Genomic DNA, 57,281 nt, shown 5'->3' with positions numbered 1-57,281 from the left:
TACGCCGTACGAAGGCGCGCGGCTGAGCGACGCGGGCAACCGGCTGGCCCTGATGGTGATCCGCCGGCACCGGTTGCTCGAATTGTTCCTCGCCCGCACGCTCGAAATGTCGTGGGACGAGGTGCATGAAGAGGCCGAGCACATGGAGCACGCGGTCTCGGAACGCTTGATCGACCGCATTGAGGACTTTCTCGGCCATCCGGCCGTCGACCCGCACGGCGACCCGATCCCGGGGGCCGACGGCTCGCTGACCGAACCGAAGGGGATCCCGCTGTCGCAGTGCGGTCGCGGCCAGCATTTCCGGGTCATCCGCGTGCTCGATCAAGACCCGGCGTTCCTCCGCTACCTGACCGAGTGCCGGCTCGATCTGAACGCCGAGGGCGAACTGTGCGAGAACCGCCCCGAGTCGGCCGCCGTCGTCTGCCGACTGGGCGGGCGCGACGTCGCGCTGGGCCTCTCGGCGGCTGAAAAAGTCCTCGTTCAGACCCGCTGAGAGATCACGAGCGGAACACGTCGTCGCCGGTCGACGGCTCGCGATCGATGCGGAAGTGGGCGAGGTCGATCCTCGGCGGCCGGCCGAGCACGAGGTCGACGGCCAGCTCGGCCGTGGCCGGCGAGAGCTGAAGCCCCGCGCGCTTGTGCCCGGAGGCGACGACCACGTTGCGATAGCCGGGCACCAGCCCGATGTACGGCCGGGTGTCGAAGCTGCCGGGACGAAGCCCGGTCCAGGTCGCTTCCACCCGGGCCTCCTTCAACTCCGGACAGAGCCGCACGGCCGCCTCGGTCAGCGCTCGGAACGCGTCGGCCGTCGGCAGGACGTCGAAACCCGCGTCCTCCTCAGTCGCGCCAACCAGGATGCGGTCGTCGTCGCGAGGAACCAGGTAAGTCTTGCCATGCTCGACGATCCGTCGAAGCAGGGGACGATCGCCACGCAGCAGCACGAGCTGGCCCTTCAGCGGGGGCGTCGGCGCGTGCACACCGAGAGCGTCGAGCAAACGCCCCGACCACGCTCCAGCCGCGACGATCACCTGATCGGCCTGGAACGCCCCGGCCTCGGTCCGGACCTCGACGACGCGGTCGCCGCGCGCGATGAAGCCCTCGACGGCGCAATTCGCGCGGATCACGCCCCCTCGGCCCGTGAAGGCGACGGCCAGCGCGCGGAGGTGTCGCGGATTGCGCACCTGCGCGCGGTCGGGGAGGAAGTAGACGAGGCGAAGCTCGGGGTTGAGCGCTGGCTCGACCCGCCCGAAATCGCCGGCCGCGAGCCGCTCGAACGCGATCCCCTCGACCCGCCATCGGCCGGCGGTGGTCCGCAGCGCCTGCTCCTCGGCCTCGGTCCAGGCGACGTCGACCCCGCCGGTCCGGCGATAGCCGTTGTCGATTCCGGTCTCGTCGAGGAGAGCCGCCGACCACTCGGGGTACAGCCGCGCGCTCCAAGAGCGGAGTTCGACGCTGGGATGGATCGGCCCCGGACGCGGCTCGGACTGCGGCGGCAGCATGCCGGCCCCGGCCCACGAGGCCTCGCGCCCCAGTTCGGTGCGGTCGAGGATCACGCACGAGACCCCCGATCGGGCCAGGGCGTAGCCGATCGACAGCCCGATCACGCCTCCTCCCACGATCACGACTTCATATCTGGCCATCTTATCGAGTCTTTCCCGCCGTCGCGGAGGCCGAGGCGCGTCTCCAGACCCGTTCGGCGATCCGGTCGACGCCGCGGTTCTCGCTGACGTGGATCAGGTCCATACCGTCCCAGGCCACGCCCTCGGTCCCGAGCGGCTCGTGGAACACCTCGGCCAGCAGTCGCAGCTTGTCCCACGACCGTGCGTCGGCGCGTTCGTAGACGCGCGTCACGCGGTTGCCGCAGACCGCCAGCAGCCGGCCGTCGGCCGAGAGGTCGGCCCCGGTCGCGGACTCGACGAAGCGGGGTAGAACCCCGATCCGCCGGGCGGTCGCGGGACGCAAGAGCGGAGCGGGGGGGTTGAACGAAACCTCGCGCAGCTCGGCCTCGCGGCCGTCGAACCGCTTGGTCACGATGATCGCCCGGTCGCCGTCGACGACGAGCGCCTCGGCGTCGAACCGATCGTCGCGCGACATCGCGTAAAACGACGACGCCAGCGGCTTGATCGGGCCGGCGGACGGCTTGCCCGGGTCGGGCTCGGCGATCTGGTGGATCATCCGGATCGCCAGGCGGCCGTTGTTGTTGCCGATGTCGCCGATGTAAAGCCGACCCTGACCGTCGATAGCGAGGTCTTCCCAGTCCAGGTTGGGAACGGCGATCGCGAACTTGTTGAGGATGCGTCCCCGGCGATCGATCGCGAACAGCGTCGCGGGATTGCCGGAGTCGTTGTGGACCCAGAAAACATCGGAGTGCCGACGGCTCTTGACGACCCCCGACGACTCAGGGATCTCCCGGAGATCGAACCGGCCCAGCGGCTCGAAGTCGGGGGGATCACCGGCGAAGAGGAGCAACGTCGCGGCGAGAGCGATGAGGCGGAGCATGGGGCAAGGACCTTCCGACCAGCGGTCAAGGCAAGGCCCCATGATAGCGGGAACGCGGCCCGAGGGCCACCATCCAGCTCCCGCGCCGACCGCGGCGAGACTACTGGATCAAAGTGATCGGCACGGGCTTCAGGTTCATGATGTTCTGGAAGGCGTTGACCAGCCGCGACTGCCGTTGCTGGAGGGTGCCGATGCACCACTTGAAGCCGTTGGCTGGATCGGACGCCGACGACGGAAAGACGGTCCCGCCGATGCCCGAGACCTGTTGCAACAGGGCGACCGAGCTGGTCTGAACCGACGACGGCGATTCGAAGATTCCGCCGAACGCCAGGCAATGGATCGTCACCGGCTTCCCCGGCGTTCCAAAGCCCGGCCGCCCCTGATTCGGCGAGTACGGCAGGACGCCGGGCGCGCTGACCGCGGCTCCGCTCGACGTGTTGCAGATGTTCTGCACGGTCTGGAAGAGGTTCGCATCGGTATATCCGACGGAGTTCAGCGTCTGGCCGGGCTGGATTTGATAGTACGAGCTGTAATTCGAACTGGTCGAGAAGCCGTTGGCGGGAGTCACCCCCTGGTTGGCCATGCCGTCGGTCTCGTAGACGATCAGCCGTTGAGCGCCGACGCGGCCCTCGCCGCCGACCCCCGCCGCGGTCGACAGATCGAGCGCCTGCAACGTGTTGCTGCAACTGAACTGGTTGTAGGCCAGCATGAAGCCGTACACCGACGTGGTGTTGGAGCACCAGTCGCCGAAGGCCCTGGGCGTCTGCGAGCCGTTGGCGTCCCAGGGGCGGACGTCGCTCGTGCCGCTGTTGGGGGGCACCCAGAGCGAGTTGATCATCGGCTGGATGTTGTTGGTGAGGCTGTATTGCGCCAGGTTGAAGGCGCCGGTTCCGCTGGCGCCGCCGTTGAAGAGGGGGCGGCTGAAGAGGATCATCGACACCAGGTCGTTGGGGTGGTTGTTCTGGATGTCTTCCAGCGCCTGGCCGAGGCCGGCCTTCATGCTGTACATCGAGATGTCGTGCGCGGTGCCGGGAAGGATGCCGGTGTCGGACATGAACTGGATCATCGTCATCGGGCCGAACCAGAGTCGGTGGCGGGGCCGTTTGGGATTGTCGGCGTAATTCATATACGCCGGGGTGGAACCGGTGGGGGGCGAGCTGATCTTGACGGTCCCGAAGGTGTAGTCCGGGCCGTAGCTCATCGACGGGTTGCCGGGCGTCTGGACGCCGTTGAACGGATCGCGCCAGGAGCCGACGACGTAGTCGATGTACTCTTTCCAGAACCGCTGATTGGAGTCGGTGATCGCCGAATTGAGCTGGGTGTGCGTGTAAGCCGACGCGGGCACGTCGGTCGGAATCAGGTTGTAGTAGAGGATGTTGCCCGACCGCAGTTGCGAAGGAAACGGGTTGGGCGTCGCCTTGATCCACGCGAGGATCGCCTTGTAATTGATCGTGTAATAGCCCGACGGACTGCGCCAGTTGCCGCTGGCGTCCCAGAGGACGGTGTTGTCCTTGGTCCCGAAATAGAGCTGTCGCCAATCGTAGGCCGCTCGCGGATCGGGGGGCCAGACGAAGAAGGTCTTGCCCCAATACCGCGGCCCTTGGATGTAGCCGAGCGTCGCATAACCGCTGGTTTCAAAAGCCGTGTTCTTCGTCGTCGAGCCTGTGTAATCCTGGACCGTGGCGGCGTAAACCGTGGTCGAGCCCGACTTGAAGAGGTACTTGTCGCCGCCGGCGCGGTTGGTTGAATCGAGCGCGGCGTCGGACGCGGCCGTGAAGGCCGAGGCGGTCGACGAGGCGCCACGGTTGTTCGACCAGAAGTCGTTGACCATCGCGGGAATGCCGAGCGCCGAGATCGAGACGTTGGATTTGCCGATCCGGGGGTCGTTCGAGAGCGGGTTCGAGGCGTCGGCGGCCGGGCTCAGCAGGTTGGCGTAGTTGGTGTAGTTGGAATAGTTCTTGTCATTGCTGTAGTGTCCGAACTTGGGGTAGACGGTCTCCTGGTTGTTCGACGTGTTGTTGGGGTTGCTGGTGCTGCCCTGGCCGTTGTCGAGGTAGCTCTCGCAGTTCCAGAGGTCGCTCTCGTTGTTCATCGACCCCGAGTAGTCGAGGACGATGGCGACGTCGCGCGGGCGGTGGGCGGCGACGGCCGTCGCCGCGACCTTGAACGCCGAGTAGCCGAGAACCTGGGCGAACGTCGTCGGGCACGATTTGTTGATCGTCACCTTCGTCAGATTGTAGCTCTCGTTCGACTGCACGGAGTACGACGGCGAGAACTGCTGTTTCGAGCGGTCGTAGCGGTACGAGCCGTGCTGGACGGTCACCTCCGTCGAGGCGATCGGATCGCCCATGACCTTGTAATAGCCGGCCGCGTTCTTGGCGTTGGTCGTGGCCGAGGCGAGGTTTTGCGGCATGACCCCGTCGAGCGTTCGCGCCCCAGTCATCGCGGCGACGTCGGCGGCGCTCTGGCACTCGACCTTGGCCACGGCGATCCGCCCCACGTCCACGGCCAGGGCCGCCATGCCCGTGAGCGCGACCATGCTCACCGCGACCAAGGGCGCGACGCCTCCCGACGGTCCCCTGCGCTGGTTCAAGCGAATCACGGCGATCCTCCTTCGGCGAAGGCGTGACGACGTGTCGTCGCCTCGCTTCCACTTTCCGTCATGGACACATCAGCTCGATTACGGCTCACTCGGCGTCGGTCTCGGTGGCGACGGGAGAGGGGCGGTTCTCGTCCTTCGGGGGCTCCGATCGGCCGAGAGGTTCCACTTTTATCGCGCCCGACCGTCCCGGTAGACCCGTTTGACGTCGTTGATCAGATCAATCTTGGAGGTGTATCTGAGATAACGACCGTTGAGCATCTCCCGACAAAAAGCCCCGACGCGCGTCGGCAAAGTTCCGCGGAGCTTGCGGCGCGCGTTGAGATGCGCGAGTTTTTGCTCCAGTATTCTCAATGCGTCTTTGCGATAGAGGCGGTGCTCGTGGAGGCGGAGGCGTTGCAGAGCATCGCTGAAATACCTCGCGTTCCGTTCGATTTCGGTGAGGAAGTGATCGACTCCGCCCGGATCGTCGCTCTTCGCGGGCTTGTCGAAGAAGACGCCGCAAAGCTGGGATGTGTGAGTTCGGTATTTCATCAAGGGCTTTTCGATGCATCTCGTCGGGGTCAGAGCCGCGAGAATCAGACAGGTCCACATGTCATGCGACGTCGACGTCGGGAAGGGGAGGATCGCCTCCTTCAGACTCGCGCTGAACGACATCGTGCATCCATAGAGCCGAGGAGACCGGATGCACATGTCGAACAACCTGCCCCGAGGTATCTCCGCGAGTCGCTTGCCGCCCAGGTGCTGAACGTCGAAATGCGTGAACCCGCGCGGGGCCATTTTTTCATCGCAGACTTCCGCGTTGCTGAAGACGAAACCGACGTCCGGCGCCGACAGATGAGTCGATTCATGCATGGCCAACTTATCCGGCAGCCATCGATCGTCGTGGTCGGAGAAGAAGATCAGGTCGCCGGTGGAGAGCCGGACGGCCTGCTCGAAATTCCTGATGATCCCGAGCTGCGGCTCGTTGACGACGACACGCGTCGGGAAAGGGCTGTTCCTCGCGAACTCATGGAGGATTTCCGAAGTCCGGTCGGTCGATTGATCGTCGCATATGACGAGTTCGTCCGGCTTTCGCGTCTGGTTGGCAAAGGATTCGAGCTGTTCCCCGACGAAACGCTCGCTGTTGTACGACGTCATGGCGATGGAAATGCGCATCAAATTGGATCCGGCTTCCAGGTAATGAATTCAACTCACGTCGAGATCGTGGCGGCGAGGGAGCCCTTGTGTCGCGGATAGGGCGCCATCCACCCGAAGGCTGTAACGATCTCGAATGGCGGGCGACGCCCCATTCGCATGGTCGGGGACCTCACATCGCCATCAGTCCCGCATGAGAAATCCACACTATTTAATTCGAGAGATCACCAACAAACACTAACAACTCTGGATTACACGTGTCAATTGGCCTCACTGAGCATCATCACGACGGCCTGCAACGGCATCGGATTGGGCACGATCCCGAACGTGCTGGCGATGACCGGTTTGTAATTGCCGCTGATCTTCACGACCAGGGCGCCGCCGTACGGCGTCTGGTCCCATGCGCCGATCGAGTTCCCGGTGGCGGGGTCGGCCTGGTAGACGCTCACCGCGAGACTGGACAGCGGCTGGCCGACCAGATACGCCGTCGCGGCGGCCTGGATCTGCGAGGTCGTCGCCGGAGGGTTCGACGCCGTGCCGACCACCGCGATCCGGGCCCCCTCGCGGGCCGCGTTCAGCATCAGTTGGCGAATCATCACGAGCCGGCCGTACTCGAAGATCCCCAGGACCATGAGCAGCAAGACGTTGAGGACCACGGCCGTCTCGACCACCGCCGCCCCGCGCCGTCGCCTCCGCGCCTGCTGGATTCCTGAAACGCGCATCGCAATCGTCCTTCCGTCGCCGTCGCCTCCGAGTCCGGGCCGCCCGCGCGATCATCCCGTGGGTGGCTGGGGGACCGTCGTGGGATACGGCAGGTTCTTGAGCGAGAGCCACATGGACTCGGCCCGCAGCAGCGTGGCGTTGGTGATCATCGGCAGGTTGATCCAGCGCACGTCCTGGTATGGGATCGTGACCGTCACCTTCAACAGATCGAGGGGGGCGGCCTGGGAGACGTCGATGGACTTGACGACCGGCGGGTTGGTGTTCGATGACACCGCCACGGCGACCACGATGTTCTTGGTCATCACGCCCGACGTGTCGCCGAGGATTCGCCGAACGGAGTTGATCGCCGTCTGCTGCACCTGACTGTTGGTCATCAGCCCCGATCCCGCCTGTCGAGCCGCATCCCGAGTAGCGATGCAAAGGACCTGCTGGACCTGGAGAATCCGGCCGACCTCCCACACGCCCAGCAAGAGCGTCAAGAGCACCGGCAAGACGACGGCGGTCTCCACCGCCGCGATCCCGCGACGCCCTCGGTTCGTGATCTCGGCTCGACGCGCTCTCATCGTCTGGTTCCCACGCCCGGGTTGTCGGAGCCGCTCGCGACTCCCGATCAACCCTACGTCCAATTTTCGCCCCACGCCGAAAAAACGTCCGCGTCCGCCGCGCACCATGATTCCGCGAATCGACGAACGTCGAGCCGGATCGACGCCGATCGTGAACGGGGCGAGAGCGGCCCCCGCTTGCGAACCGGCCGGTCGACTGTCAAACTAGTCGACGATCGCGGGCGGAACGTCCGATTCGCCGCTTCGCCGACTCGCGTTCCATCACTGTCGCCGGAAGAGACACGCGCCATGGAAACGCCTCAGATCCGCCCCGGAGCCGTTTCGAGCCCGGAACCGAAACTTCGGGTCCTCGCCTACTTTTACAGCGCCGCCGAAGGCAACCTGGCCGTCCAGCTCTTGACCGGGATCGGCATCCCCAGCGACCGCCTGGGCGTCACCCCTCCCGACCAGCTCGAAGGGGGCCAGGGCATGCTCCTGTCGGTCGGCTGCCCCACCGAAGCGCTCCAGGCGAAAGCCGAGTCGATCCTCCGGAAGCTCGGCGGTGAAATCCATCGCCAGCGCGGCTGAGGCGAGGTCGACTCGCCTTCTCCCCCCGGAAGAAGGTGGCCGGAACGGCCGGATGAGAGTCGACGCTCGACCATGAATGTCGGCCCGTGATCTTTCCCGCCTGCCCCTCGGATCTCGAAACGCCACGACCCTCATGCGCCCCTTCGGGGCACCTTCTCCCGGGGGGAGAAGGGATGATCGCGACCGCCTTCCTTGAGAAAGAGAGCCTTCCCTCATGTTCGAATCGCGACTTCGCTCGTCCCTGACGATGTTGGTCCTGGGCCTGGGTCTGGGCTCGTGTCTCGCCGCCGGCGGCGCCGTTCGAGCCGATGCGCCGAAGGAAGCCGCGGCGAAGACGCCGCTCTATCAGTTCAACGGCAAGGACCTGACCGGGTTGTACGGCTATTTGCACGACCACAAATACGACGACCCCGACGGCGTGTTCTCCGTCGTCGACGGCGCGATCCACATCTCGGGCAAGGAGTTCGGCGGGCTCGCCACGCGCGATACGTTCTCGAACTACCGCCTGGTCACCGAGTGGAAATGGGGAGGCAAGACCTGGCCCCCGCGCGTCGAGAACGCCCGCGATTCGGGGATTCTGCTCCATTGCCAGGAGCCCGACGGCACCATCGGCGGGCACTGGATGGAATCGATCGAGTGCCAGATCATCGAGGGGGGGACCGGCGATTTCCTGGTCGTCAACAACGGCGGCAAGTTCAGCCTCACCTCCGAGACTCGCCGCGGCCCCGACGGCCAGCCGTACTACGAAAAAGGGGGCGAGTCCCTCACGCTCAAGGGGGGCCGGTTCAACTGGTGGGGCCGCGATCCGAAGTGGAAGGACGTGATCGGCATCCGAGGCGAGCGCGACGTCGAGAAGCCGGTCGGCGAGTGGAACACGCTGGAGGTCGTCTGCGACGGCGATGCCATCACCAACATCCTCAACGGCCAGGTGGTGAACGTCGGCTCCAAGGCGGGCGTGACCAAGGGCAAGCTCATGTTCCAGTCGGAAGGGGCCGAGATCGTCTTCCGAAAGATCGAGATCTGGCCTCTCGACAAGACCTCGGCCAAGTGACGAGCAAGCGCGCCGGGTGCTCCCCGGCGCGCGGCCCCTGTCAGTAGCCCATCGCGGCACCGTCCTTGCGTGACTCGGAGCCTCCCATCAGCACGCCGTGTTCGAGATCGATGCGGATCGCCTGATAGCCACCGTACCCGCCGCGCGAATCAAGCACTCGATGGCCCTTGGCTTCGAGGGCGCGGCGGACCTCCGGCCCGATTTCCGACTCCAGCGCGACCGAGCCGCCTCCCTGGGCCGGCGGGCCGCTGGGATCGGACGAGCCGAAATGGCAGAACCGCGGGGCGTCGCCGGCCTGCTGCACGTCCATGCCGAAATCGATGATGTTGCAGACGACCTGGACATGTCCCTGCGCCTGCATGTCGCCCCCCATCAGGCCAAAGCTCAGCCAGGGCTTGCCGTCCTTGGTGATGAACGCCGGGATGATCGTGTGGAACGGCCGTTTGCGGGGTTCCAATCGATTGGGGCGGCCGGGGTCGAGCGAGAACGACGTGCCCCGGTTCTGGAGCGCGAAACCGAGGTCGCCGGGGACGTGCCGCGAGCCGAAGCCGTGGTAGTTGCTCTGGATCAGGCTGACGCAGTTGAAATCGCCGTCGACAACCGTCATATAAATCGTGTCGCTGTGCTGAGGATCGCCGGCGCGGGGCTGGTCGCTGGCGCGTTCGGGGTCGATCTCCTTGCGGCGGTTGTCGGCGTAGCCCTTGGAGATCAGCTCGGCGACGGGGACGGAAACCTTGTCCGGGTCAGCGTAGTACTTCGCCCGGTCCTCGTAGGCGAGCTTCTTGGCCTCGATCATCAGGTGGAGCGCCTGGGCCGACTGCGGGCCCATGCTCTTGAGATTGTAGGCTTCCAGGAGGTTGAGCATCTGGAGCACCGCAATCCCCTGGCCGTTGGGGGGCAGTTCCCAGACGTCGTAGCCGCGATAGTTGGTCGAGACCGGCTCGACCCACGTCGACGCGTGCTCGGCGAAGTCGGGCAGGGCGAACAGCCCCCCCTCGGACTCGGAATAGCGGACGATCGCCTCGGCCAGCGGCCCCTTGTAATAGGCGTCGCGTCCCCCGTCGACGATCGCCTTCAACGACCGCGCCAGGCCCGGATTGCGGAAGACGTCGCCGGCGGCCGGCGCGTGGCCGTCGGGGAGGTAGCAGGCCGCCGAGGTCGGAATCCGGTCCAGCGCCGGAGCCGCGCCGTTCCAGTCGGCCGCGATGATCTCGGTGACGGGGAAGCCTTCCTCGGCGTACTGGATCGCCGGCGCGAGCAGGTCGGCCCACGGCCGGGTGCCGAATTTCCGCCGGAGCTGGTCCCAGCCGTCGACGCAGCCGGGGACCGACCAACTCAGCGGGCCGTGCGTCGGGATGGCGTCGAGCCCCTGGGCCTGGAAGAAGGCGATGTCGGCCCGCGCGGGGGAACGCCCGCTGGCGTTGAGGCCGTGGAGCTTCTTCGTCTTGGCGTCCCAGACGATCGCGAACAGGTCGCCGCCCATGCCGCACGACATCGGCTCGACGACGCCCAGCACGGCGTTGGCCGCGATCGCCGCGTCGACCGCGTTGCCCCCTTGCTGAAGAACCCGGATCGCCGCGGCGGTCGCCAGCGGCTGGCTGGTCGCCGCCATGCCGTGCCGAGCCATGACCACCGACCGGGACTTGTGCAGCGGGCCGGAAGGTCGATCATGGGCCGACGCCACGATCGCCAGACCGCCCACAAGAAACAAGGCATGAACAGGCGCGAACGTCATGGCCGTCGGCTCCTCTCGGTGCGTTTCCGGCGGCCAGATAACGAACGCCGGCCGGTTCAATCGGGGTTACGCGCAAGGTAGTCGATGGCTTCGCGGCGGGGAAGGGCCGACTGGGCGCCCGGCCGGGTGACGGCCAGGGCGGAGGCAGCGGCGGCCCAGGCGGCGGCCTCGGCCAGCGGGCGGTTCTCGGCCAGGGCGACGGCCAGGGCGCCGTTGAAGGCGTCGCCCGCGCCGACGGTGTCAACGGCGACGACCCGGCGCGCGGCGATCCGGTCGAACCGATCCCCCTCCGCCGTCAGGCAGCCTTCGGCACCCAGGGTGATCACGACGGCGCGAGGACCTTTCGCCATCAGCCGCCGCGCGCAATCGGCCCAGTCGGTCTCGGGCCGGGGCGAAATTCCCGCCAGCGCGGAGGCTTCCAGGCGGTTCGGCGTGACGACGTCGGCCGAGGCGAGCAGCTCGGCGACGTCCGGGCTGGCGGCGGCGGGCGCGGGGGCCGGGTTGAGGATCACGATCATGCCCGCGTCGCGACCGCGTCTCATGGCCGCGACGGCCGCGCGGTGGGGGATTTCAAGACCCGTCAACAGCACGTCGCCGCGCCGGAACAATGAAGCGGGGAGGCGGTCGACGTCTTCGGGCTCGATCCTGGCGTTGGCGCCCGAGGCCACGCCGATCATGTTCTCGCCGTCGTCGCCGACGAAGATGAGCGCGACCCCCGACGCGGTCTGATCGACGACCCGCACGTGGCTGACGTCGAGCCCCTCGCGGCGGAACAGGGCGAGCGCCTGGCGTCCCAGCTCGTCGTCGCCGACGGCGGCCACGAAAACGACCTCGGCCCCCGCGCGGCGGGCCGCGACGGCCTGGTTGGCCCCCTTGCCGCCGGGCGTGGTCGTGAACGCCCCCCCGAGAACCGTCTCGCCGGCCTCGGGAAGCCGGGGGAGACGGACTGTCATATCGGTGTTGCTCGATCCAATCACGACGACTCGGGCCATGGTTCGTTCACGCCTTCCTTGGTTTGCTCGTTAGGGCCGTCGCCGCCGCGATCGGGATCACTGATCGTTGCCGTAGGCGGCGGCCACCCATTCGCCGGTGGCGTTGAAAAACTCTTCCCGGGTCACTCCATAGGCGTCCTTGAGCACCTCGTCGAGCTTGTCGCCCCCCTGTCTCAGGCTCTTCGTCAGCGCGGGGAATTGTTCACGGTACTGGGGCGAGGTCAGGCACTCGACCAGGCCGAAGCTGATCGCGAGGAACTCGTCGGGCGAGACGCCGTTGCCGTCGCCCAGCACCTCGTTGGTCTTGGTCGACCAGCCCTGCTGATACTTTTCGAGGGCGGTCTGGCGAAGCGTGCGGTAGAAGTCGGCCCGGCGCTCGGTCTGCGAGGCCAGGTAAAGGCCGACGCCCGCCGCGAGCCAACGCGGCGACTTGCCGTCGGCCAGCACGGCCGACTCGGCCATGTGCTGGGTCAGCAGTCCGACCAGGCTCCGCTTGGCCCCCGCGCCGGAGGCGTCGCGGTCTTCGCCGCGGCGGCGGGTCGTCCTGCGTCGGGCGGCCGGTTCGTCCTTGCCGGCGGCGTCGTGAGGGTCGGCGACGACCACGTACGGCTCGGACGTGCGGAGGTCGCCCCGTCCCGCCTCCTCGGAGTCGACCTCGCCCTGTTGCACGGTGCGAACGAATTCGACGTAATCCTTGCGGTCGTCGAACACGTAGAGGCTGACCTTCTCGACCCATTCCGTCGGGCCCGGGCCGAGCAGCCGACGGAGGTTGCCGTACTGGGCTTCAACCGCCTTGAGCGTGCTGGCGGCGCGGTCCTTGGGCATGTTGGAGAACAGGACGAAATGGTCGCTCGGCGTGATCTCGGGCTTGAGCTTCGGATTGGCCTTCTTCCAGCGCTCCAGGCCGACCGCCTCGATCTTGGCCGCGCGATCTTTCGGGCTCAGCTTGGCCAGCTTCGAGCGTTCGACGTCGTCGAGCGACGCCGCGTACGACGCGATGAGCGCTTTGGGGTCGAGACCGGCGTCGAGCGTGGCGCCCGCCTTGACCCAGCCCTCGATCCGCGCGATCACGTCTTCCGCCAGGCCGTTGTTGTTGCCCCCCTGCGGCATCCGGGGCTCTTCCTGGCCCTTGATCCGCAAGACCATGTGGCTCTCGGCCGGCTTGCCGGGCAGGACGACCTTCTTGTTCGCGGTCGTCCCCTTCATCAGATTCTCGAAGGTCGTGAGGTCGAGCTTGCCCCGGTTCAGTCCCGGCTGGCCCTCGCGGTGACACCCGACGCAATTGGCGACGAGGATCGGCGCGATGTCCTGAGCGAACGACAGGCCGGCCGACTTCTTGTCCTGATCCTTGGCCTTCGCGGCGGTCGCGGTCTTCGCCGACGGGGAGGTGGACGGCTTGCGGGCCGACTTGGCGGTCGGGGTCGAAGCGCGCGGGCGGCGCGCCTTCTTCGTCGCCGCGCGCCGGCCCGTCGCCGGAGCGTCGTCCCCGTTCGCGTCGCCTTGCATCGCGTCGCCGGCCTGGACGGGCGCGTCGCCTTCGTCAAACGGTTCCTGGGCCGCCGCGCGGCCATGGAACGGGCTCAAGTGCTCTGGAGCCGAAACGAACCAGGCCGCCGCAAGCAAGAGGCCGGTCAGGGCTCGAGGCCGAAGCGTCATAAACATCGTCTCATCCCCGAATAGTCGATCGGCGAGCGAGAATGTGCATCTTAATTCTTGCTCGCGATGGGCGCTTTGGCAAGCTGCGCAAGCGCTCTCTATTCAGAGAAACGGCGGTCAACGACCGATCGTGACAGCCATTTCGGCGGTCGCCGATTGCTGGGCGAGGGTGTCGGTCTGGGTCAGGCGGATCGTATAGGCGCCGGGAACGATCGTTTCGGGAAGGGTGACCAGGGTGCTGACGAACGAATCACGGCGGAGGCTGTGGCAGCGGTCCTCGGCCTCGCCCAGAACCTCCCACGCCTTGGCGCCGTCCCTGGCGTCGACCAGTTCGACGCGGGTGGCGACGTGCGACACGAACTCGTCGCCTTGCCGCTCGTAGTGCAGGCCCGCCAGCTCGCAGTAGATCAGGACCTGGCGGCCGGCCTTGAGCGTCTGGGCGTCCATCGTCTCGAATGATCCGAATCCCTGGATATTGCGGCAAAGCTCGACCGCGTTGATCCCGAACGCCGAGGGTTCCCGGCGCGGCGATGGGGCCGGCTCGCTCGTCGTCGTGACGGGGGCGAGCAGGGCGACGGCCCTGGGCAGCATCGCCGGAACGGCCGCGGCTGAGAGGTCGGCGGGGAGGCGGTCGACCAGCTCGACGCAGGCGTTCCAGAGCTTCGCCTTATCGACTTCGGTCGGACCGGCGGGCTCCTCGGCACCGGCGAGCTTGACGGCGGCGTCGCTCGGCGGCTTGGCGTCCGGCTTCTTGACGACGGCGGGGAGAGCCGCCGTTTTGACCTTCATTTCGGCCGGCACGGGGGCGGGCGGATCGGCCTCGGCCCGCATCAAGAGCCGCTGCTCGGCCTCGATCGCCTGGGCCCGCTTGAGCGCCGCGTCGAGCAACGGCGTGCCCGCCGGGGCGATCGACGGCCCGTCGGACGGCGTCGGAGCCAGAGCCAGAACTGGACTGGGAGTCGAGGTCGAAGTCGAAGCGGCGCGCTTCGTGGCGGCCGCCGCGACGGCGACGGGCGAAGGAGCCGACGGCTTCGGACCGGGGGCGGCCGACGCCTGATCGAGCGGCGAGAGGGCTTCCTGAAAGCCCACGGGCTTGCCGTCCGGCCCGATCGGCCGATCTCTGCCGAACGGGTGGTACGGCGAGCTACGGCAGCCGGTCGTCACGACCATGACGGCGATGCAGACGGCGACCCCGAAAACGTGCCGCGCCCAGCGATGATGCGACATCGTACGACCCTTGCCTGAAACCCGGGACCGAGGCTCGTGCTCCGGCACGTCGGCCGAAGAAGCGCCCGGTCGAAAAGACGTGAATGGAACGCCTGTGTACCCCAAGACGCCGGTCCCGGCAAGCTCAACCTGGCGTCCCCTCCGGCCGGAATTCCAGCTCGAACAGGTCGCGGGAGAGGGCGGTGATCGGCGCCGACCACCGCCGCTGGGCTTCGCGAGCCTGGCGATCGAGCCGACGGGCCTCGTCGATCGTCACCCGCCGAAACCGCAAGCCGTCGCCCGACCGGAGCTGGCCGACCCGGTCGAGATCGGCCGAAATCACCTGCGCGACGTGCGGATAGCCCCCCATCGTGCCGCACGCCACACCCAGGACGATCAGCCGCCCTCCCGCCGCCTGGATCGCCCCCGGAGCCACCGGAGCCGACAGCCGTTCGGCTTCGGGGACGACCGCCAGGGGCTCGCCCTCCAACCGCAGCCCCATGCGGTTGCTCCGCAGGCCGACCTGAAAGGGTTGATTCCAAAGGGCTTCCGAATCGGCGAGCGACGACGAATCAGGGCCGGGAAGGCACCGGAACGGCTCGCCGATCGGATCGGTCGCGGCCGACTCGACCGGCCGAGGCCGTCGGCCGTGCAGCCGGCTCGGGACGGCCGGCAGGAAGTCGCCCGCGCGGACGGGACGTTCCGACGACCGGCCGCCGAACCCACCGGCGACCGCCAGGTACGTCCGCGCGCCGGCGGTCGCCCGGCCGAGGATCAGCCGCTCGCCCGCTTTGAGAGTCGTACTCGAAGGGGAGATCACGGATCGCCGACCGCCGTCCGGATCGACGATCGACGCCTCCATATCCGCGCCCGCCAGCGCGATTCCGAGGTCGCAGCGAGCCTCGAAGACGCCGCCATGAAGGGTCAGCTCCAGACCGGCGGCGTCCGGCGGATTGCCAGCAAAGGCGTTGGCCAGCGCAAGCGACCGCCGATCAAACGCGCCGCCGACCGGCACGCCCCATTCGCGAAAGCCAGGCCGGCCGAGGTCTTGCACGGTCGTCCAGAGTCCGGGGTTGACGACGAGTAGTCCCATGTTGGTTCGGGGAACTTCACCACGGAGGACTCGGAGAGCACGGAGGGAAAACAACTCAATTAATCTCTTCCCGAATCATTCTCGATTCCTCTCCGCTTCTGCTCCGCGTCCTCCGTGGTGAGATGAATTGATGAGTTTCTTCCTGCCCACGTTTCGACTCCACAATTCGGGTTGGACGTTCTTGTGGACGCCCCTCAACCCAGGAAGGAGCGGATGACGATCCCCTGGCTCTGAACGATCGCCCGCAGGCGGTCGGCGACGGCCAGGGCGGACGGCTCGTCGCCGTGGATGCAAAGCGTCGCCACGCGGGCGTCGGCCAAGAGCGCCCGGACGTTCGCCGCGACTTCGTCGGGATCGGACAGCACCGCGCCCGGCTCGTCGCGCGGGGTCAGCGAGCCGTCGGGCTTGTATCGGCGGTCGGGAAACGCCTCGGCGACGTACCGCAGGCCGGCGGAATGGGCCAGGGTCTCCAGCAACGTGCCGGGCTGGCCGAGCAGCGGCAGGCCCCACTGGGCGACCGCCTTGATCAGCCCCCGGGCGATCTCCTCCTGGCGCTGGGCCTGGTTGTAGAGGGCGCCGTGCGGCTTCACGAACCGGATCGGCACGCCCAGGTCGCGGCCGAGGCGGTCAAGATCGGCCACCTGATCGAGAACCAGCAGTTCGACATCCTCGGTCGAGAGGTCTTGCTCGCGACGGCCGAAACCCTCGCGGTCCCGGTAGCCGGGGTGGGCGCCCACGACCACCCCGCGCTCGGCGGCGGCTTGCAGCGTGTGGCGGATCGCGTCCGGGTCTCCCGCGTGCACTCCGCAGCAAACGCTCGCCGAGCTGACGCGATCGAGCAGGGCGAGGTCGTTCGGGAAGCCTTCGCCGAGATCGGCGTTCAGGTCGATCGAGCGGCGAGCGACGGCGGCGGTCTGGCGTTCAGAGTCGTTCATGGAGCCTCGCCTCGTATTCGTGTCGATCGATCGGTTGAAACCGGATCGCGTCGCCGGCGCGGATCGGGAACCGGCCGGCTTCGGGGTCGGCGATCCGCAACGGCGTCCGCCCAAGAAGATGCCAGCCGCCGGGCGATTTCGACGGGTAAATCCCCGTCTGGCGGCCGGCGATCGCGACCGAGCCGGCGGCGACTTCGAGCCGGGGCTCGGCCCGTCTGGCCAACCCCGAAAGCTCGCGCGGCAGGTAGCCCGCGTACGGAAAGGCCGGCAGGAAGCCGACAGCGAACACATGGTAATCGCGGCCCGCGTGGCGGTCGATCACCTCGTCCCTGCTCAGGCTGAGCGTCGACGCGACGTGTGCCAGGTCGGGGCCGTCGTACAGAACCGGGACGACGTGCCGCGCGCCGGCCTCGGCGTCGTGGATTCGCGGTTCGAGGGTGCGGAGCGCGCGTTCGAGCGAATCGAGATCACAACGCTCCGGGTCGGTGAACACGGCCGTCGAGCGGTAGGCGAGGACGACATCGTCAACCCCTTGGAACGCGCGGTTGCGGACGGTCGCCGCCCAGGCTCGGGCCGCGTCCTCGGTCGGGAACCGGGCCAGGAACGCCCGGTCGCCAAGAGGCTCCAGGTCGAGAACCACGTCGAACCTCCGCCGAAACGGCCCTCAAGTTGCACGAGCGACGGTCGCCGATAGAATGAAGCGTACGCCCTCGGACGACGACTCGGGAAGAGAGACGAGGTGGATCATGCTCTGCGCCGCGCTCTTGCTGGCAAGCTGCCTGACGAACGCCTCGGAGCCCCAGGCCGGCAAGCCGGAGCCTCCCAAAGCCCCGGATGCGGCCGTCGCCGACCGCCTGACGCTGCGCGACGGCGGAGTTGCGCGGGGACTCGTCACGTCGGCCGTGCCCGGCGCGCGCGGGGGCGTCGAGATGTTGGTCCGTCGCGATTGGGCCGAGGCGAACCTGCCGTCCTGGTTCAAGACCTGGGACCGCGCCGCCCGATCCGCCGCCAAACCGGCCCTCGCCCAGCGCAAGAGCCGGCTCAAGGCGTGGCGTCAGGAACGCGCGGCGAACGCTCCACAAAACGACCCGATCGTCGCCTGGATCGACCAGGAGCTGATCCGGCTCGACGACGCGAAGTCCAGCGCGCAGACGCCGCTGCTGGCCGTTCGCGTCCCTCGCTCCGACGTCCGCGAGCTGGTCCGCCAGCCGAAATCGAGCGGCCGGCTGCTGGCCCTGGGCTGGCTTTGTGGGCTGAAGGACGTCGAGGCGACGCCGATCGCCGACCTCCAGCTCTCCCTCGAAGGCCGAGGTTTCCTGACCGAAGGCGACGCGTTGCCGTCGCTCGACCGCATGCTGCCGGTCGTCTCCGAACCCGACGCGCGATGGATGGCCCGCCGCGCGGCGACCGAGCTGGCCATCGATCCCGACCTCCGGTTCATCCGCTATCAGGGCCTGCTTTTGCCCGACACCAAGCTCGGCCAGCCGCTCGCGGTCGGCGGGCTCGACGCCTCGGCGGCGATCGGCGAGATCGCCAAGCTGCTCGACCCCAACGCCGCGCAGGCCGATCCGCTGGCCCCGGCCCTTGAGAAGATCGCCGCGAGGGGCCGGTCGGGCGCGGCCGTCACCCGGCTGGAGATCGCGCCCGACATGAGCCACGTCACGGTCGAGTCGGCCCTCTGGGTTCGCGGCCCTCGGGGATGGATCGCCTGGGGATCGAGGACGGCGACCGTCCGGCCCGAGGACGTCGACGTCGGCGTCGAGCAGAACATCGCCGGCGACCCCCAGGTCCAGGCGGCCTTCGACATCGTCGAAAAGCTCGGTCTGGGCGCGATCGCGGGCGACCTCAAGCAGCGAAGCATCAAGATCGGCGCCGCCACCTCCAAGGCCCTCGGCATCGCCCGGGCTGAATTCAATCAGGAGCTGGACGCGCTGGCTCTGCCGGTGCTGGAGCAGGCGCCGGAGCCCGCGCCGGCAGTTGGAGGGACGCAGCCGCAAGGCGGTAAAACCGCAACGGCCCGATCCGGTGCTGATCCACGCCCGTGACGAAGGGCTGCAACCGCTCTTGAAGGCTCGGGGAAATCTCGCGGGAAGGTCCCCCGCCGACCAGCAGGTAAACTTCCTGGCGAGGCAGCTTGCGAAGCGCCTCGAGTTCGCTCTCGTCGAACGGAACGATGGGACAGGCCCTCTCAAGGTAGTAGCGAGCCGTTACCATCTCGACGTTCGGCTCGACGTCCGAGGCCGTCATGACGGTGATCTTCACACGAGGCGGTTGGGCCTGGAAGAAGGCGAGCGTCTCCGAGAACGAGCGCCAGTCCGCCTTCAACTGGGGGTCGTAAACGATGGTCCTCAGCGTGACGACGGCCACGCACGCGAGCCCGAGTCCCAACGTCCATCGGCTCAACGGCGGAATACGAGAGAGGGCCTGCGCGATGAGCACCAGGTAGGCCGGGGCGCAGAACAGCGTGTAGCGGGCCGGACCGAAGATCGGGCTGGCGATCCACGAATAGGCGAAAAGGATCGTCGGAGGCAGGACGAGCCAGAGCGCCAGGCAGGCCGGCGCGACCCATTCCCGCATCGTCCGATCCGCGACCCCACGGCGGTACAGGCCGAACGCGATGAGGGCGACGATCACGACGTAGACGGTCGAGTCGCCGCCAGTAAAGCCGATCGGCGTGGCCAGCAGAAACTTGATCGGCAGCCGGCCCGATAGGAACTCAGGCGCGTGGTCGAAGTAAAACCGTAGCCACGGAGCGGTGACGATCAAGGCACCGAGATGGACCGCCAGCCACGCCTTCCACGACCCGAAGAACGCGCGAACGTCCAGGGCCGAGGCCAGCGCCAGGGTCCCGAGCATCAAGAGCCCGAGCGGGTGCGTGAACAGCATCGCGACCAGGCAAGCCGCGTAGGCCATCGTCTTCCATCGTGCCGGCGTCCGCCGACGCCAGAACAGCAACACCCAGCAAAGGGTGGTGAGCATCGTCAGCAGGGCGTACATCCGCACTTCGCGCGAATAATAGACCAGGAGCGGGCTGAACGCTCCCAGGAACGACGCCCAGACGCCCGTCGATCGGTCGAACGCGAGCCGGCCGAGCCCGTACAGCAGCACGACCGTCGCCACGCCGAAGCCGACGCTCAACGCGCGCCCCGCGATTTCCGAAGTCCCGAAGACGGCGAGCCAGTCTTGAAGGATCAGCGGATGCAACGGCGCTCGCGTGGCGTCGATCTGGAACAGCAGCGCGAACAGCCCGGCGATCGAGGGCGTCTCCGCCAGCCGCATGGTCACGACCTCGTCGTACCAGAAGCTGAGCCGGCCGAGCTGCCAGACGCGGAGGACCGTCGCCGCGATCACGATCAGCACGAGCGCCGACGCTTCGAGCACGCGCCGGCACGGGGAACTCGATGGCTCGACGTCGGCTGAATTCATGGCGTCCGCTCGCGTTCCGGCCGTCGCGGCGGCCGACGCTGGTCGTCGAGGTAGTCGAGCAGGTCGTTCTTAAGATCGCCATGGGTGTCGAACGGGCGGGCCCGGCTTTTCGGCATGACGAACTGGTTCCAGCCGATGTCCGACGCCTGGCCGACGATGAACACGAGCGCGAGGAAGATCGTCGCCCCGACGTGCGTGAGCCGCCCGACGGCGGCGATGCCCTCGGCCAGCAGCAGGTGGTAGGTCGGCACGAGCGAGAGGATCAACCGGCCGTGGAACGGATACTGACGGAGGGCCGAGGCAGCCAGCGAAAAGACCAGGGGGGCCAGCAGCAGAAACAACCCGCCTCGCCAGCGTCGGCCGAGCGACACGCAGCCGACGACCGCCAGCCCGGACGCCAAAACCGCCGTGACGGCCAGCGAGAACGGCGTCAGCAGGCTTCCCGGATTGATGAAGACGTTGGCCAAGGTCTCGGCCACGAACCGGGCGTCGTTCGCGCTGTGCGGCGGGATCGGCAGAAACGCGAAATTCCACCAGACCCAGAGAAAGTCGCGCTTGCTCACGATGATGTGCGAGACCGCGAAGCAGCCGACGAAGCTGATCAGCCAGGCCAGGCAAACGCCCACGGCCAGCGCGACCCCGCGTCCGTCTTTCACCATCGCGCGGCGGGCGATCCAGTGGAACCCGACCCCCGCGAGCACGAAGACGACCGGATACGAGAACCAGGGGGCGACCACGCCGAGCAGGGCGAGGGCCGCGATCCGGCGGGGCGTCGGCCGTTCGGCGTCGCGAGGGATCGCGACCAGAAGGGCCGCCATGGCCAGGACGAGATCGCACGAGTACTGCTTGATCTCGGCCGAATAGTAGATCAAGTGATCGGCCAGGGCGAGGAACCACGCCGCGATCGGCACCGCCCGGCGGTCGACGAAGCGACGGGCGAGCGGGACGACCAGGAGCATCGAGGCCAGCCCGCAGAGCAGCGGAAACAGCCGACCCGCAGCCAGCTCGTCGAGCGGCGACCGCAGCATGAGCCGTTCGACCACCAGAAAGCCCGGCGGCGCAAGCTGGTCCTGGCTGAGAACGTGCCCGAAGTCGAAGATCGGCACGCCGACCAGGTTCTTGAGCAGCGCCTCTTCATCCATGTACAGCGCGCGGAAGCTGGAATACTCCCAGACTCGCAACGCGACGCCCACGGCCACGGCCAAGCAGGTCAGCCGCTCCCAAAGGGCTCGGTTCGTCGGCTCGCCGGCTAGATCGGGTCCCGGTTCCATCACGATCCTCGTACTCCGGACGTCCTCACCAAGAAACTGGACGTTGAGCGGGTGTGCTCGTCCGGTTATTGTACAGTCCTGCGCGCCTTGGTCGATGAGCCAGGGCGATCGAGTGATTTCGACCGATCCGAAAGGGACCACCGATGGGGATGTTTACCGGGAAAAAGGGAATGGTGCTGGGAGTCGCCAACGATTTCAGCATCGCCTGGGCGATCACGCGCAAGCTGCTTGACGAAGGCGCGGAGGTCGGCTTCACCCACCTGCCCGGCGACAAGATGGAGCGGCGCGTGCGGAAGCTGGCCGAGCCGATCGGCGCCAAGCTGATCACCTCGTGCGACGTCCAGAAGGACGAGGACGTGGCCCGGGTCTTCGACGAGGCCAAGGAAACCTACGGCTCGCTCGATTTCGTGCTCCACTCGATCGCCTTCGCCCCGCTCGCGGATCTCAAGTGCGCGTTCGTGGATTCCAGCCGCGAAGGCTTCAAGACGGCGATGGATATCAGCGTCTTCTCGCTGGCCGTCGTCGCCCGCCACGCCGCCCGCGTCATGCCCGACGGGGGCTCGATCCTCACGCTCACCTACTACGGCGGCGAAAAAGTCGTCCCCGGCTACAACATGATGGGCGTCTGCAAGGCCGCGCTCGACGCCTCGGTCAAGTACCTGGCCTACGACCTCGGTCCCAAGAACATCCGGGTCAACGCCGTCTCGGCCGGTCCGGTCAAAACCCTGGCGGCGTCAGCCGTCGGCGATTTCGACCTGCTCTCCGGCCTGTACGTCGCGGTCGCCCCGATGCAGCGCAACGTGACCCGCGAAGAAGTCGGCGGCGCCGGCATGTTCATGCTCTCCGACCTCGCCAGCGGAATCAGCGGCGAGATCCTCCACGTCGATTGCGGCTACAACGTCATGGGCTCGCCCGGCCGCGCCCTCGAAGAAGCCAAAGCCGGTCATGCCTGAGCCCGAATCGTCGGAACACGGCCTGACCCTCGTCGGAATCGGGATCATCCAGCGCGCGGATCAGTTCTTGATCCGCGTGCGTCCCGAGGGGACCGTCTACGCCGGCTACTGGGAATTCCCCGGCGGCAAGTGCGAGCCCGGCGAGACCCCCGAACAGACCACCGCCCGCGAATGCCTCGAAGAGACCGGCCTGGAAGTCGCCGTCCGCAAACCTCGGCGCGTGATCGAACACGTCTACCCGCACGGCCGGGTGAAACTCTTCTTCTTCGACTGCACGCCGATCGACCTCGTGGTCGAACCGGCCGCCGAACACGGCTGCCGCTGGGTGAAGGCCGAGGAATTGCGGCTCTACCGCTTCCCCGAGGCGAACGAGGTGATCATCGAGCAGCTTGTCGCCGAGACCGACGACTCTTCAGATCGCGACGAATTCGATTAGTTCCTCGATCGAAGCGTGCGCGGTGTGCTCACGGTTGCTGGCCAGCCGCCAACGGAGCCGGGCCGAGTCCCGGGCTGGGAGTCGGGGCCGACTTGGACTCAGGCGGCTACAGGCCTCCCAAACGCAAAAAGCCGCCGCGAGCAAGGCCCAGAGGAGCATCTTGCAGAGCGGCGGCTTCATGTGATCAATCTGTCCGGATCGAGGTCCCGGCTCAGATCTTGTCTGGGCTCGGGGCGGGGAAGATCGGGGCGCGGTCGACGACGTTGTCGATCAGACCGTAGTCGCGGGCTTCCTCGGGCGACATGAAGCGGTCGCGGTCGGTGTCTTCCTGAAGCCGTTCAAGCGACTGGCCGGAGTGGCGGCGGTAGATGTCGTTGAGCTGCTTTTTCATGCGGATGAACTCCTCCGCATGAATCAAGATCTCGGTCGCGGTCCCTTCCATGCCGGCGAGCGGCTGGTGGATCATGATCCGGCTGTGGGGCAGGGCGTTGCGCTTGCCCTTGGCCCCGGCCGTCATGAGCAGCGAGCCCATGCTGGCGCACTGGCCGATGCAGTAGGTGGCCACGTCGCACGGAACCCACTGCATGGTGTCGTAGATCGCCATACCGGCCGTCACACTGCCGCCGGGGCTGTTGATATACAGGTGGATGTCGGCCTTGGCGTCTTGATGGGCCAGGACGAGCATCTGGGCGACCACCAGGTTGGCGACGTTGTCGTCGATGGCGGTTCCCAGGATGATGATGCGATCCTGAAGCAAGCGGGAATAAATATCCATCGCTCGCTCTTCGCGACCGCTACGTTCGATGACGATTGGAACCAGTGGCATCGGTGATTGGCCTCTTTGTCAGGAAACGAGCCTGCTCGCCGCGGCGATGTTCGATAGGTCGGGTGTGTGAATGGCCGTGTCGGTCAACGGCCGGCTCGCAACTTCCCCGCTCGGATTCTCGATTGGAATCGGAAGGAGGGGAAGACGCGCGAACAGGGGAGATTGCGAATCCCCCCGAGCCTCACATCGCGCTGGGCGCGGGCGGAGGACTTCCCGACCCCGAAGCGTCGGACGAAGGTCCTCCCATCGAAACGCCGCTGGGGCCTCCAACGCCGACGATCCGGCCGACCACCTCGTCGACGAGCCCGTACTCCTTGGCCTGAATGGCCGTGAGATAGCGGTCGCGCTCGGTGTCCTTGGCGATCCGCTCGATGGGCTGGCCGGTGTGGCGGGCGAGGACCTCGTTGATCACCTGGCGGCTCTTGACGATCTCCTCGGCCTGGATCTCGATGTCGGAGACCTGGCCGCCGACTTGGCCGTAAGGCTGATGGATCATGATCTTCGAGTGGGGCAGCGAATACCGCCGCCCCTTGCTGCCGCCGGCCAGCAGCACCGCGGCGCCCGAGGCGGCCAGGCCGATGCAGTAGGTCGCGATCGGGCACTCGATGAACTGCATCGTGTCGTAGATCGCCAGCGTGCTGCTCACGCTGCCGCCAGGGCTGTTGATATAGAAGCTGATCCCCTGGGTCCGGTTCTCGTACTGGAGATACAAGAACTTCATCACCGCGTTGTTGGCCACGGCGTCGTTGATCACGCCTTCGAGGAAGATGATGCGGTTTTCGAGGAGCAGGTCGCCAAGAGTCATCTGCCTCTGGCGCGCGTAGTCGCGACCGCGTTGCAACATCGGGTCCGCGAGCGGATGGTCAAAGGGCATGGAACGGTCCTTCGCTATCAGCGTCTACAGGATCGAAGAGGCGTCGATCGCCGAAGTTCTATTATACGGCCCTGGCCGCAAGGGCCAGGGCCAGGGCGAAAGCGGAGCGAAGGCCGCCGCTCAACCTTCGGACGACTCGCCCGCCGTCTCGTCGGATTCGGCTTCCGGGGTCGCCGCTTCGTCGAGCGTCTCGACGTCGACCTCGGGCTCGTCGGCCGCGACGTCTTCGTACTCGATCGATTCGAGAATCCGGTCGAGAGCCTTGCGTTCGAGAATCTGGGTCGCCAGCGCGTCGGCCAGGCCCTCTTTCTCGACCCGGGCGCGAACCCGGCGGACGCTCTCGTTGGATTTCTCGGCCATGGCCTCGATTTCCAGCTCCAGATCCTCGTCCTCGATCTTGATCTCCTCGGCCTCGGCGACCTTGGCCAGGACGAAGAACTCCTTGAGCGAGCGGAGCGTCATCTCATGGGCGTTGGCCCGGATCTCGGCCTGGCGGGCGCGGATCTCGTCGGGCGAGAACCCTTCTTGCCGCAACTCCATGGCCAGACGGGAGATCGTGCCTTTCTCCTGACGCGAGACCAGGTCGGCCGGCAGGTCGAACGGGTTCGCCTCGATCAGCTTGTCGAGCACCTGGCGGCGGACGGCGGCCCGCTGCTGGTTGGCGATCCGCCGGTTCAGGGCGTCGCGAACGGCTTCGCGAAGCTCGTCGACGCTGTCGAAGCCGATCGACGTCAAGAACTCCGGATTGACTTCCGGCAGCCGCACCTGCTTGAGGTCGTGGATGACGACCTTGACCTTGACGGTCTTGCCGCGCAGGTCGGGATCAGCGACCGAGGTGCCGAGCTGAGCGTCGACCTCGCGGGACTCGCCGGGCTTGGCACCCGCAAGGGCCTTGCCGACCTCGGGGATTCGGCCGTCCTGGAACCGCAGCTCGGGCTGAAGCCGGAACTGGATTTCCTTGACCTCGTTCAGAACCGTGCCGTCGTCGCGCAAGAAGGTGAGATCGGCGGTCAGGTAGTCGCCGACCTGAGCAGCTCCTTCGAGCTTGGGCACGACCTGGGCGTACCGTTCGAGGAAGCGTTCGAACTGCGAGTCGACGTCCTTATCCGTAACCGTCCGGATGGGACGCTTGACCTTCAGGCCCTTGAACACGGGCGCGGCGAACTCGGGCCGAACCTCGACTTCCATATCGAACGACAGCGGGCCTTCGTCGGGAAGGGAGATGGCCGCAACGTCGAGCTTGGGCTGGGTGATCGGGTTGAGCTGATAGTCGCGGTCGACCTGCTCAAGCGTCTCCATAAGGAGAGTCGACTTGACCTGATCGGAGACCTGCTTACGGAACCGCTTGACCACCAGCGTCTTGGGGGCGCGGCCGGGGCGGAACCCCGGAACTTGCGCTTCCTTCTGGAACGCGCCCAGCGACTCATCGAACTGTCGGTCGATCTCAGCGCGGGGGATGGTGATCTTGACGTGCTTCTTGCAGGCCCCGGCGTCGTCGATCTGGACGTCGATCTCGAGCTTCCGCTTTTCGGGCTCCACGGCGGCTTCCGGCTCGTCGACGGAAACCGACGTCTGATCGCGTTCTTCGCCAGTACTCATGAGCGGCATTTCCTCGGGGGACGTCGGGCTGGGCTGGCTTGACTCGCCAACACGCACCCAACGCGCTCGAGCGAAAGCGGCCAACCCAGATGGCTGATCGAAGAGCGGGAGATGGGATTTGAACCCACGACAACCACGTTGGCAACGTGGTGCTCTACCCCTGAGCTACTCCCGCTAAAAGGCCTTAAAGGCCGTCACCACTTGATCTTTCGCCGTTCGTTTCCAAACCGGCGTCAGTCGACTGGTGAACCAAGTATAAACCCGAGATCGAAGAAAGCAAGCCGAGTTCTCGGATTCGCGTCGCGATCGTCTCGCGGCGGGGTTTCTCGCGGTCCCGGCGCGGAATCGGGATCGCGGGGCTTTCCATTTGCGTGTCCTGGTTTCAGAAGGTAGCTTGAAGTAATCGCAGTTCGCTTTAACACCGTTCTCACACGCGCTTCCGCGATTCCACGGGTCCGCCAGCCAGCCGGGATTGATCCGCGATGAACTACACACTTCAGGTCGTTCGAGGCCGCACCGAGGCCACGTCCCTCAGGCTGATCGAAGGCGTCAACAGCATCGGTCGCCATGACGATTGCCTGATCCGAATCCGCTCCTCCCAGGTAAGCCGCCGGCACTGCGAACTCTTCGAGAACGAGGGCCGGCTGATCATCCGCGACCTGGGAAGCTCCAACGGCACGTTCGTCAACGGCGCGCGGATCGGCGCGCAGCAGGTTCTTAGCCCGGGCGACGTGATCACCGTCGGCGGCGTGGCCCTGCGGATCGACGCCGACGCCGCCCCCGCCGCTAAGAACACCCCCGCCGCCGGCGACACCGCCGAAGTCGAAGCCCTCACCGCGGTCGTCGACGACTTCGAGGTCGGCCTCGACGTCAGCGAGACGGTGTTCGACCAGCCCGCCGACCACCTCGACATCATCCCCCTTGATGACGAACCCGCGCCCGAACCTAAGAAGAAGGCCTCCGCCAAGTCCAAGGCGAAGGAAGAAGCGAGCCAACCGGCCGAACCAACACCCCCCGAGCCGCCGGCGGACGACGCCGTGGCACAATTCCTGATGGACCTGAAGCTCGACGACGAAGATTGACCCATCCCCAACGCCCCCGCGGTTCCGTCGCAGCCCCGTTGCGACATCCACGCCTCGTCGCCGGCGGCCGGCAACGTCCCGCCGGCTCACCCCATCGTGGGAGCGTGATAAAAACCAACGCCTCACCCTTGTTGCCATCCTCTCTTGTTGAACTTTTGCATCTTTGCAACTCACCGATTGATTTTCTTGGCGATTCGCTATAAAAAGCTCTCAGAGACGAACGGTCGTGTCGACTTGTTTGATTCTTTTCTTTTGACAGTCACTTTCGGCTGCACGCGTTCAGGAAACTCATCCCATGGCTCGACGGAAGACCCTTCCTGAGTCGCTCCGCGCCAAACTTGATCTGGCCGAACGGCTCGCGATACTACGACTGGAATTATTCGGTGAGCGTGGCGGTCCCGAGATGGCTCGACGGCTCGGGATTCCGGTGCGCACCTGGTACAACTATGAAGGCGGCGTAACGGTTCCCGCCGAGGTCGTGCTCAAGATCATCGAGTTGACGGCGGTCGAGCCGGGATGGCTGTTGCACGGCAAGGGGGCGAAGTTCCGCAACACGACGCGCGCGGACCGGTCGGAGGCGGGGTCGCAGCCGACGATGATGGTCGGCGCCTTGTTGCGCACGGCGCTTCAGTTGCTGGAAGGCGAGGCGCCTCCGGAACGAGGAGCGGGCGGTGCGCGACTGCTCGAGTCGGAACAGCCGGGCTTGGGCGACGCGTCGAACCGGCTTGAGCCGGGCGGAACGGACGCGGAGGAAGACGAGCACGACACGCTCCGCAGCAACTCCCACGATCGGATGAGCGTCGCCCGATCCGAATGGATCGAAGCGCGACGGGAGAATCGCTGCCTCCACGTCGTCGACGATTCGATGGCTCCGGTCATCGCCGAGGGGGCGTCGATCGCCTACTCGCGAGACCCCGAGGACGCCGTGACCCTCGACGGCAAGATCGTGGTCGTCTGGATCGACCAGGCCCCGTTGATCCGCTGGTATCAGGATTGCGGCCGATACGCTCTGCTGCGCGCCCAGAACCCCGAGGCGAGCCCCTCGCAAACCCTTGTCGACCTCGAGGACGAGCACGACACGCCGAGGTTCCGCCGGGTGCTCTGGATCGAAACGCCGCACTGAGGGCAAGACCGCCGCGTCACCAACTGAGAAAGTCGCCGAGGCAGGGCAACACCAAAATCTTGCCGTCGCCGATCCGTCCCGTCCGCGCCTGGCCGACGATGGCCCGGATCGCCGCCGCGACGTGTTCCTCCTCGACGAAGATCGTCAACTCGACCTTGGGCAGGAACGACGTGTTGTACTCGCTGCCCAGGTAATGGTGGAGCCGGTTCTTCTGCCGGCCGTAGCCCATCGCCTCGCGGACGGTTCCCCCCAGAATCTCGACCGACTCGAGGGCTTCGAGCACCGCCTGGGTGCGAAACGGTTTCACCAGGGCGACGATCTGGACGGGACGGCCCGTCCGGACCGGGTCGCCTTGCGGTTGCGGCTGCGTCTTGGCCTGCGTGTCGTCGCGATCGCCCATGCCCCGTCCCGTCGTTGAAAGCCGGCCGCCAACTGGCGTGGTCCGCGTCTGGAAACTATGATCGAAGCTAACACGATCGCGGTCGCCCGTGAACGCGCTTGGTCCTCCCGATTCGGGAGGGAGTCGGACGGCGGGGCGTCGGGATTCATCCGCAGGCGAGAGGGTTGTTTCATGAAACGCGCGTGGGCGATGTTGGGCGGCATGACGCTGCTGCTGGTGGTTGGCTGCTCCCAGAATTACGACCGTCGGACGGAGCAGACGCTCGATCGGATGTACTACGAGAAGCGGCTCGACGACAACCTCATGCCCCCCGCGGCCAAGGGGAAGCTCGAAGAGCTGTCGATCTACCTGCGCCCTCCCAAGGAACTGGCCGGTCCCACCCAGACCTTCCAGATGACCGTGGTCGAGCCCGGCAAGTTCGACGTCGAATCGACGTTCATCGAACCCGACAAGCAGAGCCTGCACGTCCTCGCCCGGGTCGATCGGCCCAAGGCGGCGGCCAAGAAGACCCCCGCGCCGGCCGACGCCGCCCCCCGCGGCGATTTCAACGAAGAGGTCGTCGACCTGGTCCGCAACGTCTACGGCGCGGAGATCAATCTCGGCCAATTCAAGGAGCAGAAGAAGCAGAACAACACGTTCAAGGCCTATACAGTGAATCTTGAGGCCAAGGAGATCCAGATCTACCTCTACGGCGGCAAGAGCACGCCTCACAAGGTCGCGCTGATCTTCGAGTACCCCAAGGCCGAAAAGAACGCGGTCAGTCCCAAGATCGGCCTGTGCCTCGAATGCTTCGCGGTCGGCGAGGCCGCCAGGTTGGCGTTCGCCGGCGGCGAGGTCGAGGAAAACGCCGACGGTGAAGGGGGCGGCGGGGGCGGAGAAGGGGGCGGTCCGCCGATTTGATCGGTCGGCCGATTCCCCAACGCGAAACATCCCGGCGAGCCTGGTTTACCCAGCCCGCCGGGTTTCGCTATTCGGTGTTTTTTAGAGAAGTTGGGCCGTGGGTCGGTCGGCCGGTTGGCTAGGCGACGACCGAGGCCAGGTCGATGATCGGCTCGTCGGAGAGACCTGGCACCTCTTCATAGCCGTCGACGAGTTCATCCCTCAGGATACGGACGTCACGGGGCGCCTCGATTCCGATTCTCACCTGGTTGCCTTCGAGGCGAATCACGGTGATCCGAATATCTGAACCGATCGTCACGGATTGCATACTCTTGCGGCTCAGCACCAGCATGTCGACCTCCCTGTCTCGTCCCAACCACTCTCACTCAAGTCCGAACTCCCTCGTCGTTTCCTTCCGTCGTCAGAATCGTCGAAGTCCAGTGCTCTGAGCCGACATCGTTTTCCAGCCGGGGCCGGAGCAGGCCCCATCACCCACCCACGGAAGACGAATTCGACGGCCGAGCGTTTCGCGATGACGAGAGCGGCCGATTCCGCTCTAATGCGACCTCGCGAGATCAGTCCTGAGTTCGCTTCAACGCGCGGGGAAGGGCATGAAAGTCGATGTTCCCGGCACCTCGACGGCGGTTCGCTGGCTCCCGGCCCTGGTCGCGGCGTGGTTCTCGCTCGGCGGCGGGGTTCGCGCCGACCTGGTTTATTTTCGAAACGGCGGCGAGATTCAGGCCCCGGTTGCGATGCGGGGCGATTCGATCGTGATCGACCTGGCGGGCGAGGAGTACGTTTTTCCTCCTGAAGACGTCCGCAAGCGGCTGCCCGGCTTCCTCCCTTCCGAGGAATGGAGCGAGCGGGCGGCGCGAGCCCGCGAGGCCGGAGCCGACTCCCGGTTCGCGAACGCCTGGTGGGCTCTCGAAAACGGCCTGACGGACGAAGCGGTCGCCGAGGTGAAGGCGATCCATCAGGCCGCCCCAATGCACGGGCCGGCCGGCCGGATGGCCGCGATGATCGCTCGCCTCGAACCCCCGTGCAACGACCCCGAAATGCCCGGTTTCCGAGGGGCGCTGCGGGTCGCGTTCGAGACCGCCCGAGGTCCGCACGTCCTGCTGCTGCACCAGCACTCCGACGCCGAGGCCGCCGCCCGGGTCGCGCTCCTGGAACGAGTCGTCACAAGCTATTACTTGACGTTCGCCGGCTCGGGGATCGAGCTTCAGGTTCCGAAACGTCGCGTCGTCTTCGCCTGGTTCGCCGACCGGACGGACTACCTCGCCTTCCTGAAATCGCAGGGCGCCGGGGCCTTCGAAACCACGCGCGGTTATTACCATCCGACCTGGAACGCGGTGGTTTCCTACGACGCCCACAGCGCCGAGTCGGATCGTCGCGAGCGGGACGTCTTCGCCGCCCGTCGCGGCGAGCTGAAGCGGTTCCAGACGGTCCTCGACCGCCTGCCGCCGCGAGCCCGGGCGCGCGTGGTGCTCGCGGACGAGCCGGCCCAGACGGTCGGCAAGGCCGACGGCGCGGCTCTGATCGATCGTCTCGAACGCGACGTGCGGCGTCGCGAGCTGCTGCTGGCCGATCGCCGCCTCGCCATGGACGACGGCATCGCCGCGCACGAGACGATCCACCTGCTGGCCGCCGCCAGCGGCCTCCAGCCGCGTCACGACGCCTTTCCGATCTGGCTGCAAGAAGGGCTGGCGATGCAGTTCGAGGTCGTCCGGGGGGGGCGCTGGGCGGGGATCGGCCGCGCCCACGACATCCGCCTCGCCGACTGGCGGAGCCTCAACCCTCCGCCTCCTCTCGAACCGTTGGTCCGCGACAAGGGTTTCGGCCGCGGCTACCAGCGCGACCCGTACGTGCAGGCCTGGGCGCTGGTCTACTTCCTCCGCGCCCGCCGCTCGGCCCAGTTCGTGACCTTCCTCGACCTCCTCCGCAACCCGTCCCCCGCGACCGACGACCACCCCGAAAGCCCGCCAACTCCCTTCGACGCCTTCCGGCGCGCCTTCGGGACCGATCTCGAATCCCTCGAACGCGAGTGGCACGAATTCCTCCGCAACGCCGCAACGCCGCTGGAACTCCACGCCCCCAAAGTGCTTCCGGCCGCCTCCCAGCCCGGCTCGGCCCCCCACAATCGACTTCTCGGGCACGATGCGATTGACAGATCGCCGGGGATCGCTATGATTCATTTCACGCAGTACGGGGCGTAGCTCAGCTTGGCTAGAGCGCACGGTTCGGGATCGTGAGGCCGGAGGTTCAAATCCTCTCGCCCCGACTATTGACGCGAAACAAGCCCCTCGGCTCCAAGCCGAGGGGCTTGTTTCGTTGTTCCGCCGAAAGCTCCACCGACAGGCCATCCGCTCAAACACGGGATTTCGAGATTCAAGCAATCTCGACCCGTGAGCGCGGTTTGCCGCTGAGTCGCAGACGGCTATCCCAACAGGCCGTCGCGATCCTGCCTTCTCCTGCAACGGGAGAAGCGAAGCCGGCCTCGGCCCAACACCACTTCCGATTCAAATTCTAAGCGCGAGCCTCCCTCACGCTCGTCTTCGCCGGTATTCCCGCGTGGAAGTCTTGTCACGGCGAAGCCAGGCTTGTCCCCAGAAGAGGCTGCGCGTTGCGAGAATCGAACGTCGGCGACAAGGGCGTTGTCTCAGCCGCCGTCGTTGACGCTGGAACGCCTCAAACCTGTCGCATATGGGGAACAATCATTTACATGTTTTCAGTCTACACAAACCATGGGATCGTCCCCGCATGACTGGAGCTAGGTTTATTTCATCCATGGTGGACCTCCTGGCTCGGATTGTTGGCGGACCTCCCAGCTCAGGTTGTTCAAACACCCACGAGGAAGCTACATGTCTTGGAAAAAAACGGCCGCGATCGTGATCCCCGCCCTTGCCCTGACGCTCGGCGGCGCCGGTGGTGCTCAGGCCAACTTGGTGTACAACGGCGACTTCGAGTTGACCACCGGCGTTAACAAGCAGTTCGACAGTTTGACGACGGTCCTCGGATGGACTTCCACCAACGGCAACAACGACGCCTACAACTTCATCTACGCTCCCGGGGCGGCGGACACCGTCGGCGCGACCGGCCAGTATGGCAACGTCCAGCTCTGGGGTCCGGGCAACGGCTCGAACAATGGCATGCCCGCCAGCAGCCCGGTCGGCGGCAACTTCATCGCCGCGGACGGTCCTTTCCAGAACGGCGCGATCTCGCAGACCATCAACGGCCTGGTCGTCGGCGACACATACCAGGTCGGTTTCTGGTGGGCGGCCGGTCAGCAGTATGGCTTTACCGGCGACACCACCGAGCAGTGGGAAGTCAAGTTCGGCAGCCAGAGTCAGTCCACCGTCGTCGTGAATAATGTCAGTCATGGTTTCACCGATTGGATGTACCAAACCTTCGACTTCCAGGCGACCAGCACCAGCGAACTGCTCTCCTTCATCTCGCACGGCAGTCCGGTGGGCGTGCCCCCCTTCACGCTGCTGGACGGTGTGACGGTCAACGCCGTGCCGGAGCCTTCGGCCCTGTTGCTCATGGGCGGCGGCATGCTCGGCCTTGGCGTCGCCGGCCTGCGTTGCCGCGGTAAGTCCACCACGGTCTGATCGATGAACCCGTCTTGATCGTGCCAAACACGAACGGGGGAGACGCCGTCCCCCTCGTCCGTCCGATGACCTGTCAGGAAAAAGACATATGTCGCAGCTCATGGGTCCGCAACTTCACGCCTTCCTGATCGACGTCTTCCGGCTCTCCCTTTGGCTGACGATCTTGGTCGTGATCTTCGTGCCGCTGGAGCGGCTTTTCGCCGCCCATCCGCAAAAGATCTTCCGCAAGGGGATCGCCACGGATCTCGGCTACTATTTCCTGAGCAGCCTGGTTCCCGCCCTGCTGCTGAGCGTGCCGGTCGGCCTGCTGGCCTGGGCCGTCCATCGCGCAGTGCCGGGCGGTGTTCTGGCGACGGCAGCCGCCTTGCCGCTCTGGGCGCGCGCGCTCGCCGGGCTGGTGGCGGGCGAGGTCGGCTATTACTGGGGCCATCGCTGGAGCCACGAAATCCCGTACCTCTGGCGGTTCCATTCCATCCACCACAGCGCCGAGGAAGTCGACTTCCTGGTCAACACCCGCGCGCATCCGGTCGACATGGTGTTCGGCCGGTTCTGCGGCCTGGTGCCGATCTATGTGCTGGGCCTGGGCAGTCCGGCGAGTCCGGCGGGGAGCGCGGCGCCCGTCGTGGCCACCCTGATCGGCACGGTGTGGGGCTTCTTCATCCACGCCAATGTGCGGTGGCGGTTCGGGCCGCTGGAATGGCTGATCTCCACTCCCGCGTTCCACCACTGGCACCACACCACCACGCCCGTCAACCGAAATTACGCCTCCACGCTCCCCTGGCTCGACCGGATCTTCGGGACTCATTACCTGCCCCGCAAGGAATGGCCGGCGGCCTACGGGATCAAGGCGAAATTGCCGGATACTCTGGTCGGGCAACTGGCCTATCCGCTGCGCGCGGAGACTCCGACGATCAACCCGCCGGAGGCCGCGTTTGATAGTCGGACAGCGTTCGCGGAGTGACGGCGGCGCGCATGGCGTTGAGCACGGCGAGGACGTCGATCACCTCTTGCGAAATCGCGCCGGCGACCGGCGGCAAGTAGCCGGCGGCCGCGATGAGCATGCCGATCAGGCTCAGGCCCATCCCGCCGACGGCGCTCTGCAACGCGATCGATCGCATCCGCCGTCCGATGTGCAGCAGTTCGTCGACGCGCTCCAGTGAGCTGTCGAGGATGACCACGCCGGCCGCCTCGGCGGTCACGTCGCTCCCCTGACCGAAGGCGATCCCCACGGTCGCGGCCGTCAGCGCCGGGGCGTCGTTGATCCCGTCCCCCATGAAAACCGTGTTGGCCCGACTAGTCTCCTGGCGCACCAGGGCCAGCTTCTGCTCCGGGCTCTGGCTGGAGTAAACCTCGGTGACGCCGACCTTTTCGGCGAGGTAGCGGACCTCGGTTTCGCGATCGCCCGAGACGAGCAGCACGCGATCGAAACCGTGCTGAGGTTTCAGGTGCCGGACGAACGACATGCCCTCCGCGCGCGGTTCGTCGCGGAACCGGAACGTCGCCGCGTAGCGACCATCGATGAGGACGACGCACTCCAGCCCTCCGGAGAGCGGCGGCAGCGGCTCGGCGGCCGTCGGCGATTGAAGGGCGAGCTTCTTCCGGCTGGTCACCTGGATCGTCCGGCCGCCGATCACCCCGCGCAGGCCTTCGCCCGGTCGTTCGCTGACCTCGCCGGCCTCCTGAAGCGGAAGTTTCGCCTCCGCAGCGGCGTCGATCATGGCGGACGCCAGCGGGTGGCGCGAGTAGCGTTCGAGGCTCGCCACGGCCCCGAGGGTTTCATCCTTCGTGAAGCCGTGGGCCGGGAGGATTTCGGTCAGTTTCGGCTGCCCGTAGGTGAGTGTGCCCGTCTTGTCGAAGATGGCGACGCGGCAGGTGTCGATCAATTCGAGCACGGCTGGGTCTTTGATGATGACGCCGCGACGCGCAGCCAGGGAGATCGAGCCGATGATCGCCACCGGAATCGCGATCAACAGAGGGCAGGGGGTCGCGACCACCAGCACAGCCAGAAAGCGCGAGGCGTCGCCGCTGAACGCCCAGGCCAGAACAGCGAGAGCGATCGCCAGCGGCGTGTACACCGCGCCGAGCTGATCGCCGAGGCGCCGCAGTCGGGGCCGTCGCTGTTCCGATTCGCGCATGACCTGCATGATCTTGGCGTATCGCGAATCGACGGCGGTTTTTTCGGCCCGGATCGTCAAGGCGCCGTCGCCGTTGACGGCCCCGGAGAGGACCGCCGAACCCGTCGCCTTGGGCAACAGATACGGCTCGCCCGTCAGATACGACTCGTTCATCGTGCTCCGACCTTCAAGCACGACGCCGTCGACGGGGCAGGTCTCATGCGGGAAGACCACCAGAGCGTCGCCGACCGCGATCTCGGCGAGCGGGACGTCGGCCACATCCCCATCGGTCTTACGATGCGCCAGGGCCGGCAACCGTTTCGCCAGCGCCTCCAGGGCGAACGACGCCCGGCGCACGGCGAACGCCTCCAGCGCCTGCCCGCCCGACAGCATCAGCACGACCAGCGTCCCCGCCAGATACTCGCCGAGAACCACCGACGTCACGATCGAGATCCCGGCGAGCAGGTCGGAGCTGAACTCCCCGCGCACCATGTGGGTCGCCAGATCCACCACCAGCGGGACGCCACACGCCAACGCGACCAGGAGAGGAATCTCCTGCGCCGGCAGTCCGAAGACCGCGCCCGTCGCAGCGACGCCGAACCGCAGCACCAGGTGAATCCCAATCGCCGCCACGGCCATCACGGCGATGACGACCTCTTTTGCGCCGAGAGCCGCGATGACGTCGGACGTCGGTGTTTTCATCTGTGCCGCCAGGGTGTGATCTCCGAAAGAAAAACGAACGGCGGAATTCCCGCCGAGAGGCTGATCCAGAGTAAGGCCCATTATGGGCCGCTGGGATCGTGTCGGCCAGGGAGCCGATCAATCGACTTTGGTACGCGAATTGCTTTTAAGTATCGAGCAGAGGAGCAAAGACGAGCGGGCCGGAGCTACCTCTAGGTTGCTGCGTGCAACCGAATTCCTCCGACCGCCAATTGGTCAACGAACTTATTTCACCTGCTTCAATAGGAGCTTGATATGCAAGCCATTTCACAGGTTCCCATGGTCTTCGCGGCGATCCAGTATTCCCTGCTCTATATGCTTTGCGGCGGTGGGGTCGTCGGAGCGGCCGTAATCTACGGAGTCGCGAAGGCGTTCAACAAATAACGTGACGACGCCGAATCTCCTGCCCGACCACCGGATGAGAGCGTCCCCTGACGGCGTCAACCGCAGTGGGACGCCCGCATTCGCTCATTTCCCTCCCAATTCATCCGCTCATCGGCCCCCCCCCGCCTCGGACCGCCGGCTCAAGGAGTAAGGATTCGCCCAAGTGATCGAGGGCGGAGCCGCCGCAATGCGCGGCCGGCCCGCGTCGAAGGGTCGGCGGGGCCGGGATGAAATAGCAGCTGGGCAGGGTAAACGTTATTCGGAGTGTGCTTCGCGGCTGCGTTTGCGAGTGGCGGCGGCTTTCTTGGCGGAGGCGGAGCGTTCGGCGGGAGTGCGAGCGGCGGAGGCGTCCCCCCCTTTTTCGCCGCCTTTCTTGCTCGATGCGTGGGAGACGGCCTTGCCACGGCCGGAACCCGACTTCTTGCCGCCGCCGGACTCCTTGTTCACGGTCGCCCACGCCCGGCTCTTGGCCTCGGCTTCATCGACGCCGCGCGACTCGTAGCTTTCTTCGATGTGCTTGGCCTGACGTTCTTGCTTGTCTGTGTACTTGGATTTGTCGCCCCTGGGCATGACTGTCTCCTTTCGTTCTCTCGTTGCGTGTGTCAGAACAGGTGTGAATTGGACAGGCGCTCGACTGCGGTCGAGGCGTATCCGCCGGTGCCTCCACGATTCCAATGCGCTGTTCTCTTGCAACAGAGGCGCCGCGAGGAAATCGTTCCAGTGGACCGACGGCCCGAGGCTTGTTTTGTCTGATTGGATGGGGTATAAGAAAGGGTGTACGTTTTCGCGCTGCGGAGTCCGATACAATCGATGGGGCTTGAACGCCTCCGCGAGACCGCGACGACTCCCACCCTTGCTTGCCGCGCCGGAGGTTTCTTCCCCGAGCTTCCGGCTCCGCCCCACCGGCTTTCGAGCGCCGGACGTCCCGGCCTCGGACGATCCTCCAACTCCGTCAAAGGGTTGGCCTGCCATGAATCCTCAGCAGACATCGAAATTCGGCTCGCGCACGCCCTGGCTGGCGGCGGTCTTCTCGTTCGCTCTGACGGCGACGTGGTGCGGATTCGTCCGCGCCGCCGACCCTCCGAAGGGCGAGGCCGTGTATGCGAAGCAATGCCTGGCGTGCCACGGCAAGGCGGGCGAGGGGAGCAAGGAGTACCCGCACGCGCTGGTGGGCGACAAGTCGGTCCAGGAACTCGCCAAGTACATCACCAAGACGATGCCCGAGGACGACCCGGGAACCTGCACGGGCGACGACGCCCAGAAGGTGGCCGAATACATCCACGACGCGTTCTATTCGAATATCGCCCGGGCCCGCAACCAGCCCGCGCGGATCGAGCTGTCGCGGCTGACGGTCCGGCAGTATCAGAACGCCCTGGCCGACCTGATCGGCTGGGTTCGCGGGCCGATGGTCTGGGACGGCCCCAAGGGGTTGCAAGGCGAATACTACAAGACGCACCAGCACTGGAAGAAGGAGAATCGGCTCATCGACCGGGTCGATCCGACCGTCCAGTTCGATTTCGGCGTCAACCTGCCCGGCTCCGACAAGGAGGTCGGGCACCTGTTCTTCGTCCGGTGGCAGGGAGGCGTTCTCGCACCCGAGACCGGCGACTACGAATTCATCGTCCGCACCGAGCACTCGACGAAGCTCTGGGTCAACGACCCCAAGACGCCGCTCATCGATCGCTGGGTCAAGTCGGGCAACGACACCGAGTTCCGCGAGACGATCCGGCTGATCGGCGGCCGGGTCTACCCGATTCGGCTCGAAATGTCGAAGGGCAAGCAGGGGGAGAAAGACGGCAAGAAAGACCCCGACCCGCCGCCGACCAAAGCCTCGATCGCTCTGCTCTGGAAGCAGCCCAAACAGGCCGTCGAGGTCATCCCCCAGCGCAATCTTTCGCCCAAGTGGACCCCCGAGCTGTTCGTGCTCCAGACGCCGTTCCCCCCCGACGACCGAAGCATCGGCTACGAGCGCGGGACGTCGATCTCGAAGGCGTGGGACTCGGCCACGACCGACGCGGCCCTCGAAGCGGCCGGCTACGTCGTCGCGCACATCGAGGAGCTGGCCAAGGTCAAGGCCGACGCGGCCGACCGCGAGGCCAAGCTGAAGGCGTTCTGCGCCGAGTTCGCCGAACGCGCGTTCCGCCGCCCGCTCACCGAAGACCAGCGCAAGGTCCTCGTCGATCGGCAGTTCGGAAAGGGGGGCGATCTGAACGCGGCGGTCAAGCGGTCGGTGATCCTGGTCCTCAAGTCGACCCGGTTCCTTTATCACGAACCCACCGGCTCGCTCGACGCCCACGACGTGGCCGCGCGGCTGTCGTTCGGGCTCTGGGATTCGCTGCCCGACCAACCGCTCCGCGAGGCCGCCGCGGCCGGCAAACTGGCGACCCGCGAGCAAGTCGCCCAGCAGGCCGACCGGATGACCGCCGATCTGCGGACCCGGGGCAAGGTCCGCGAGCTGCTGCTCCAGTGGCTCCGGGTCGATCGCACGGGCGAGATGGCGAAAGACCCCAAACTGTTCCCGAACTTCGACGAGTCGATCGTCTCCGACCTGCGGACCTCGTTGGAGATGTTCCTCGACGACGTGGTATGGGAAGGGGGCTCCGACTACCGGCGGTTCCTCCAGGCGGACGACCTCTACTTGAACGGCCGGCTGGCCCAGTTTTACGGTGCCAAGCTCCCCGCCGACGCCCCGTTTCAGAAAGTGAAGCTCGAAGGCGAGCCGAGGGCGGGGGTGGTGACGCATCCTTATCTGATGGCGAGCTTCGCCTACACGACGGCCAGCTCGCCGATCCACCGAGGCGTATTCGTCACCCGGGGGGTTCTGGGCCGGGTGTTGCAGCCTCCCCCGGAGGCGGTCGCTCCGCTGGCCCCGGATCTGCACGCCGGCCTGACCACGCGCGAGCGGGTCGACCTGCAAACCAGTCCCAAATCGTGCCAGGTGTGCCACACGATGATCAATCCCGTCGGCTTCGCCCTGGAGAACTACGACGCCGTCGGCCGGTTCCGCAAGGAAGAGAAGGGCAAGCCCGTCAACGCGGTCGGCGCCTACCAGTCGAAGACCGGCGAGCTCGCCACGTTCGACGGCCCGAAGGATCTCGCGGCTTATCTGGCGGCCAGCCCGGAGTCGCACTCGGCCTTCGTTCAGCAGATGTTCCACCATCTGGTCAAGCAGCCGCTGAACGCGTTCGGCGGCGACGAGCTGGCGAAATTGACGAAATCGTTCGAGAATCAGAGCTTCAACATCCGCAAGTTGATGGTGGACGTCATGGCCTCCTCGGCCTTGACCCCGCGACAAACCGACCCGAAACCCTCGGGCGGCGCAACGCCCGTCGCTTCGAGCCGCTGACGGCCCGTCGTAATAAGGTATTCCTTTTCATCAGCCCCAACGGCGAACGTCGCCAGGCTCAACACGGAGACGAGATATGGCCCGGACCCGCAACCGACGCGATTTTCTCCGCGAATTGGGTGTCAGCGCGGCGGCCCTGCCGTTCGCGATGAACCTCCCCAGCCTGGGCTTCGCCGCCGAGCCGATGCGCAAGAAACGCCTGGTCGTGATGTTCAGCCCCAACGGCGTGATCCCGTCGGCGTTCTGGCCGGACGAGGCCGGGAAGGATTTCAAGTTCAAGGAAAGCCTCACGCCGCTGGAGCCGTTCAAGGATCGGACGATGATCCTCCACGGCGTCTGCGACAAGGTTCGCGGCGACGGCGACAACCACATGCGCGGGATGGGCTGCCTGCTGACCGGCATCGAGCTGTTCCCGGGCAACATCCAAGGGGGCTCCGACACGCCGGCCGGCTGGGCGAGCGGGCTGTCGATCGACCAGGAGATCAAGCGGAAGCTCCAGTCCGACCCCAAAACGCGGACCCGGTTCGGCTCGCTCGAATTCGGCGTGATGGTCCCCGAACGGGCCGACACCTGGACCCGGATGGTCTACGACGGCCCCAACAAGCCGGTCGCGCCGATCGACAACCCGTACCAGATGTTCGCCAAGCTCTACGGTCGGATGAAGGACCAGGAAACCCTCAAGAGCATCCTCGACGACGTCCAGAGCGACCTCAAGACGCTCGAAGCCGCCGTGAGCGTCGAGGACCGTCGGATTCTCGAAGAGCACGCCACGTTCGTCCGCGAGATGGAGCAAGAGCTGAAGTCTGAGCCGGTCGCCGGCGCGGGCGCGAGCCACGCCGTGCCCGAGATCGAGCAGGGGATCAAGGAAGAGAACGACAACATCCCCAAGATCAGCAAGACCCAGATCGAGCTGATGGTGCAGAGCTTCTCGGCCGACTTCGCCCGGGTCGCCACGCTCCAGTACACAAACTCGGTCGGCGGGGCGAAGATGCACTGGATCGGCGTCAACGAGGGGCACCACGAGCTGTCGCACAACCCGGACAGCGACAAGGCGTCGGTCGAGAAGCTCACGAAGATCAACAAGTGGTTCTGCGAGCAGCTCGCCTACCTCACCAAGCGGCTGGCCGAGACCCCCGAGCCGGGAGGCCCCGGGTCGCTGCTCGACAACACGACGATCATCTGGACCAACGAGCTGGGCAAGGGCAACTCGCATACCCTCGACGACATCCCGTTCGTCCTGGTCGGCAACGGCCTCGACTTCAAGATGGGCCAGTCGATCAAGTTCCCCAAGGTGCCGCACAACCGCCTGTTGCTGTCGATCGCCCACGGCATGGGCCACGAGATCACCAAGTTCGGCAACCCCGACCACTGCGGCGCCGGCCCCCTGACCGGTCTGTCCTGAGGTCGTCAGTTTCAACGGCGGCCGGGTCGATTCCCTCGTCGCCCCATCGACTGCTCCGTCGCAGGAGGACTCCGCGGGCGCGCCGCGGAGATTCCCAAAAAACGGGCCGCCGGCTCGCCGACTCATAAATTGCCGCGATCGGGCGGCTTCCCCGGATCGGCGACCGGATACGGTCTCTAATGAACTTCGGGTGCGGGTTTTCGAGACGACCGCAGGTCGATGGACCTGAGAAAATGACGCTCGACCAACTGATAGAAGACCCATCCCCCGACCCAGATCGTGATGAGCGTCACGAGGATCATGCCTAATTCGCCCAGGACGCCGGGGTTTGGAAGCAGTCGATACAGCAGCACTCTGATCTTGCCTTGTGAAAACACGTGGGTCAGATAGAGGCTGTAGGAGATTTGCCCGGCCAACACGATCCAGGGACGTTCGAAGAGCGTCGAAATCCCTCTCCCTCGACGAGACGAGGAAAGTATCGCGCTCAGCAGCAGCGCGTATCCCAAACCGAATTGCAAGTTCGAGCTGAATTCATTCCGCGACGCAAAAGCGGCGGCCGACGCAAGGAAGACGCCCGAGGCGCCCAGCAACGTCCCTTCCCCGGTCGGGCTCAACGGCTCCCGCGCCCTCACAAACCAGAAGGCGACGGCGATCCCCAGTGCGAACTCGGTCCAGCGCGCCAGGAAGACGCCGTGAGTCATGCTCCGGGTGTCGCCGGAATTCAAGGCCCATGCCAACGAAGAGAGCGCCGCCGCGACAACGACCCATGTGACGCCGAATTTCTTGGCGCAGAAGTAGAGAATCGGCAACACGAGGTAAAACTGCATCTCGACCGCGAGGGTCCAGTAGGAGGCGCAGATGCCGTACAGCGTATCTTCGCGAAATCCGTGGAGAAACATCAGGTGGCTGGTCACCTGACGCCATGTCAGATCGTCCGATGCCTGGCCGCTCGTCAGCCACTTCACGGACGGGACGAGAAGATACAGCAAGATCGAGATGTAGTACGGGGGAGCTATCCTATGGAATCTCGACGCCATGTACGATGAGAAACTCGACGATCGACCGGCGGCTTCCCGCCTCAGCAGCGAGTAGCTCAGACAGAATCCGCTGAGGACGAAGAAGAGGGAAACGCCCGTATAGCCGAAGTGGGTCGCCCGCAAGACACGATCGGTGAGAGGCGAGAGCGTCTCGGGCCAGTGCTCGTACAGATGAAATAAGATGACAATCCCGACGGCCATCCCTCGAAGTCCGTCGACGCTCGAAAGCTTGTCTTTCCTTGCGGCGTTTTGTCGGGCCTCCACAACCGGCGCTAGGCTCCCTTCGGAGCCGACCGAGGGGTCTTGGCGGCCGTCCGTCGAGAGCCCCGCCGAAATCTGCGCATCAACGCTCATATTTTCATGCATTCGTGTGTTTTAAATGGTCAGACGGGGCCGCGGCCCACGCGCGATCGAGTAATCCAGGCCGGTCATGAGTATACGTGACGACCGGCTTCCAGGGACTCTCAATTTTCCCCGTTTCGCCGACGCCTCGGCGTGTGTCTTCGTCACCTCCCCTTTGCGAGGAGCGAAGGTTCGATCGCCCTCTCTTCTCTCCGTCTCGGGGCCTCCGGTTGCGGGCGCCGGCCCTTGCCGGTCGTCGCTCACGACCCCGGCGCGGGGATCACCGACGAACCTCATTCGACCAGCGGACCGCCCCGTCGAACGAGGTTTCCGTGATCGTTTCGCGGGCGTTCCATGAGCGCGCCGCGAAGATCCCGCGAAACAGGATCGGACGGACGCCGCGAAGGTGGTCGATTCCATCCCCGGTCGCTACGCTTGAGAGGCATCGCCGCCCAACGAGGGCGCGGCGGACGAATCGAGGGAGAAGCGACATGCGATCGAGTTTCTGGAGCGCAGCGCGCGCCGGCGTCCTGTTTTCCGCGTCCCTCACGGCGATCGCCTCGGCCCAGCAGCCGGTCGAGCCGGCCGCGTCGAAGGTGAAGGCGAAGGACGCCGTCGTCTGGCCCGGCGTGACTCCTTCGGGCTCGGTCCTTCTGCCCAACGGTTGGTCGTTGAAACCGGTGGGTCGGCAGGCGCCGCTGGGCGAGTTGCCGATCACACTGGCGGAGCATCCCAGCGAGAGCGTGCTGGCCGTGCTTCACGCCGGCTACGGCGAGCACGAGGTCGTCACGCTCGACGCCAAGACGGCCCGAGTGATCGGCCGGGTCGCCGTGCCCGAGACCTACGGCGGCCTCGCCTGGTCGGCCGACGGCTCGCGACTGTTCGTGGGGGGCGGCTTCGACGAGGTCGTCTACCGCTTCGACCACGCCCAGGGCTTCCTCTCGAACCGCGCGACGCTCCCGATCCACGGACCGATCAAACCGGGCGCCGGCGAGCGGACCGAGCCCCTGCCGCGCGCCCAGCGCGGGGCCGATCAGGCCCAAGGCGCGGTCGCCGGCCTGGCGCCGACCCGCGACGGCGCGTCGTTGTGGGTCGCCGACGCCTTCGCGCACGACGTCGTCCGCATCAATCTGAAGTCGGGCGAGCCCTCCACGCAGGTGAAGCTCCCGGCCGAGAGCTACCCCTACGGCCTGGCCCTCGACGAGGCGCGCGGCCGGCTGTACGTCAGCCTCTGGGGCAGGGCCGAGGTCGCGGTGATCGACACGGAGAAGGGCGCGGTCGTCGGTTCGTGGAAGGCCGAGGAGCACCCCAACGAGCTGCTCTTGTCGAAAGGGGGTAAGATCCTCTACGTCGCCAACGCGAACCGCAACACCGTGAGCGTGTACGACGCCGAGGCCGGCAAGCCGCTGGCGACGATCGCCACGGCGATCCACCCCAAGGCGCCCTCCGGCTGCACGCCGAACGCACTGGCCCTCTCGCCCGACGAGTCGATCCTGTTCGTCGCCAACGCCAACACCAACGACGTGGCGGCCTTCAACGTCGCCGACCCGGCGCACAGCACGCCGCTCGGCTTCATCCCGGCCGGCTGGTACCCGACCTCGGTACGGGTCGCCCGCGACGGCAAGACCCTCTGGATCGTCAACGGCAAGGGGACGACCTCGAAGGCCAACCGAGACGGCCCGATTCCGGGCGTATCCACCCCGTCGGTCCGCGAGTACATCGGCGGCCTGTTCAAGGGGACGCTGTCGGTCGTCGCCATGCCCACCCCGAAGCAGATGGCGGCCTACACGAAGACCGTCTACGAGTGCTGCCCGCTCGCCGAAGCCGGCCCGTCGGTCGCCTCGGGCCCGAAGCCGCCGGCCGGCAACCCGATCCCCGGGCGGGTCGGCGATCCGTCGCCCATCAAGCACTGCATCTACATCATCAAGGAGAACCGCACCTACGATCAGGTGTTCGGCGACATGCCGGAAGGCAACGGCGAGCCGAAGCTCTGCCTCTTCCCCGAGGAGGTCACCCCCAACCAGCACGCCCTGGTCCGCGAGTTCGTGCTGCTCGACAACTTCTACGTCGACGGCGAGGTCAGCGCCGACGGCCACGAATGGACGATGGGCGCCTACGCCACCGATTTCGTCGAGCGCACCTGGCCGCTGAGCTACCGCGGCGACAAGCGCGTGCCGTACCCGGCCGAGGGGAATTTCGCCCTGGCCACCCCGGCCGGCGGCTACCTCTGGGACAAGGCCAAGGAGAAAGGCGTCTCGTATCGCTCGTACGGCGAGTTCGTCGCGAACGGCACGACTCCGGACGATCCCGCCACGACTAAGTACGAGACACTCAAGGGCCATTTCGACCCTCTCTACCGGTCGTACGACCTGAACTACCCCGACGTCAAGCGGGCCGAACGCTTCCTCGCCGAACTGAAACGGTTCGAGGCCGAGGGCGAGATGCCCAGCCTGATCGTCATGCGGCTCCCCAACGACCACACCGCGGGCACCCGCCCGGGCGCACTCACCGTCCGGGCGATGGTCGCCGACAACGACCTGGCGCTCGGCATGGTGATCGACGGCCTGAGCCGGTCTCGGTTCTGGAAGGAGACCGCCGTCTTCGTCGTCGAGGACGACGCCCAGAACGGCCCCGACCACGTCGACGCCCACCGCACCGTCGCGCTCGCGATCAGCCCCTACATCAAGAAAAAGTCGGTGGATTCGACGATGTACTCCACGTCGTCGATGCTCCGGACGATGGAGTTGATCCTGGGCCTCGACCCGATGAGCCAGTTCGACGCCGCCGCCCGGCCGATGTGGGCCTCGTTCACCGCCGAGCCCGACCTCGCCCCCTTCACCTGCCGCCCGGCGCGTGTCGACGTCAACGAGAAGAACGGCCCCCACGCCGTCGCCGTCGAGGCCTCGCTCAAACTCGATCTCGACAAGGAAGACCAGGCCGACGACCTCGTGTTCAACGAGATCATCTGGAAGGCCGTCCGAGGCGCCGACTCGGTCATGCCCGCCCCCGTCCGCTCCGCCTTCATCCTGCCGTCGGTCAAGCACGACGACGATGACGACGATTGATGGCGGCTACTCCTCGGCCAGAAAGCGCTCGAGCGGCGGGCGAGCGTGGTGATCGCCCGTCGCCTCCTACTGAAGCGCCGGAGCGACGTCGAAGCCGACCTCGCTGTTCCGCAGCGCCTCGAAGCGGTTGAGGCTGTCGCGGACCGACTGCGCGACCTCTTTGCGCTCGTCGTCGGTGAGCTTCAGCCCGGCGATCCACTCGGCCTGCGCGACCATCTCCGGCGTGACCGCGCCGGCCTCCGCGGCCTGGGCCGAGAGCGCTCGACGGAAGGGGGCCGAACCGGCGCCGAGGGCCGCAAGCCCCTTCAGGACGGTCCGCCGCCGTAACATTCCACCGTCGGGATCGAACTCGGGCTCGCGGATTCCCATCGATCCACTCCAGAGGACGAGCCGGGCGCCGCGACGGCGCGACGCCCGACGTCCAAGAACTTCAGGAGGCTTTCGCGATCGGCTGGAAGAGGCTTTCTTCCTTGCGGACGACGGCTTCGGTGACCGTGTAGGTCTGGCCGGGCTCGCGGTCGGGAAGGTCGTACATGATCTCGAGCATCAAGCTTTCCATGATCGATCGCAGGGCCCGCGCGCCGGTGCCTCGGGCCTTGGCGAGCTTGGCGACCTCGTGGAGGGCCCCGCCTGTGAATTCGAGCTGCGCGCCGTCGAGGTGGAAGAGCACCTGGTACTGCTTCGTGAGCGCGTCCTTGGGCTCGGTCAAGATCCGGGTCAGGTCGGCCTCGGAAAGCTGGTCGAGGGTGGCGATGATCGGCAGTCGACCGATCAGCTCGGGGATCATGCCGTACCGTTCGAGGTCTTCGGGCGTCACCTGCGCGACCAGCTCGTTGCGCTCGACCTCGCGGTCCTTCACCTCCGACCGTCCGAAGCCGATCATCTTCTTACCCAGTCGCTTGCCGATGATCTCTTCGAGACCGACGAACGTGCCGCCGCAGATGAACAGGATGTTGGTGGTGTTGACCTGAAGGTACTGCTGCTCGGGATGCTTGCGGCCACCTTGCGGCGGGACGTTGGCGGTGGTCCCTTCGAGCAGCTTGAGCATCGCCTGCTGGACCCCCTCGCCGGAGACGTCGCGAGTGATCGAGACGTTCTGGCTGGTCTTGCCGATCTTGTCGATTTCGTCGATGTAGATGATCCCCTTCTCGGCCGCGGGGATGTCATAGTCGGCCGCCATGACGAGCTTGAGGATCAGGTTCTCGACGTCCTCACCGACGTAGCCGGCCTCGGTCAGCGTGGTGGCGTCGCCGATGGCGAACGGCACGTGCAGGCGACGGGCCAGCGTCTGCGCCAGCGCGGTCTTGCCGCAGCCGGTGGGGCCGATCAAGAGGACGTTGCTCTTGGCGACCTCGACGCCCTGGAGCGCGGGGTCGGTGATCTCGCGGCCGTGCACGCGCTTGTAGTGGTTGACGACCGCGACCGCCAGCGTCTTCTTCACGCCCTCCTGGCCGATGATGTAGTCGTCGAGGTGGGCCACCAACTGGCGAGGGGTGGGCAGCTTGTCGAGCTGCACGTTCTTACGCTCGTGCTGTGCAAACAGTCCTTCGCAGACTTCGACGCAGTCGCCGCAGATGTGCGCGATCGCGTGTCCAGGCCCCAGCGATTGAAGCGCCTTGCCCTCTATCATCGGCCCGGCCTCGGTCGAGCTTCGTCCGCAGAAATCACACGAGATCGGGGGAGTCCCCCCGGGGGTGCTGCCTTGACTCATGGTCTTCAAACTCACTCCATCGCGTAGGGGGCTGGCGTTTCGCAAGGCCGTGATTGTCGCATATCCAGCCCGATTTCACACGGTGTCGTCGTTTCGAAGGGGCCGATTCAACCGTTGGCGGCCACGCCGCCATGGCGTCGCCCTCCGCGCCCAGGCTCGCGACGGCCGCGCCCACATTCGTTCCACCTTGGTCCTCCTTATTACATTACAGCCGGGCCGTCGAGCAGATCGACGGCCCGGCCGTTGGGACGCGGCTCAGGCGCGTGACGAAGCGGCAAGGATCGGGTAAGGGTCGAATCGACCGTCGAGGACGCGCCTCGCGTCGGCGCCGAACCAATCGCCGAGCACCGCCGCGTAGACCGAGCGGAAGTCGATCTTATGGGCCAGATCGCCCGACTCGTCGAGCCCCGCCAGGTCGGGGCGGTCGCCGTGCAGGCCGGGACGGGTCGAACCGCCCATCAGGAACATGACGTTGGCCGTCCCATGATCGGTCCCGGCCGACTTGTTCTCGGCGACCCGGCGGCCGAACTCCGAGAAGGTCATCACGAGCGTCCGGTCGAGGTGCCCCCTCGCCTTCAGGTCTTTGTGGAACGCCGCGAGGGCCTGGCTCAGCTCCTGCAACAGCGCGGCGTGACGGTTGGCCTGCGCGGCGTGGGTGTCGAACCCGCCGAGCGTCACGTAGAAGACGCGAGTCGGCACCTCCGCCGCGATCATCTGGGCGACGAGCTTCAGCGACTGCGACAGCTCGAACGGGCCGTAATCGCCCGGCGACTTCGCTCCGCCCATCGCCTCGCCGATCGTCTTCGAGAGGCGGAGGGTGTCGCTGGCGGTCCGCTGGACGAAATCGAGCGCGTCGATCGCGGTCGGGTCGATCCGATTGATCCGCCTCATCGCCTCGGCGGCCGGGCCGCGAGCCGGCCAGTCGAGGATCGCCGGGTTGGAGATCGTCACGCCTCGGTTCGACGTCCCGGCGAACGTCTGCGCAGGCCGCTCGCCCAGTTGGAGGCCGAGCACCGACGACTCGGCTCCGGCGCACTCGTTGTCGAAGTAGCGACCGACCCACCCGGTCGTCCACGCCTTGTCGGCCGGGGAGGCGGTCTCCCAGACCTCGGAGGAGCGGAAGTGTGAGCGGTCGGGGTTGGGGTAACCGACGTTTTGCACGATGGCGAGTTGACCGTCGTCGAGCAATCTCTTCAGCTCGACGAGTTCCGTGTGCATCCCTGTGTGTTCGTCGAGCTTGAGCACCTTCTTCGGGTCGACGCCCAGCTTCGGGCGAGCCTTTGCGTAGAGATCGTCGCCGTGAGGGACGATGGTGTTCAGGCCGTCGTTGCCTCCGGCGAGTTGAACGACGACCAGCACGCGGTCGTCCTTCAGCCCGGGGATCGGCGATGCGTCGCGTCCCGGGGCGCCCGCGAAGGCGATTCCGGTCTTGTGGAGGAAGCCGGGGACCGTCGAGGTCAGCGCGGTGAGTCCGGCGGCCCGACGGAGGAACCGGCGGCGGCCCATCTGGATCAACATAACATCAGTCTCCTGTTCGTGTTCGTGGATATATCGGTGAATGGTTCAGGCCATCTGATATTCGGGGGACGCGAGGATCAGCCGCGCCACGACGGCTGGGCGGTCGGCGGCCGGAGCCGCCTCGCAGGCCGCCATCAGAGCCGGTCGCGTCGACGGGCGGACCTGGGTGACGACCAGGCGGGCGAGCAGGGCGTCGACCAGGGCCGCGGGGTCGTTCGGCGCCCCCTTGGGAAAGACCGCCTCGGGACGGAAGCGGCACTTCAGCCCTTCCTTGTGGCGTGCGGCGCTCCGCTCGGCCATGGCCCCCTGGAGGCGGGCCATCATCGCCGGCCCCTGCGTCGCATCGCGCGGCAGGGCGAGGAAGCGGTTGAATCCGAGCGGCTCCAGGCCCGCGGGCTCCTTGCCGTCGATCAGCGCCGTGGGGAGATGGTAGCGCACCGCCAGCGTCCCGGCGCCGATCCAGGACCGGCCGCCCGGCCAGCCCTTCACGTTGGGCGGATTGAACAACTCTTGCCCCATCGCCGCGGTCAACTGCGCCAGGGTCGGCGTCGGTTCGACGTCGAGCGCAAGCTGACGGCACGCCCCGACGAGCAGCCGGACCGGACTCTTGATGAGCGACCCGCGCGCGGCCTCGGCGTAGAACTCCGGCGCGGTGAAGAGGACGCGGAGCATTTCCCGGATCTCTCCCTTGCTCGCGGTGAACGCTTCGGCCATCCGCCCCCGGAGCGCCTCGTCGGGGTCGATCGCCCCGAAGTAGTCGATGAGCTTGGCCGCGAGGAACCGGCCGGTCGCCTCCTGCCTCAGGATCAGTTCGACGACGTCGTCCAGCCCGAAGCGACCAGTCTCGCCGAAGATGGTCTTCACGCCGTCGTCATGCCGCTCGGGGACGAAGGTCGCGATCAGGCCGTCGCGGGCGAAGTCGCGCGGGGTGTCGGCCGCCGTGACGCGGGTCTTGGCCGCCCCCCGCGGGCCGTCGAGAGTCCAGCCGGTCAGGGCGCGGGCCGTCTCCTTGATGTCCCTCTCGGTGTAGTGGCCGATCCCCACCGTGAACAACTCGTACAGTTCGCGGGCGTAGTTCTCGTTGGGCTTGGCCTTGTCGCTGCCCTCCAGGTCCAGGTACATCATCATCGCCGGCGAAAGCGTGACCTCGCGCACCAGCGAGCGGAAGTCGCCCAGGGCGAGCCGCCTGAGCGTCTCGTCCTGCTGGAACATCGCCTGCGAGAGATTGACCTTGCCGGCGGCCGTGGCGAAGTGGCCGTGCCAGAACAGAGTCATCACCTCGCGGAGCGGGACCGGCGCCGCAATCATCTGCCGGAGCGACCAGGCCCTCAGGTCGTTCAACTCGGAGGCGTAGCGTCGCCGCGTCGCGCGGTGCGACTCGGCCGCCTGCTCGCGGGTCGTGTCCGCGAAGCGGCGTTCGGTGTTGACCCACGGGTCCGTGACCCAGGCGGGCCGAGCGGGCGTCTTGGCGGTGCCCGCCTCGGACAGCAGCGAGTCGACCGCCCGTTCCATCGGCGTCGCGGCCAGGCGGGCGGCCTCCTCGGGAGTCCCGCCGAAGGTCGCGCGGCTGAGGAGATGGGCCGCCGCGCCGGCGTCCCACGCGGGGCGGTCCTGGGTCTTGCTTGATTTCTGTCTCATTTTTACACCCTTGTATTGAGTAGTGGATAGTCCGAAAAAAAGAGAGGACGGCCTCGGCCGGACCCGTCGGAGGCCGTCCCGAGGCGTGATCAATAAGCGGCCGCCGAGACGACTTCGCCGCCGGCCCGGGTCGCTAGCGCCCGCCACGTCGCGAGGTCGACCGAGTCCTTGACGAATCTCACGGCGCCGTCGCCCGTCAGGGTCAGGACCCCGCCGGGGTGCAAGCCTCGCGCCCCCAACCAGCCGAACCCGTGCCCGTAGACGTCGGGGGTTTTGCTGTTGGGCGGCAGGTAGGCGTTGAACCCGGACATCGCCTCGGTGCCGACGATCCAGGCGACGCCGCGCCCGCCGCTCCACGACGGCGGCACGACGGCGGCCAGGTCGGGGTTGTTCATCGGCGGGTTGTAGCCGCCGGGGGCGGCCTTCGCGGGGGAGACCTTCGTCGCGTAGTTGACGATCTGGCGGAGTTGCTGCGTGGGCGTCGCGCCGGCCGTGTCCTGCCCAAGGCCGAGCACGCACTGGGACATGAACATGGTGTTCGACGTTCCGTCGACGACGTGGGCGAACCGCGTAGCGGAGTTGTCCCAGAAGACCCCGTCGGTCGGGTAGCGGGGGTCGTAGAAGGTCCCGGTCCCGGAGCCGACGTTGACGACGTAGCACGTCCCGGCCGTGGGGCTCTGCTGGTAGTAGCTGGGGTAGAACGGAGTCTGCCCGTCGCTCGGGCAGAGGAACGCCTGGACGACCGTCTGGGAGGCGGTCGTCTGGGCCGCGTTGAAGACGAACGTCGGCGGCCCCGAGCCGAGCGGCAGGCTGAAATTCATCGAGTTGACGAGGTTCGACCCCTCCATGAACGGCAGAAGCCGGGCGAGGACCGAAAACCCCGACGAGGACTGCCCTCCGGAGCCCGGGAAGCAGCCGTGGACGCTCTCGTAGTTGTGCAGAGCCAGGCCCATCTGCTTGAGGTTGTTCGTGCTCTGGACCCGCCGGGCCGCCTCGCGAGCGACCTGGACGGCGGGCAACAGAAGGGCGATCAGCACGGCGATGATCGCAATGACCACTAAGAGTTCGATCAATGTGAAGGCGCAACGGCGCATGGGGATACCTCCGCGAAGTCCGTAGGGGAACGACTGCGTCACGGCCTGCGGCCGGACGCGTCACGCGTGACGACGGAAACCACCTGACGAGGCTCAGGCGGGCGGAGGCGCGCGAGGCCGGGCTTTTCCTCGGCGCTCGTGGGGCTTGAGGAGCGGGGCGTCGTGATCAACGGGTCCCGCGACGGCGGGCGCCGGATGAGCCGATCCGCACTCGGGAGGAAGGGAGGTCTGGGCGAGGAAGTGGCAAACGGAGCAGTCGCCGTGCGTGAACTCCGCTCCAGAAGGCACCGACTCGGCGATCACATTCTCGTTCGAGCCTTCTCCCGATCGCGGGCCATGGCCGTGCATCGCCGGCGCGCACAGGATCGCGATCCCGTACAGCACGGCCTGCCAGCCTTGGATTCGTCGATCGGTCGCCGGGTTCATGGGAGCTTCCCCAAAGGCTTTCTCGCCAATGTCCATCTCTCGCCGGGAGACGAGCAACCGTCTCTCGGACTGCGCGCGTGGCTCCCTTTGTGGAACTCAGCGCGTGGTACTGCTCGGCCTTTTACGGGATACGCCTGGTTACGATCCGGCGCACTTGCAAGAGCGCAGCGCCGACGCAGAGACGGACACCCTGGCCCACGAAGCCGCGCCACGGTCTCGCCGGTGCGTTCGGGACGTGGACCATCTGGTTCGGGCTCGTCGAGCCGCGCGAACTCCAAGGCTTGGCGACGCGACCGCTCAGGGTTCCGACGTCACAAACCAGGGAAGGCGAAATCGACGGCGCGACGGATCAGACGGCGGGAGGCGCGCGGGGGATGGAGGAGCGGCGGAACGGTCGCGGAGGGACGAGCGGCAGGTTGTGGGCCGGCTCCTTCCACACCACGTTCGTGAAATGTTCCGGCTCGTCTTCAGCGGCGATCTGGCCCTGCGCGAGGAAATGGCAGACGGGGCAGTCGTCGTGATGCGAGGGCGTCGGCGCGGAATCGTGCCCGTCGGGGGCCGACTCGGCCTTCGCGTGGTCGAACCCGGGGATCGAGTGCAACGCAGGGCCGCAAAGGGTCGCGGCCCCGTACAGAGCGACGAACGAAGCCAGAAGTAGTCGCCTGAGCACTCGTTGCATCAGGAAAGGGCCATCCAGGGGTGACGGCGGCGCATCACCGCGAAGAAGTTGTTGCAACTATTACAGAGAAACAAGAGAACCACACCAAAGGCCGATTGTCAACCGGATTCCCGCGCCGAAAGATTCGCCCCGGCGCGATCGTCTTGCCCTTGATTTCGGCCGACTGGGTCAGTGTAATCACGATCAGTACGTGCGTGGGACGAACGCGGGGTCGACGGCCCGAGAGTAAGGACTCGACACCTTGGCTCGACGCGATCCAACCGACCTGATCCTCGGCCTGCGGGCGCTCCGCGAGCGGCTCATCGCGGAGCACGACCTGATCACCGCCTTCACCCTCTGGGAAGCCGACGAGGGCCGGTCGCTGGGCGAGATCCTCGTTTCCCAGGGCAGCCTCGACGCCCCCACGCTCGACCGACTGCAAGAGCCGACCGGCGGCGGCGAGGATTCGTCGGCGACCGTCGCCTACACGGGGCCTTCCTCGGCGGGCGAGGGCAGGGGAGCGGACGAGCCGACCATGCGCTATCGGGTGCTCGGCCTCCACTCGCGGGGCGGGCTCGGCGAGGTCTTCACGGCTCTCGATATGGAGCTGGACCGGCGGGTGGCTCTCAAGGAGTTGCAACCGAGGTTCGCCCACGACGAGATGAGCCAGTTGCGGTTTCTTCAGGAAGCCGAGATCACCGGCCGGCTGGAGCATCCGGGGGTCGTGCCGGTGTACGGTCTCGGCCGGCACGCCGACGGGCGGCCGTATTACGCCATGCGGTTCGTCGAGGGCGAGACCTTCCGCGCCGCGATCGACCGATTTCATCGCGGCGATCCGAAGGACATCCGCCTGGAGGATCGCGAGCTGGTCTTCCGCCGCCTGCTGCGGAGCGTCGTCGACGCCTGTTACGCCGTCGGCTACGCGCACAGCCGGGGCGTCGTCCATCGCGACATCAAGCCCGAGAACATCATGCTCGGGAAGTTCGGCGAGACCCTCGTCGTCGACTGGGGGATCGCCAAGAACCTCACCTCGACGGCCGCCGAGAACGTGGTCGGTTCCGCCGACGAGTCCCTCAGCTTACGGGACTCGCCGTTCATGACGCGGCCGGGCTCGGCGATCGGCACGCCGCCGTACATGAGCCCCGAGCAGGCGTGGGGCGACAACGACCGGATCGGGCCGGCGAGCGACGTCTACAGCTTGGGGGCTACTCTCTATTGTCTCCTCGTCGGCCACGCGCCGTTCACCGGCGAGTCGGTGGTCGAGGTGCTCGGGCGCGTGCGGCGGGGCGTCTTTCCGTCGCCTCGCCGGGTGCGGCGGTCGATCGACGCGGCCCTCGAAACGATCTGCCTGAAGGCGTTGGCCCTGCGGCCCGAGGATCGTTACGAGTCACCCCTTGAAATGGCCGACGAGCTGGAGAAATGGCTCGCCGACGTCCGCTATCGCGCCGAGCAACAATCGGCGATGGAGCAGGTGAAAGACTCGCGAGCGCGGTTCGCGCTCGAGCGGGCGTCGACGTTCTTAGGACGCAACCGGGTCGGTGAGGGGATGGTCTGGCTGACCCGGGCGATGGAGCACGGCACGCCGGCCCTGGAGCGAGCCGTCCGCATGAGCCTCGCCGCCTGGCACAACCGCGACCGGCTGCTGGAACGGACGTTGCCGCAAACCGGCTCGATCCACGCCCTGCGGTTCAGCCCCGACGGCAAGCGGCTGGCGACCGCGAGCCGCGAGGGGGTCGTCGTGCTCTGGGACGTGGCCTCCGGAACGCACCTCGGCGCGGCGCTCGACCACCCCGGGCCCGTCGCGGCCCTCGCCTTCTCGACCGACGGCCGGCGGATCGTCACCGGCTGCGACGACGGCACCGTCCGCCGCTGGGACGGAATGACGGGCGAGCCGGTCGGACTGCCGTTGAACTTTGGCGCGACAGTCGTCGATCTGCAATCATGCGGGTCGGGCTTCGTGGTCGTCTCCCGAACCGCGTCGACTTTGATACGGGACGACGACGAACCCGCGACCGATCCACTGCCGGCGGAAGGCCGGTTGATTGCCGGCGCGATCGCGCCCGACGGATCGTTCGTCGCCGCCGTGACCGAGGCCGGCGACGTCTGGCTGTACGAACCGGGCGAGCGGGCGTGGCGGCTTCAGCCCCGGCCTCATCCCCGGGGCGCGGGATCGCTGACGGTCCATCCCCGCGACGGCCGCTTGCTGGTGCGTTGCGTCGACGGCGTGGCGCGGCTCTGCGATCAGCGCGGCGTCGCGCCCTTACTGGAGTTCGCGGACTTCGAGGAGACCGCGTGGTCGGGCTTCAGCCCGTCCGGCGACACCATTGCGACGATCTCCACGAGCGGCGACGTGCAGCTCTGGGACTCGGCCACGGGCGCGGCGATCGGCGAGCCCTTGCCTCATCGTTCGAGGCTCGGCGAGGTCGTCTTCCATCCCGACGGCTCGGTGCTCGCGACCGGCTGCCACGACGGCTCGGCCCGGCTCTGGGACGCCGCCACGGGCCTGCCGGTCGGGCCCTCGCTGGAACACGCCGGCCCCGTCGACGTCCTCGCCTTCTCACCCGACGGCCGCCGGCTCGCGGCCAGTTGCGCCGACGGCCGACTACGGTTCTGGAAGACTCCCACGCCCTTGCCCGGCGACGTCGAGCGGATCGCCTGCTGGGTCCGCGTCGCCACCAACCTCGACATCGACGCCAGCGACGCCGTCCGCCCTCTCGAAACCCTCGCCGGCTGGGAACTCCGCCGCCGTCTCTACGAACTGGGCGGCCCGCCGCTGAAGTGACGACCGTCACACCAACAACACGCAAGCCCGAAGCGCCAGCGCGTGAATTTCCGGTCGGCCATGCGAATCGATTCACTCGCTGGCGCTTCGGGCTCGCATTCGGAGGTCGACCGCGAGAGACCCCGAACCCTCATTTTCATGATGCGACGGCGAATCTCACCAAGAAAACAAGCGCCCGCCGTCATAAAACCGCCATGATCCAACGAAATCAAATGATTCTGTGTGGCGAGGGTATTGCACTGCATTCCTTGCTATTCTTAAGATTAGGTTCTACAGTACCTTGTACAACAACAAGCGAACTTGGTTATTCACTCCCCGGAGCCGATTCATGCCCGCCACCGTCGCCCGCGACCAAGGTAAGTCGACGTTCATCAAGCAGACGCTGTTTGATGATCAGTACGCCAACTCGGCCAAGATCAATGAGCTGTGGACCGAGAGCGGCCGCGATGGGTCGATCAGCACCACCCTAGTCAACAAGATGCGTTCCGAGATGGGCCTGACGGGCAACCTGCGCGGCGTTCGCGGCACGACCAAGCGGTCCGCGCCTGCCGAGGCCAAGCGGCCGTACACCGGAAAGAAGCGCGGCCGGAAGCCGAAATCGGCGCTCGCGACCGTGGCCGCGAACGCGACTGAAGACGCCTCGGCCTCGGCTCGCATCGGCCTGACCGCCTCCGCGTTCCGGGGCCGCAACGCCCGGCTCAACCGGCTCGTCGACGTCGAAGCCGACATCGATCGCCTGCTCTTCAAGGTCATGGGCCTCGACGGCCTCTCCGAGGTCGAAGACACGCTCCGCCAGGCGCGCCGGCTCCTTTATCGCGTCATCGGCTGAGCTTGTTCGATAGGGTCGTGTGGAAATTCAGGAACGTCGTATTCAATACGACGTTCCTTTTTTCGTGCGCGGATGTGGCTCTAGGATGAACTCCGCACGCCATGCCGCGTGGGTGGACACTGCCAGCGACACCAATTCACGAGGCGACAGGGATTTTTGATGGTGCGCGACGCCCGCCTCATGGAGCCAATGCGTGGCTCATTGCAGCCTCACTATATTGGGACATTGCTGCTCTGGATCGCCTCGACGGTGCGTCGCAGACCTTCCTCGAAACCGACGATGGGCTTGTAGCCGAGCGTCGCTTCGACGCGTTTGAGGCTGGCGAGCGAGTCTTTGACGTCGCCGGCGCGGGGGGGAAGGAACTCGGGTTCGAGGCGGGTTCCGAGGATCGAGTTCAAGGCGGCGACCAGGTCGAGCAAGCTGATGCTGCGGCCGGTTCCGACGTTGAGGACGCGGCCGGAGAGCGGCTCGGGGTGTCGCATCGCGGCGAGGTTGGCCGCCACGGCGTTGGCGACGTAGGTGAAGTCGCGGGTCTGCGAGCCGTCGCCGTAAATCTTCGGCCGGACGCCCTGCGACATCGCCTTGATGAACAGGGAGATGACGCCCGAATAGGGGCTCGACGGGTCTTGTCGCGGCCCGAAGATATTGAAATAACGTAGGCTCACGCCGTCGAGGCCCATCGTCCGGGCGTACACTTGAATGTAATGCTCACCGGCGAGTTTTCCGGCCGCATAGGGGCTCAGTGGATTGGGGTTCATCGACTCGTCCTTGGGCAACTCCACCGTATCGCCGTAGGCGCTGCTGGAGGCCGCGAACATCACCCGGCGAACGCCGGCCCGGCGCGCGGCTTCCAGGATGTTGAGAGTCGCGGTCGGCCCGCTGGCGTGCGATTCGAGCGGCTCGGCGACCGATCGCGGAACACTGGGGATAGCCGCCTCGTGAAACACGACGTCGATCCCCTCGGTCGCGCGTCGGCAGG

General features: G+C 66.5%; 48 protein-coding genes and 2 tRNA genes (2 of these 50 running past the window's edge). 18 read left to right on the top strand and 32 right to left on the bottom strand.

All coding sequences use genetic code 11. The annotated features are described in order from the left end of the window. Nucleotides 1–493 carry the 3' portion of a metal-dependent transcriptional regulator gene (locus BSF38_RS03825; RefSeq protein ID WP_076343532.1) on the top strand. Its footprint begins 170 nt before the window's first position, so 493 of the gene's 663 nt are visible here — the last part of the coding sequence; the start codon falls outside the window, past its left edge; the stop codon is at nt 491–493. Between the two features lie 4 nt (nt 494–497). On the opposite strand, the gene thiO is transcribed toward BSF38_RS03825, so the two are convergent. The 6 genes from thiO to BSF38_RS03795 all read right to left on the bottom strand — a co-directional run bounded on the left by thiO (nt 498) and on the right by BSF38_RS03795 (nt 7,521). Next, nucleotides 498–1,640 (bottom strand): glycine oxidase ThiO, encoded by a 1,143-nt coding sequence (gene thiO / locus BSF38_RS03820; RefSeq protein WP_076343531.1) that lies wholly within the window; start codon nt 1,638–1,640, stop codon nt 498–500. A 1-nt stretch (nt 1,641) separates the two neighbouring features. Continuing rightward, nucleotides 1,642–2,499 carry a hypothetical protein gene (locus BSF38_RS03815; protein WP_076343530.1) on the bottom strand — a complete coding sequence of 286 codons (858 nt, stop codon included), beginning with the start codon at nt 2,497–2,499 and terminating at the stop codon, nt 1,642–1,644. A gap of 100 nt (nt 2,500–2,599) precedes the next feature. Next, complete coding sequence (locus BSF38_RS03810) at nt 2,600–5,101, bottom strand: TadG family pilus assembly protein (RefSeq protein ID WP_076343529.1); 2,502 nt, start codon at nt 5,099–5,101, stop codon at nt 2,600–2,602. A 168-nt stretch (nt 5,102–5,269) separates the two neighbouring features. Continuing rightward, a complete protein-coding gene (locus BSF38_RS03805) occupies nt 5,270–6,256 on the bottom strand; it encodes a glycosyltransferase (protein ID WP_076343528.1) in 987 nt (328 codons plus the stop codon). 239 nt (nt 6,257–6,495) lie between these two features. Next, nucleotides 6,496–6,957 (bottom strand): TadE/TadG family type IV pilus assembly protein, encoded by a 462-nt coding sequence (locus BSF38_RS03800; RefSeq protein WP_076343527.1) that lies wholly within the window; start codon nt 6,955–6,957, stop codon nt 6,496–6,498. A gap of 51 nt (nt 6,958–7,008) precedes the next feature. Next, the gene (locus BSF38_RS03795) at nt 7,009–7,521 is read right to left on the bottom strand and encodes a TadE/TadG family type IV pilus assembly protein (protein ID WP_076343526.1); all 513 of its coding nucleotides are present in this window, start codon (nt 7,519–7,521) and stop codon (nt 7,009–7,011) included. Between the two features lie 288 nt (nt 7,522–7,809). Between BSF38_RS03795 and BSF38_RS03790 the strand changes: the two genes are divergently transcribed. After that, nucleotides 7,810–8,088 (top strand): hypothetical protein, encoded by a 279-nt coding sequence (locus BSF38_RS03790; protein WP_076350577.1) that lies wholly within the window; start codon nt 7,810–7,812, stop codon nt 8,086–8,088. 214 nt (nt 8,089–8,302) lie between these two features. Beyond that, the gene (locus tag BSF38_RS03785) at nt 8,303–9,139 is read left to right on the top strand and encodes a 3-keto-disaccharide hydrolase (protein WP_083712673.1); all 837 of its coding nucleotides are present in this window, start codon (nt 8,303–8,305) and stop codon (nt 9,137–9,139) included. A gap of 40 nt (nt 9,140–9,179) precedes the next feature. Here BSF38_RS03785 and ggt read toward each other — a convergent pair whose 3' ends face one another. The 9 genes from ggt to BSF38_RS03725 all read right to left on the bottom strand — a co-directional run bounded on the left by ggt (nt 9,180) and on the right by BSF38_RS03725 (nt 21,453). Continuing rightward, entirely contained in the window at nt 9,180–10,874 is a 1,695-nt protein-coding gene (gene ggt / locus BSF38_RS03780) for a gamma-glutamyltransferase (protein WP_076350575.1), read from the bottom strand. 56 nt (nt 10,875–10,930) lie between these two features. After that, the gene (gene rbsK / locus BSF38_RS03775) at nt 10,931–11,866 is read right to left on the bottom strand and encodes a ribokinase (RefSeq protein ID WP_076343525.1); all 936 of its coding nucleotides are present in this window, start codon (nt 11,864–11,866) and stop codon (nt 10,931–10,933) included. Nucleotides 11,867–11,923: 57 nt separating this feature from the next. Further along, entirely contained in the window at nt 11,924–13,522 is a 1,599-nt protein-coding gene (locus tag BSF38_RS03770; protein WP_076343524.1) for a c-type cytochrome domain-containing protein, read from the bottom strand. Nucleotides 13,523–13,639: 117 nt separating this feature from the next. After that, nucleotides 13,640–14,749 (bottom strand): hypothetical protein, encoded by a 1,110-nt coding sequence (locus BSF38_RS03765; RefSeq protein WP_076343523.1) that lies wholly within the window; start codon nt 14,747–14,749, stop codon nt 13,640–13,642. A gap of 124 nt (nt 14,750–14,873) precedes the next feature. Then, the gene (locus BSF38_RS03760; protein WP_076343522.1) at nt 14,874–15,821 is read right to left on the bottom strand and encodes a 5-oxoprolinase subunit C family protein; all 948 of its coding nucleotides are present in this window, start codon (nt 15,819–15,821) and stop codon (nt 14,874–14,876) included. A gap of 194 nt (nt 15,822–16,015) precedes the next feature. Beyond that, nucleotides 16,016–16,756 carry a 5-oxoprolinase subunit PxpA gene (locus BSF38_RS03755; RefSeq protein WP_076343521.1) on the bottom strand — a complete coding sequence of 247 codons (741 nt, stop codon included), beginning with the start codon at nt 16,754–16,756 and terminating at the stop codon, nt 16,016–16,018. Continuing rightward, nucleotides 16,743–17,396 carry a 5-oxoprolinase subunit B family protein gene (locus BSF38_RS03750; protein WP_076343520.1) on the bottom strand — a complete coding sequence of 218 codons (654 nt, stop codon included), beginning with the start codon at nt 17,394–17,396 and terminating at the stop codon, nt 16,743–16,745. The genes BSF38_RS03755 and BSF38_RS03750 overlap by 14 nt, the downstream gene beginning before the upstream one ends. 1,271 nt (nt 17,397–18,667) lie before the next feature. Continuing rightward, nucleotides 18,668–20,182, bottom strand: coding sequence for a glycosyltransferase family 39 protein (locus BSF38_RS03730; RefSeq protein WP_083712672.1), 1,515 nt, complete (start codon nt 20,180–20,182; stop codon nt 18,668–18,670). Further along, a complete protein-coding gene (locus BSF38_RS03725) occupies nt 20,179–21,453 on the bottom strand; it encodes a glycosyltransferase family 39 protein (protein ID WP_076343515.1) in 1,275 nt (424 codons plus the stop codon). The genes BSF38_RS03730 and BSF38_RS03725 overlap by 4 nt, the downstream gene beginning before the upstream one ends. A 143-nt stretch (nt 21,454–21,596) precedes the next feature. On the opposite strand from BSF38_RS03725, the gene BSF38_RS03720 reads away from it, so the two are divergent. Together BSF38_RS03720 and BSF38_RS03715 are read left to right on the top strand one after the other, a co-directional pair. Beyond that, entirely contained in the window at nt 21,597–22,406 is an 810-nt protein-coding gene (locus tag BSF38_RS03720) for an enoyl-ACP reductase FabI (protein ID WP_076343514.1), read from the top strand. Beyond that, nucleotides 22,399–22,842 (top strand): (deoxy)nucleoside triphosphate pyrophosphohydrolase, encoded by a 444-nt coding sequence (locus BSF38_RS03715; protein WP_076343513.1) that lies wholly within the window; start codon nt 22,399–22,401, stop codon nt 22,840–22,842. The genes BSF38_RS03720 and BSF38_RS03715 overlap by 8 nt, the downstream gene beginning before the upstream one ends. A gap of 211 nt (nt 22,843–23,053) precedes the next feature. Here the strand turns inward: BSF38_RS03715 and BSF38_RS03710 are convergent, their stop codons facing one another. From BSF38_RS03710 to BSF38_RS03695, 4 genes are all read right to left on the bottom strand, one after another. After that, the gene (locus BSF38_RS03710) at nt 23,054–23,668 is read right to left on the bottom strand and encodes an ATP-dependent Clp protease proteolytic subunit (RefSeq protein WP_076343512.1); all 615 of its coding nucleotides are present in this window, start codon (nt 23,666–23,668) and stop codon (nt 23,054–23,056) included. A 181-nt stretch (nt 23,669–23,849) separates the two neighbouring features. Then, nucleotides 23,850–24,542, bottom strand: a complete 693-nt coding sequence (locus tag BSF38_RS03705) for a ClpP family protease (RefSeq protein WP_076343511.1) — start codon at nt 24,540–24,542, stop codon at nt 23,850–23,852. 120 nt (nt 24,543–24,662) lie between these two features. Further along, a complete protein-coding gene (tig, locus tag BSF38_RS03700; protein ID WP_076350574.1) occupies nt 24,663–26,141 on the bottom strand; it encodes a trigger factor in 1,479 nt (492 codons plus the stop codon). A gap of 103 nt (nt 26,142–26,244) precedes the next feature. Further along, nucleotides 26,245–26,316: transfer RNA gene (locus BSF38_RS03695), tRNA-Gly, on the bottom strand. Nucleotides 26,317–26,623: 307 nt separating this feature from the next. On the opposite strand from BSF38_RS03695, the gene BSF38_RS03690 reads away from it, so the two are divergent. Further along, nucleotides 26,624–27,223, top strand: a complete 600-nt coding sequence (locus tag BSF38_RS03690) for an FHA domain-containing protein (protein ID WP_076343510.1) — start codon at nt 26,624–26,626, stop codon at nt 27,221–27,223. 295 nt (nt 27,224–27,518) lie between these two features. After that, nucleotides 27,519–28,346, top strand: coding sequence for a S24 family peptidase (locus BSF38_RS03685; protein WP_076343509.1), 828 nt, complete (start codon nt 27,519–27,521; stop codon nt 28,344–28,346). A gap of 16 nt (nt 28,347–28,362) precedes the next feature. Here the strand turns inward: BSF38_RS03685 and BSF38_RS03680 are convergent, their stop codons facing one another. Continuing rightward, nucleotides 28,363–28,746: a P-II family nitrogen regulator gene (locus BSF38_RS03680; RefSeq protein WP_083712671.1), complete on the bottom strand. Its 384-nt coding sequence runs from the start codon at nt 28,744–28,746 to the stop codon at nt 28,363–28,365. Nucleotides 28,747–28,917: 171 nt separating this feature from the next. Here BSF38_RS03680 and BSF38_RS03675 point away from each other — a divergent pair, with 171 nt between their 5' ends. Continuing rightward, nucleotides 28,918–29,646: a hypothetical protein gene (locus BSF38_RS03675; protein ID WP_076343508.1), complete on the top strand. Its 729-nt coding sequence runs from the start codon at nt 28,918–28,920 to the stop codon at nt 29,644–29,646. A gap of 118 nt (nt 29,647–29,764) precedes the next feature. Here BSF38_RS03675 and BSF38_RS03670 read toward each other — a convergent pair whose 3' ends face one another. Beyond that, nucleotides 29,765–29,977 (bottom strand): carbon storage regulator, encoded by a 213-nt coding sequence (locus BSF38_RS03670; RefSeq protein ID WP_076343507.1) that lies wholly within the window; start codon nt 29,975–29,977, stop codon nt 29,765–29,767. A 259-nt stretch (nt 29,978–30,236) separates the two neighbouring features. Between BSF38_RS03670 and BSF38_RS03665 the strand changes: the two genes are divergently transcribed. The 4 genes from BSF38_RS03665 (at nt 30,237) to BSF38_RS03650 (ending at nt 34,197) form a co-directional block, all read left to right on the top strand. Further along, nucleotides 30,237–31,841, top strand: a complete 1,605-nt coding sequence (locus BSF38_RS03665; RefSeq protein WP_076343506.1) for a DUF1570 domain-containing protein — start codon at nt 30,237–30,239, stop codon at nt 31,839–31,841. Continuing rightward, nucleotides 31,832–31,906, top strand: a tRNA-Pro gene (locus BSF38_RS03660). The genes BSF38_RS03665 and BSF38_RS03660 overlap by 10 nt, the downstream gene beginning before the upstream one ends. 580 nt (nt 31,907–32,486) lie before the next feature. Next, complete coding sequence (locus BSF38_RS03655; protein ID WP_076343505.1) at nt 32,487–33,236, top strand: PEP-CTERM sorting domain-containing protein; 750 nt, start codon at nt 32,487–32,489, stop codon at nt 33,234–33,236. Nucleotides 33,237–33,324: 88 nt separating this feature from the next. Then, nucleotides 33,325–34,197 carry a sterol desaturase family protein gene (locus BSF38_RS03650; protein WP_099091942.1) on the top strand — a complete coding sequence of 291 codons (873 nt, stop codon included), beginning with the start codon at nt 33,325–33,327 and terminating at the stop codon, nt 34,195–34,197. Here the strand turns inward: BSF38_RS03650 and BSF38_RS03645 are convergent. Beyond that, the gene (locus BSF38_RS03645; protein ID WP_076343504.1) at nt 34,148–36,052 is read right to left on the bottom strand and encodes a heavy metal translocating P-type ATPase; all 1,905 of its coding nucleotides are present in this window, start codon (nt 36,050–36,052) and stop codon (nt 34,148–34,150) included. The two genes, BSF38_RS03650 and BSF38_RS03645, sit on opposite strands and share 50 nt — an antisense overlap. Nucleotides 36,053–36,325: 273 nt before the next feature. On the opposite strand from BSF38_RS03645, the gene BSF38_RS32340 reads away from it, so the two are divergent. Next, complete coding sequence (locus tag BSF38_RS32340) at nt 36,326–36,454, top strand: hypothetical protein (RefSeq protein WP_257787842.1); 129 nt, start codon at nt 36,326–36,328, stop codon at nt 36,452–36,454. Nucleotides 36,455–36,709: 255 nt separating this feature from the next. On the opposite strand, the gene BSF38_RS03640 is transcribed toward BSF38_RS32340, so the two are convergent. Then, entirely contained in the window at nt 36,710–37,024 is a 315-nt protein-coding gene (locus BSF38_RS03640) for a plasmid stabilization protein (protein WP_076343503.1), read from the bottom strand. Nucleotides 37,025–37,424: 400 nt separating this feature from the next. Between BSF38_RS03640 and BSF38_RS03635 the strand changes: the two genes are divergently transcribed. After that, nucleotides 37,425–39,800 (top strand): DUF1592 domain-containing protein, encoded by a 2,376-nt coding sequence (locus BSF38_RS03635; protein ID WP_076343502.1) that lies wholly within the window; start codon nt 37,425–37,427, stop codon nt 39,798–39,800. 76 nt (nt 39,801–39,876) lie between these two features. Then, nucleotides 39,877–41,202, top strand: coding sequence for a DUF1552 domain-containing protein (locus BSF38_RS03630; protein WP_076343501.1), 1,326 nt, complete (start codon nt 39,877–39,879; stop codon nt 41,200–41,202). Between the two features lie 176 nt (nt 41,203–41,378). Here the strand turns inward: BSF38_RS03630 and BSF38_RS03625 are convergent, their stop codons facing one another. Then, the gene (locus BSF38_RS03625) at nt 41,379–42,593 is read right to left on the bottom strand and encodes an acyltransferase family protein (protein ID WP_076343500.1); all 1,215 of its coding nucleotides are present in this window, start codon (nt 42,591–42,593) and stop codon (nt 41,379–41,381) included. A gap of 479 nt (nt 42,594–43,072) precedes the next feature. Between BSF38_RS03625 and BSF38_RS03615 the strand changes: the two genes are divergently transcribed. Beyond that, the gene (locus BSF38_RS03615; RefSeq protein ID WP_076343498.1) at nt 43,073–45,646 is read left to right on the top strand and encodes a bifunctional YncE family protein/alkaline phosphatase family protein; all 2,574 of its coding nucleotides are present in this window, start codon (nt 43,073–43,075) and stop codon (nt 45,644–45,646) included. A gap of 66 nt (nt 45,647–45,712) precedes the next feature. On the opposite strand, the gene BSF38_RS03610 is transcribed toward BSF38_RS03615, so the two are convergent. The 7 genes from BSF38_RS03610 to BSF38_RS03580 form a co-directional block, all read right to left on the bottom strand. Continuing rightward, the gene (locus BSF38_RS03610; protein WP_076343497.1) at nt 45,713–46,015 is read right to left on the bottom strand and encodes a hypothetical protein; all 303 of its coding nucleotides are present in this window, start codon (nt 46,013–46,015) and stop codon (nt 45,713–45,715) included. Nucleotides 46,016–46,076: 61 nt separating this feature from the next. After that, a complete protein-coding gene (gene clpX, locus BSF38_RS03605; protein ID WP_076350571.1) occupies nt 46,077–47,357 on the bottom strand; it encodes an ATP-dependent Clp protease ATP-binding subunit ClpX in 1,281 nt (426 codons plus the stop codon). A 255-nt stretch (nt 47,358–47,612) separates the two neighbouring features. Beyond that, complete coding sequence (locus tag BSF38_RS03600; RefSeq protein WP_076343496.1) at nt 47,613–48,875, bottom strand: DUF1501 domain-containing protein; 1,263 nt, start codon at nt 48,873–48,875, stop codon at nt 47,613–47,615. Nucleotides 48,876–48,920: 45 nt separating this feature from the next. Beyond that, nucleotides 48,921–50,513, bottom strand: a complete 1,593-nt coding sequence (locus BSF38_RS03595; RefSeq protein WP_076343495.1) for a DUF1800 domain-containing protein — start codon at nt 50,511–50,513, stop codon at nt 48,921–48,923. An 89-nt stretch (nt 50,514–50,602) separates the two neighbouring features. After that, on the bottom strand, nt 50,603–51,607 hold the full coding sequence (locus tag BSF38_RS03590; protein WP_076343494.1) for a DUF1559 domain-containing protein: 1,005 nt from the start codon (nt 51,605–51,607) through the stop codon (nt 50,603–50,605). Between the two features lie 93 nt (nt 51,608–51,700). Beyond that, a complete protein-coding gene (locus BSF38_RS03585; protein ID WP_076343493.1) occupies nt 51,701–52,033 on the bottom strand; it encodes a hypothetical protein in 333 nt (110 codons plus the stop codon). Between the two features lie 349 nt (nt 52,034–52,382). Beyond that, complete coding sequence (locus tag BSF38_RS03580) at nt 52,383–52,712, bottom strand: DUF2946 family protein (protein WP_076343492.1); 330 nt, start codon at nt 52,710–52,712, stop codon at nt 52,383–52,385. 241 nt (nt 52,713–52,953) lie between these two features. Here BSF38_RS03580 and BSF38_RS03575 point away from each other — a divergent pair, with 241 nt between their 5' ends. Next, the gene (locus tag BSF38_RS03575; protein WP_076343491.1) at nt 52,954–55,473 is read left to right on the top strand and encodes a WD40 repeat domain-containing serine/threonine protein kinase; all 2,520 of its coding nucleotides are present in this window, start codon (nt 52,954–52,956) and stop codon (nt 55,471–55,473) included. Between the two features lie 328 nt (nt 55,474–55,801). Next, nucleotides 55,802–56,302: a hypothetical protein gene (locus BSF38_RS03570; RefSeq protein ID WP_076343490.1), complete on the top strand. Its 501-nt coding sequence runs from the start codon at nt 55,802–55,804 to the stop codon at nt 56,300–56,302. A 212-nt stretch (nt 56,303–56,514) separates the two neighbouring features. On the opposite strand, the gene BSF38_RS03565 is transcribed toward BSF38_RS03570, so the two are convergent. Further along, on the bottom strand, nt 56,515–57,281 hold the 3' portion of the coding sequence (locus BSF38_RS03565) for an NAD-dependent epimerase/dehydratase family protein (RefSeq protein WP_076343489.1). It continues 190 nt past the right edge of the window; the window shows 767 of its 957 coding nt (coding positions 191–957); the start codon falls outside the window, past its right edge; it ends in the stop codon at nt 56,515–56,517.

Origin of the sequence: Paludisphaera borealis, from assembly GCF_001956985.1 — a bacterium.
Lineage (GTDB): Bacteria > Planctomycetota > Planctomycetia > Isosphaerales > Isosphaeraceae > Paludisphaera > Paludisphaera borealis.
The sequence above is the reverse complement of the archived record's forward strand: the minus strand, read 5'-3'. Positions and strand labels throughout refer to the sequence as shown.

Coding starts and splice junctions, on each gene's coding strand:
- thiO (WP_076343531.1), bottom strand. CDS start 1,640: ATGGCCAGATATGAAGTCGTGATCGTGGGAGGAGGCGTGATCGGGCTG.
- BSF38_RS03815 (WP_076343530.1), bottom strand. CDS start 2,499: ATGCTCCGCCTCATCGCTCTCGCCGCGACGTTGCTCCTCTTCGCCGGT.
- BSF38_RS03805 (WP_076343528.1), bottom strand. CDS start 6,256: ATGCGCATTTCCATCGCCATGACGTCGTACAACAGCGAGCGTTTCGTC.
- BSF38_RS03800 (WP_076343527.1), bottom strand. CDS start 6,957: ATGCGCGTTTCAGGAATCCAGCAGGCGCGGAGGCGACGGCGCGGGGCG.
- BSF38_RS03795 (WP_076343526.1), bottom strand. CDS start 7,521: ATGAGAGCGCGTCGAGCCGAGATCACGAACCGAGGGCGTCGCGGGATC.
- BSF38_RS03790 (WP_076350577.1), top strand. CDS start 7,810: ATGGAAACGCCTCAGATCCGCCCCGGAGCCGTTTCGAGCCCGGAACCG.
- BSF38_RS03785 (WP_083712673.1), top strand. CDS start 8,303: ATGTTCGAATCGCGACTTCGCTCGTCCCTGACGATGTTGGTCCTGGGC.
- ggt (WP_076350575.1), bottom strand. CDS start 10,874: ATGACGTTCGCGCCTGTTCATGCCTTGTTTCTTGTGGGCGGTCTGGCG.
- rbsK (WP_076343525.1), bottom strand. CDS start 11,866: ATGGCCCGAGTCGTCGTGATTGGATCGAGCAACACCGATATGACAGTC.
- BSF38_RS03770 (WP_076343524.1), bottom strand. CDS start 13,522: ATGACGCTTCGGCCTCGAGCCCTGACCGGCCTCTTGCTTGCGGCGGCC.
- BSF38_RS03765 (WP_076343523.1), bottom strand. CDS start 14,749: ATGTCGCATCATCGCTGGGCGCGGCACGTTTTCGGGGTCGCCGTCTGC.
- BSF38_RS03760 (WP_076343522.1), bottom strand. CDS start 15,821: ATGGGACTACTCGTCGTCAACCCCGGACTCTGGACGACCGTGCAAGAC.
- BSF38_RS03755 (WP_076343521.1), bottom strand. CDS start 16,756: ATGAACGACTCTGAACGCCAGACCGCCGCCGTCGCTCGCCGCTCGATC.
- BSF38_RS03730 (WP_083712672.1), bottom strand. CDS start 20,182: ATGAATTCAGCCGACGTCGAGCCATCGAGTTCCCCGTGCCGGCGCGTG.
- BSF38_RS03725 (WP_076343515.1), bottom strand. CDS start 21,453: ATGGAACCGGGACCCGATCTAGCCGGCGAGCCGACGAACCGAGCCCTT.
- BSF38_RS03720 (WP_076343514.1), top strand. CDS start 21,597: ATGGGGATGTTTACCGGGAAAAAGGGAATGGTGCTGGGAGTCGCCAAC.
- BSF38_RS03715 (WP_076343513.1), top strand. CDS start 22,399: ATGCCTGAGCCCGAATCGTCGGAACACGGCCTGACCCTCGTCGGAATC.
- BSF38_RS03710 (WP_076343512.1), bottom strand. CDS start 23,668: ATGCCACTGGTTCCAATCGTCATCGAACGTAGCGGTCGCGAAGAGCGA.
- BSF38_RS03705 (WP_076343511.1), bottom strand. CDS start 24,542: ATGCCCTTTGACCATCCGCTCGCGGACCCGATGTTGCAACGCGGTCGC.
- tig (WP_076350574.1), bottom strand. CDS start 26,141: ATGAGTACTGGCGAAGAACGCGATCAGACGTCGGTTTCCGTCGACGAG.
- BSF38_RS03690 (WP_076343510.1), top strand. CDS start 26,624: ATGAACTACACACTTCAGGTCGTTCGAGGCCGCACCGAGGCCACGTCC.
- BSF38_RS03685 (WP_076343509.1), top strand. CDS start 27,519: ATGGCTCGACGGAAGACCCTTCCTGAGTCGCTCCGCGCCAAACTTGAT.
- BSF38_RS03680 (WP_083712671.1), bottom strand. CDS start 28,746: ATGGGCGATCGCGACGACACGCAGGCCAAGACGCAGCCGCAACCGCAA.
- BSF38_RS03675 (WP_076343508.1), top strand. CDS start 28,918: ATGAAACGCGCGTGGGCGATGTTGGGCGGCATGACGCTGCTGCTGGTG.
- BSF38_RS03670 (WP_076343507.1), bottom strand. CDS start 29,977: ATGCTGGTGCTGAGCCGCAAGAGTATGCAATCCGTGACGATCGGTTCA.
- BSF38_RS03665 (WP_076343506.1), top strand. CDS start 30,237: ATGAAAGTCGATGTTCCCGGCACCTCGACGGCGGTTCGCTGGCTCCCG.
- BSF38_RS03655 (WP_076343505.1), top strand. CDS start 32,487: ATGTCTTGGAAAAAAACGGCCGCGATCGTGATCCCCGCCCTTGCCCTG.
- BSF38_RS03650 (WP_099091942.1), top strand. CDS start 33,325: ATGTCGCAGCTCATGGGTCCGCAACTTCACGCCTTCCTGATCGACGTC.
- BSF38_RS03645 (WP_076343504.1), bottom strand. CDS start 36,052: ATGAAAACACCGACGTCCGACGTCATCGCGGCTCTCGGCGCAAAAGAG.
- BSF38_RS32340 (WP_257787842.1), top strand. CDS start 36,326: ATGCAAGCCATTTCACAGGTTCCCATGGTCTTCGCGGCGATCCAGTAT.
- BSF38_RS03640 (WP_076343503.1), bottom strand. CDS start 37,024: ATGCCCAGGGGCGACAAATCCAAGTACACAGACAAGCAAGAACGTCAG.
- BSF38_RS03635 (WP_076343502.1), top strand. CDS start 37,425: ATGAATCCTCAGCAGACATCGAAATTCGGCTCGCGCACGCCCTGGCTG.
- BSF38_RS03630 (WP_076343501.1), top strand. CDS start 39,877: ATGGCCCGGACCCGCAACCGACGCGATTTTCTCCGCGAATTGGGTGTC.
- BSF38_RS03625 (WP_076343500.1), bottom strand. CDS start 42,593: ATGAGCGTTGATGCGCAGATTTCGGCGGGGCTCTCGACGGACGGCCGC.
- BSF38_RS03615 (WP_076343498.1), top strand. CDS start 43,073: ATGCGATCGAGTTTCTGGAGCGCAGCGCGCGCCGGCGTCCTGTTTTCC.
- BSF38_RS03610 (WP_076343497.1), bottom strand. CDS start 46,015: ATGGGAATCCGCGAGCCCGAGTTCGATCCCGACGGTGGAATGTTACGG.
- clpX (WP_076350571.1), bottom strand. CDS start 47,357: ATGAGTCAAGGCAGCACCCCCGGGGGGACTCCCCCGATCTCGTGTGAT.
- BSF38_RS03600 (WP_076343496.1), bottom strand. CDS start 48,875: ATGTTGATCCAGATGGGCCGCCGCCGGTTCCTCCGTCGGGCCGCCGGA.
- BSF38_RS03595 (WP_076343495.1), bottom strand. CDS start 50,513: ATGAGACAGAAATCAAGCAAGACCCAGGACCGCCCCGCGTGGGACGCC.
- BSF38_RS03590 (WP_076343494.1), bottom strand. CDS start 51,607: ATGCGCCGTTGCGCCTTCACATTGATCGAACTCTTAGTGGTCATTGCG.
- BSF38_RS03585 (WP_076343493.1), bottom strand. CDS start 52,033: ATGAACCCGGCGACCGATCGACGAATCCAAGGCTGGCAGGCCGTGCTG.
- BSF38_RS03580 (WP_076343492.1), bottom strand. CDS start 52,712: ATGCAACGAGTGCTCAGGCGACTACTTCTGGCTTCGTTCGTCGCTCTG.
- BSF38_RS03570 (WP_076343490.1), top strand. CDS start 55,802: ATGCCCGCCACCGTCGCCCGCGACCAAGGTAAGTCGACGTTCATCAAG.